The organism is Streptomyces tateyamensis (assembly GCF_003205575.1).
Lineage (GTDB): Bacteria > Actinomycetota > Actinomycetes > Streptomycetales > Streptomycetaceae > Kitasatospora > Kitasatospora tateyamensis.
On sequence record NZ_PYBW01000026.1, the window covers coordinates 1 to 51,826 of the forward strand.

Genomic DNA, 51,826 nt, shown 5'->3' on the forward strand with positions numbered 1-51,826 from the left:
CCAGCACATAGTACGTGTGGTACTCAGCGACCGTCAGGTTGTACCGGTTCGCCTCACCGGGCGTGACACCTACCTCACCGACGCGAATCGTGCGGCCGTCGGTGGTAGCGAGGAGGTCGCCGGCCGGGAGGCTTCCGGCGGGGATCCAGGCGTGGACGGTCGCGTCGTAGAACGGGTGATTGTCGGTGGTGTGGATGGTCGGCTGAGCGCCGTCATCCGTAATGACAACTAGGTCGACGAGGTTTTTGTCGAGCTTGACGGCCGTGGCGGTGACCGGCTCACTGCCCTTCAGGTCGCCACTGGTGGGGTCAGCCGTCTTCACCTCGTCGCCAGGCTTGATGTCGCCGATGGGCTTGGTTGATCCATCACCCAGCAGGACCGGGGTTTCCGGAGCGAAGCTGCAAGGGCTGCTGCTCGATCCAGATGGGCCCGAGCCCCCGTCGCCGCCCCCGCTCGGGTGATCGCTACTGCCACCACCGGTCGGGTGGTCCGTACCACCCCCACCGCTCGGGTGGTCCGTACCGCCACCACCCGTGGGCCCGCCCGCGTTTCCGCCTGAACCGGTGTCAGGGGAGGCTGCGCTCGGAGTGTCAGAGGTGGTCGGTGTAGTGGGCTTTGCGAGGGGGTCGGTCACGAGAGGGGCGTCGCCCTTCGCGAGATCGCTGAGCCCGCTCAAGCTCTTCAGCTTCTCCGCGAGCTTCGGCAGCGCCGTGACCGCCTTGGCACCGAACTCCCCGGCGTCTATAGCCGCCAGGCCCACCTGGATCATAGTGCCGGTGTCGTAGCCCTGCTGGTAATAGGAGTCGTTCGGGTTGATCCCGAACGCGTCCGCCGTTATGTGGTCGTAGTCAGGAGCATTGATCTTCGGTATCTGGAGCCCGGTAACCGAGTTCAGGATGCCGATATTCATATTGATCACATTGCGTGGATCAACAAGCGCCAGGGTGCCGAGCACGCTGTCGGCCATACCCGCCAGCTTCTTGAGGGGGTGGCCACCCCCGACCGAGGTCGGGAACGCGATGACGGAGCCCAAGCCGAATCCGTCGGCTCCCTGACTGTCGGACAACAGACCACTCGGGTCGCTGTGGGTGCTGGGGTTGTTGCCCGCGTAGGTGTAGCCACCCATCTGGTTCGGGTCACCGGCCTCGAAAACCGGGTCGGCGGTAAGGAAACGGCCAAGGGTCGGGTCGTACTGGCGCGCGCCGAGAAGGTTCAGGCCGGTGGTGCTGTCAGTGGGTTTGCCGAGGTAGCCGTGGTTGTCGGCCCAACTCGGCGGGACGACCCCGCGCGGACTCCCATAAGGGTCGAAAGAACGGCGGGTGATAGCCAGGGTGCTGTAGTCGACCTGGAGCTGGGCGGTGCCCTGGATGTTGGTGGGTTGGTAGGTGACGGTGCCGCTGCTGGAGCGAACGATCACCGTACCGTCCGGGTTGGGGTAGTACCGCAGACCGCTGACGGTGCTTCCGGTCAGGGTGAGCTGCTCGGCGCCGCCGAAGAGGTAGAGAACCGTGCTGTTAGGTCCGCGCTGAAGAAGCAGGCCGCCGCTGGCGTCATAGAGATAGCCGGTGGTCAGCGGGTTGCTGACGCCAGCCGTCGTGGTGACGGTGGCGGTGCGGCCTTCGGCGTCGTAGGTGAAGGACTGGTTGGCGGCGGTGGCACCCGTGGTGGTGCGTCCGGTGGTGTTGCCGGCCGGGTCGTAGGTCGGGGCCTGGGTGGTGGTGCCGCCAGGCCCGGTGGTGGTGGCGGAGCTGAGGGTGTTGGGCTGGGTCCCGTTGGTGGGATAGGCCAGCGTCTGAGTGATGTCCTTGGCAGCGTTGCCGGTCAGGTCGTGCTTGACCTGACGGGTGCGGTCACCGAGGAGGTTGTAGCTGAAGCTCTGCCAGTACGGGGCCGGGCCACCGAGAGTGGCCGGTGCCGGGCCCGCAGTGCTGCACTTGGCGAGCTGACCAGGCGTGGCACCGGTCTGGCCAGCCGTGTCGGTCCAGGCGGTAGCCAGACGGTCCAGGCCGTCGTACTGGAAGCACTGGGTGTCGAAGGCCTGGTCGGTGCCACCGGTGGACTGGAGCTCGCGGGTGGTAGCGATGTTGCCAGCCTGGTCGTAGCCGAGCGTGGTGGCCGAGATCGGGTTGGGCGCAGTCTGGATACTGACGCTGTTGAGCGTCAGGCGCCTGGTCGCGTCGTCCCAGGTCTGTGCGGTGCGGAACTGGGTGGTGGGGTTGCCGTAGGTGGACTGGAGGGTCTGGCCCAGCGGCGTGTAGGCAACACTGTTCAGGTAGCGGGTGGAGCGGCCTGAACCGCTGGACACCCGCAGGCCCGCGTTGTCGTACCCGTATCCAACGCTCTCCGCCGCCAGTCCTCCACCAGCCGGGTAGTTGGTGTGGGCCAGCAAGCCAATGTTTGCGGTGTAGTCCGAGCCCAGGGCGTAGGTTCCGGCCAGTGCTCCCTCCGAGGCAGGGATGGTGACGCTCGACCCGGTCGGCTGGTAGGCCGTGTTGTAGCCGGTGACCGCCTGCACGTAGGCACTGCCCGAGGCGCCGCCAACGTACCTGGTCGAGGAAGTCGGGTAGCCCTTGGCCAGGGTGTCGTAGGTGTAGGAGGTCAGCTGCTTGGTCGCGTCGCTCGTGCTAGTCCCGGCGAATTCTCCGATGGGACGGCTCAGCTGGTCGTACGTGAAGGACAGGCTCTGCCCACGCCCGTCAGTGCTGGTCGCCACCCGGCCCAGCGGGTCGAAGGTCGTGGTGGAGGTGCCCGCGTCGGGGTCGGTCTGCGAGACCTTCCGGCCCTGCAGGTCGTACTTGTACGACCAGGTGTTCCCCGCGGTGTCCTTCACCGTCGCCACGTTGCCGCTGCTCGTGTAGGTGTAGCTGGTCGTTACGTCACCGATGCCGGCGCCACCGTGGGCCACCGTCGAGGTGGTCTGGCCGAGCGCGTTGGCAAAGGTGGAGGTGGGCACACCGCCCTGGGCCGGGGTGCTGTCCGTTTTGTCAGCGCCCGGATACGCCGTGGTGCTCGACCACAGTGCAACCGACTTGTTCTCCAACGTGGTACTGGTCACCCGGCCCAGGCCGTCGTAACCCGTCAGGGTCTCCGAGGGCAGAGTGTTCTCCTGCTCGGAGAACAGCGTGGGGCCCGGGGCCATGGTGGGGTCTGCGAAGGCCGCGACACTACTATGTACCCAACCGTGGCTGTCGTAGTGAGTCGAACTGATCAGCCGCCCGGTTGAGTTGTCGGCGGTGGAGGCTTGGGTCTGGCGCAGTTGCAGGAAGCCGTCGTAGATGTCGACGGCTACACCGTAGGAACCGTCCTCACGCAGGGTCTGGGTGGTGACAGCGGTCGGGTTGGGGGTCCCGACACCCGAAACGGCATAGCTGAACAACTTGTCCGCGCTCTGGGTGGCCTTGTCTCGTCCCGGCTGCCAGGTCGCAGTGCGACGGCCCAAGGCGTCGTAGGTCGTGTCGGTGACCCGGCCATTGACGTCCGCCGCATGGGTCACCACCCCTCGGCCCGGGGCCAGCGAACTGGTGGCGGTCCAGCCCAGCGGGTTCGTGGTCGACAGTGCCGTCGGCACGGTCGCCGTCGCCGGGGTGTAGCTGGTGGTGCTGGTCTGGCCCGCGGCGTCGGTCAGCTTGGTGGCCCGGCCGTACTGGTCGAACGTGGCCGCGCCCAGGGTCTGGAAGACGGGGTGGTTCGAGGCGTCGTAGGAGGTCACCGCCTGCGAGGAGGTGATCAGGCCCAGGGTGCTGCCGTTTCCACCGATCTGCCCGAGCGTGCCGGGGTTGGTGACCGAACCGTCGCCGTCGTAGAAGGTGCGCTTGTCGCTCACCGTGGTACTTCCGCTGGGAGCTGTTCCACACGGACCGGTAACCGCGATGGTCTCGGCCGGGTAGCTCAGCATCATCGGGTTCGACGCTGGCGCATTCGCGTAGCTGGTGCTGGTACACATCTCCTGTGCAGGAACGGAGACATCGCCCTTGTTGTCGACCTGCGCGACCCGACCGACGCTGTCGTAGCCGACGGTGGCCTGAGAAGTACGCCAGGTCCCGTTCGCCAGCAGTTGCTGCGAGCGGCTGGAAACCGACTGGGCCCGCTGAGCGTTGAGCGGAGGCAAGGTGGAAAGCGCCGGGGGTGCCGGACTCTTGGAGGTCCAGGCGGTGCGCGGCGTCGACGCCGTGACCGTCATGGTGGGCACACCGGCCAGCGTGCGCGCCAGCACGGTTCCGCCGGCCTGGGTGTAGGCGTCCGTCTCCTGCGGGTTTCCCGCCAGCCAGGGGCTGTCGGTGACACTCTCCCCCAGGTTGTTGGTGAGACTGACCGACCGCTTGGTGCCGTCGGCCTTGTAGTCACCGTCCATACCCTGGAAGTAGTTGACGACATTCTGCGTGACCGGGTCGGGAGCCGCTCCGGTAGTGGTGGTGACGGTGCGGTAGCCGCGGAACTGGTTCCAGGTGCGGTACTGGTCGTCCGTCAGATCGGAATCGTCGCGGTGCCAGGCGGCACCGCCCGAGTAGGTGTAGTTGGTGACCCGCGCCGGCGAGGCCGCCTTGGTGGCGTCGTTGTCGGAGACCTGAGCGACAAGCGTCTTCTGGAACCAGTCGCTGATCGGGTTGGCGGCGCCCGGCGTGGTCCAATACACGTTGTAGCAGGCCATGGTGTCGGAGTCGGGGGACGTCGGCATGCTGTTGGCCACCCGGGAGCACTCGGGCGCTCGGTAGGTGACGGCGATCGACTCGCCCGTCTCCGTCTGCAGGCTGGACAGACGCGGCCGGTACAGCGGGGACGCGGCAGGCGTCAGACCGTCGACCCGGTTGTCCATCTCGACGCCAGTGAAGGTCACCGGGTCGAGAGCGACGTTGCCCGAGCCTCCCGCGCTGGTGTCCAGCCCGGTGTGCTGGATCTGGGAGAGCCACATGACCGACTGAAGCGAGCCAGCGTCCTTCGGGTCGACCGTCTTGCCAGTGATCGGGTCGACGGTGCCGCCGGTATCCGAGAACAGGTGGGTCAACGCCCAGGAGTCCACATCCTGCCATCCGGAGGCGGCCTTGACCGAAGTCTTGATCGACTGCAGGCGGTAGGTCGACCAGAAGGTCGGCGAAGAAGTCTGGCAGACGTTGCTGCCGGTACCCGACGTCGCCATAGAGCTGGTGCAGTTGAGGTCGTAGGGGGTATCGGGCCAGTTCGGCGCGGTCGTGGAGTTCAGGTTCGAGACCTGGCACGTGGTCGGGTCCGTAGTGCACCGCTGCGCGGGGACGAAGGTGATCTTGTCCGCGGGTTCGCGGCCGGCTCGCTCGTCGCTCAGCTGGTAACCGTACGAGATCTGGGTCAGGTACCCGCCACGGGTGTAGGCGGTCAGCGCGCCGCCGGCCCCGTTGGCCTGCCCGGCACCCTTGTTGTACCAGTTGGTCTCGTTCGCCCAGTCGAAGCGCTGCACGTTGCCGCTCGGGTCGACCACGAAATCCAGGTTGAACCGGTAGCCCATGTTCGCGCACTGGGACGCGTTGCCCTTGGAACTGTCGTAGCAGGGGTCGCCCGCCTTCGGGCTGTAAATCGGGACGCCCCAGCCGGAGTTGGTCGCCGGGTCGGCGGTGGTGCCCGGAGCGTGGTTCAGACCCAGGTAGTACTGGGTGCCGTCGGTCGCGGTGATCTTCCAGTATTCGCCGTTCCACAGACCGTTGGACGCCCCGGTCAGGTACTCGACCTTCGTGCCATCGTCACCCTGCAGGTGGTATTGGCCGTTAACGTCACGGACCAGTTGACCGTTGTACGCCCCCAGCGAGATGGTCGCGTTCCAGCCTGCCCAGCACTCGTCACCCGAGCCCGCGATCCCGTCATTGGCGCAGGACTTGTACTGACGCTCGATGAAGCCGGGGCTGTAGTCCCAGCCGTCGCCGATCCACGAGGCCTGCGAGTTGCGAGCCGAGGTCTCACCGTCCACCGCCTGGGAGCTGTACGACAGTCCAACCGTGGGGGCGGCACCGCCGAGTGAAGTCGGCACCTGGATCGGGTAGTCATAGGTGAAGGCGCCGGAAGCGGACGAGCCCCACGTCCCTGAGGCCGACAGCGAGGTCGCTCCGTAGCTGCCTTGCGAGCCGCCGGTACCGGACACCGCTGCCACCGTCGTGCTCGACGCGGTGGCAGCCATAGGCGCGGCCATCGTGCTCATCGCGCGAACACCACCGGCCCTGCTCGGGGCCGAGGCGGGCAGGGCCACGGTGGCGGTCAGCTGGTGGGCCGCCGGATCATTGGTGGTCGCCAGCGGCGTCTGGGTCTGGCACTGCGCCAACTGCGGGGTCGTCTGCGCACAGGCCGGCAACTGCACCAGGTGCAGCCGCGATGCCCAACCACCACCGTATGCCTGCATCACCGCCGAGTAGTCCAGCGACACGGAGGCCTTGCCCGGTGCGCCCGAGTCGTCCGACCGTGTCAGACCCACCATCAGGCCGTCCACACCGGCCGCCTGCGCGGTCGCGTGGTCAACCGTCTTAACCTGGACCGCGGTCGGCGTCGAGGCCGGTGCGAACGGCACCGCGGCCGGCTCCGCCACCTGCGACGCCGTCAGCTTCACGCCCGCTGTCGCCGCGCCACCCACCGACACGGTCTCCGTGCTTGCCTTTGGCCACGCCGGCGCCACTACTTGGTGTGCCTTCAGCGCGCGCGAGCCCTTCGGCTCCGCAACGACTGGCAGCTTCGCCGAGGCGCCCACCGGATGCCCCAGGACCTTCGGCGGCTTGGGCAGCGGGCCGGAGGCCCACACCTTACCGGTGTAGTGATCCGGACCGACGAAGCTCTCTGCTCCGGCTATCGGGGCCATCAACGACAGCGCTGCGGCAGTCGCGACCGCAACTGTGGTTCGCCGCTCCCATCCTCGTCGTCTACCAGCGGCCAACCAGGCAAGTCTCGCGCGCACGCGGAAAACCCCCACCATCCCCGGCCCGGACGGGCCATCACTCACGGTCCCAGGAGGAACTCGATCGAACCGGAACCGTATTGCGGCTCGAACGCGTGCCGCAATAGCCTTCACGGCGAGCCACAGCCTTCACGCTGTCAGCACTGAGTAGATATGACCAGCTCATACAGGCGGCGAAGCCGCCCAGGACACCACGAATCGGACACTTTTCAAGCGCATGTGGCCACATCCATCGGCACACGAGCACCCGTAAATTTGACCATTTCTTGACTCACTGAAAGATGTCTCTCATGCCTCGTCCCGGCTTCATGCCCGCCGCGCGACATCGGGCCTTGCGCCCGCTGACCGTGGCAGCAGTGCTCGCAGTCGTCCTCACCACAGCTGCCGGCCCTGCTCTCGCGGATACCACCGCTACCGCCGACCCTGCCAACCCAACAGCTGGAACCCCAAGCTCGCCGGTCCAGCTTGCCCAAGCGCAGGCTAAGAGCTCGGGAAAGCCCGTCACCGTCGATGCGCTGACCACCGAGACCTCACTCACCGTTGCCAATCCTGACGGCACATTCACCCAGTCCCAGAACGTCCAGCCGGTTCGGGTAAAGAAGAACGGCGCCTGGACCGAGACCGATTCGACGCTGGCCAAGAACGGCGACGGGTCCTTCTCCCCCACGGCCGTTCCGTCCAACGTGGCACTGTCCGGCGGCGGGACCGCTCCGCTGGCCGCGTTCACCGACCCGGCCGGCCACCGGCTCGCGATGACCCTGCCGTTCGCGCTGCCCGCTCCGACGGTGAGCGGCAACACCGCCACCTACACCAACGTCCTGCCCGACGTCGACCTTCAGGCCACCGTCACCGACCAGGGTGCCTTCCACGAGGTGCTGGTCGTCAAGAACGCCCAGGCTGCGGCCAATCCGCAGCTGAAGACACTGAAACTGACCACCGCCAACAGCGGCGGCCTGACCACCAACACTGACAGCAATGGGAACTTGAGCTTCAAGGCCGCCGACGGCACTGAGGCCTTCCATGCGCCCACTCCCGTGATGTGGGACTCCGCCCCGGCGCCTACAACCGCCCCTAGCGCGCCGACGCCCACGCCGGCACCCAGCACTGTTGACCCCGCCGGGGTCGCTTCGAGCAGCAAGGACGGCCCCGGCCAGGGTGCCCACATCTCCGCGCTGAATGTGCAGGCCGATAACTCCGCCATCACGCTGGCCCCGGACCCGGCGCAGCTCGCCACCGCGACGTTCCCGGCGTACATCGACCCGGGCGTCGCTCCGGGCGGCCAGACCAACAACTACGCTGAGGTCAAGCAGGGCTGCGCGTCCCAGGTCGTCTTCAACAACGCCCAAGAGAACGGCGAAGGCATCGGCTACCAGCAGTATTCTTCGGACTGCTTCGGCATGTACCGCTCGTTCTACGAGATGGACACCAGCCGCCTCAACAGCGGCATGACCATCGTCAAGTCGATGCTCGACCTGACCGAGACCTACGGCGCCGACCACATGTGCGGCCACACTGCACCGGTCACCCTCAACTTCACTGGGGCCATCAACAACGGCACCAACTGGAACAACCAGCCCGGCGTCCTCCAGACCCTGGGCCAGCAGGACGTTGCTACAGCCTACGGAAGTTGTGGCTACCAGCCCGTCAACTTCGAGGTCACCGGAACAGTAAGCCAGTATCGTGGCGTCTCCAACCTGACCTTCGGCATCACCGGCAACGAGAGCACGTCCTCCTCCAACTACGGATTCATGCGCTTCAGTGTCAATCCGCAGCTGGTCACCACGTATGAGATCCCGCCCAACGCCCCTGACCAGCTCTCCCTCAGCCAAGGCAACACCAACTGCGCGGGCAACGGCTGGGTGGGCACGACAGCATCCCTCGTCGCCCTGAACAGCCGTCTGACCACCAGCATGCCCGGGGTCAACCTCAAGGCAGGCTCGCTCCTTGTCGACGACTCGACTGACGACGGCCACGGCAATCCGTTCACCGTCGGCTGGCCTGCGAGCCCGAACTGGGTGGCAAGCGGTTCCACCGCGTCGATCCCCTCGCCAGTCGGCTTTGCGGACGGACACCAGTACGAGTGGGAGGTCTGGGCCAATGACGGCTACACCGACGGCCCCCACGCGCCCAAGTGCCTCTTCAACGTCGACACCACCCCGCCGAGCCTGACCATCACGCCCTCCAGCACCTTCCCTGCGCTGGGCAGCGGCAAGACCACAACAGGCTATGCGGGCCAGAACCTGACCCTCCAGGTCCGTGCCAAGGACCCCGTCCCCACCTCGGGCTGCACCCGTCCCGCCGCCCCGTGCAAAGCAAGCGGCGTGGCGGGCATCAAATACTCACTCGACGCCGCCATCCCGGCCACTGGTGCGCAGACTGCTGCCACGACCGCGAACGCCGACGGCAGCTTGAGCGCCACCATCACCTTCCCCATCCCGGCCAACCAGTGGGGCACCCATACGCTGAACCTGTCGGCGTACGACAACGCAGGCAACTCCACGGCCAACCAGGTCTACAGCTTCTACGCCCCTTGGAACCCCGCCACCAAGATCACCCCCGGTGACCTGACCGGCGACGGCATCCCCGACCTCATCACCGCCCAGGGCGCGGGCGGAAACCTCGTCACCATTCCCGGCAACACCGACGCGAACAACCTACCCCTCACCGCGTCGACCCTCGACAAGACTCCCGACGCGGGCACCGGCTGGGACAAGTACCTCGTCACCAACCGGGGCAGCGTCACCGGCGGCGCCACGGACGACCTTTTCGTCTACAACCCCGCCAAGCACCAGCTGCGCGTCTACAAGAACGACTCCGCCACCCCGGGGACCAACAACCTCCCGGGCCGCTTCACCATCAGCTCCGACTTCACCAGCCCTCTGACGCGTCCCTGCGTCAACCAGGATCTCAGTAGCGTCAGCCCGCTCCCGGCCTGCACCTCCCAGAGTCCGGCTGACTGGAGCAATATCAGTCTGACCCAGCTGGTTGCCGTGGGCGCGCACTCCGCCTTCGCTGCACAGGTCCCCACGAGCACGTACCCGCCGTCCGACATGATGACTGTGGAGAACAGTCAACTCTGGTACTACGTCGGCGGCACCGATCCCACTCACTACCTGCTGGGCGCCTACCCGATCGGCACCGGCGACTGGTCCAACACCACCATTATCGCCCCTAGTAACCTCGGCGTGACCGCGGCCAACGCCGCCGACAAAACCACCAACGGCTACGGCACCTACACCACTGGCACACCCGCCTTCTGGGCGCGCAACAACCACACTGGCGCCATCACCGCCTACACCCTCACCTTCGATGCCAACGGCGTCCCCACCAGCCACCCCGCCGCACCCACCGATGCCACCCTGCGTTCCGCAGTCACCGACGCCAACAACACCAAGTACTGCGCTGACGACGGCGGTGGGCTGGCCGACGGGGCCTCCGTCCGCATGTGGGCGTGCAACAACACCGCTGCCCAGGCGGTCACCTACGGCCTGGACAACACTCTCCACCTGGTTGGCAAGTGCCTCGACGTCGCCAACGGCGGCACCACTCCGGGAACCAAGGTCCAGCTCTGGACCTGCAACGGCAGCACGGGCCAGCAGTGGGTCGCCGGCTCCAACCCTGGATCCCTGAAGAACCCGGCCTCCGGACTGTGTCTCGACGACCCCCAGGGGAACACCGACGGCACCGCCCAGCTCCAGATCTACCTCTGCAATGGCAGCAACCCGCAGAACTGGGCACTCAACACCACTCTCCCCAGCCCGCAGCCGATCCTCAACGTCGGCATCAACGCCACCCAGTTCCCCAGCGTCGTCTCCCCCGGTGACGTCAACGGCGACGGCAACCCCGACTTGTTCGCCATCAGCAGCAGCCAGCAGATCATCGAGTATCCGGGCGCCACGCCCCTCACTCCGGCTGGGCAGAGCGCTCCAATCGCCCAGGTCGGCAACCTCACCTACCTCGGCATGATCACCAAGCAGGTCAACCCGACCCTCACCGGCGGCACCGTCTTGCATGCCGGAGACTCGGCCTACTCCGCCAACACTCGCCTGATCATGCAGGGCGACGGGAACCTGGTCCTCTACTCCCTCAAGACCGGTCAGGCTCTCTGGTCCACCAACACCTGGGGGAACCCGGGTGCCTACGCCACCATGCAGACTGACGGCAACCTCGTCGTCTACAAGGCCGACCCCGCCTTCACCACACCCGGTGCGGCGGCGAACTCCCTGTGGTCCTCCGGTACTCCCAACAACCCCGGAGCCACCGCCAAGGTCCAGGACGACTGCAACTTCGTCGTCTACAACACCGCCGGCGCGCCCGTCTGGAACTCCGTCACCTTCAATCCCAACCCCTGATCAGTTGACCAACGCGTGAGGGTCCCTTCCTTCGGGGAGGGGCCCTCACGCGTCTTCGGCTGTCCCCGCGCCGCGCTGAAGCAAGCCGTCCCACCCTCGCCGTCAGTGCCTGGTGGCACCCTCCCGCAGGTGGACACAGCTGCTCAACCCCCCGTCCCGGATCCCGAGCGGATCCTGCTCGACACCCCCTGGGCCGAGCTGCGCCATGCCTACGGGCCGGCTGCGGACACGGCCCTGCTCCTGGTCGAGCTGCTCGACGAGCGGGCCGAGGTGCAGGCGCAGGCGCTGGGGCAGTTGGAGATGTCGGTGCTGCACCAGGAGTCGATCTACAGCAGCACCGCACCGGCGGCGCTCTTCGTGGCCGGGGCGCTGGTCTACCCCCAGACGCTGGCCGCGCACGAGAGCACGTACCCGTGGGACGACCGGACGCGGCCTTTGCGGGCGGCGTTGCTGGAGTGGCTGGGCAGCATCGCGGCCTCGGTGGGGTACTACGACGGGGACGAAGGCGGGCCCGGGCGGGTCGACCGGGCCGACCTCGATGCGTGCCGGGCGGCGCGGCCCGCGCTGTACCGCGCCGTGGCCGGATACCTGGCCGACCGGGACCCGGTGGTGCGCGAGGCGGCGGTGGGTGCGGCCGGCGTGCTGTTGAAGGCGCCCGAGCTGCGGGACCGGATTCCGGCGGCCGCCGACCGGTTGCGTTCCGTCGCCACGGGCGACGGAACGCGGCGGGAGCGGGCGGCGGCCGTGCTGGTGCTGGCCGGCTGGGCGCAGGACACCGCCGAGTGGCTGACCGACCCGGACCCGGCGGTCCGGGCCTGTGCCGCGCTCGCGCCGTTTCCTGCCGACGATCCGCGCCCGACCGCCGTCCTGCTCGCGGCGCTGGCCGACCCGCGGGCCGGCCTCCCGATCGACCGCGCCGCGTTCGGAGCGCTGCTGACCGACCGCTGACCTCCTCCTGACACGGCGCCAGCCCCCTTCCCCACGCACGGGCGAGCCGCGCCCCTGCGTGCCACTATGGGCGGAATTAGCAGCTTTGACCGAAGGAGTCCGGTGATGTCCCCCCTCCTCCCCGTGCAGGTGGCAGTCGACGGCTCGCCCAGCGGCTGGACGGCGCTCGCGTGGGCTGCCCGGGTGGCGGAGCGGGGGGCGGTGCCGCTGGAGGTGCTGCACGTGATGCCGCGCGACCTGCTGTCCGCCGTCACCGGGTCGGACCAGCAGGTGCTGGACGGGGAGGCGGTGACCGCGGAGGTGCTGGAGCGGGTGCAGCGGCTGGTGCCGGGGGTGGAGGTCGGCACGCGGGTGCTGCGCGGATCGCCGCAGAACATCCTGCTGGCCGAGTCCCGGCTGGCGGGGCTGCTGGTGATGGGGACGCGCGGGCTGACGGGGCTGCACGGCTGGTGGGTCGGCTCGGTGAGCCGGGCGGTGGCCGAGCACGCGCTCTGCCCGGTGGTGGTGTGCAAGACCGCCGCCGACGGCCAGGACGCGCCCCCGCTGCCCACCGGCGACGTGGTGGTGGTCGTGGACCCGGCCGTGCCCGCGCTCGGGGTGGTCGACTTCGCCTTCCGGGCCGCGATGCTGACGGTCGGCACGGTCCAGCTGATCGCCGAGCCGGCCGACGCCGACGCGCTGCGCGAGCTGTTGGAGCGTCAGCAGGCCCGGTTCCCGGAGCTCGCGATCAAGGTGCGGGCCGCCGCGGGAGCCCCGGAGGCGGAGCTGGTGGCGGCCTCCCAGCGGGCCGGCCTGGTCGTGGTCGGCCGGCCCACCGAGCTGAGCCTGCTCGGCAACACCCACCCGGGCATCGCGGCCGCGGTACTGGAGAAGGCGGAGTGCCCGGTGGCGGTGGTCCCGATCGGGCGGCACTGAGCACCCGTTCTCCCACCGCGAACCAGCCCGGCCAGCCTCAGGCGTGCTCGCTGAGCTCCTCGACCCGGCCCAGGGCGACGATCTGATCCTCCGGCACGTGGGCCGGCGGGATCTCGCGGCCGCGGCCCAGGTGGTTGAAGAGCAGGTTCAGCGTGATCGCCAGCAGGCACCCCGCCGAGATGCCCGAGTGCAGCACGGTGGCCACCTGCTCGGGCAGCGCGGCGTAGAACCCGGGGTAGGCGATCGGGAAGATGCCGAAGGCCAGACTGACCGCCACGATCACCGCGTTGGACCCCACGCTCAGGTCCGCCTTGCTCAGCGTCCGGATGCCCGCCACCGCGACCGAGCCGAACAGCACCACGCCCGCCCCGCCCAGCACCGGCTGCGGCACCAGCGAGACCAGGCCGCCCACCACCGGTAGCAGGCCCATCAGCACCAGGAAGCCGCCCGCCAGCGCGACCACGAACCGGCTGCGGATCCGGGTCAGCGCGACCAGTCCGATGTTCTGCGCGAAGGCGGAGCAGATGAAGCCGTTGAACACCCCGCCGAACGCGGTGGCCAACCCGTCCGCCCGCAGGCCGGCGGCGATGGTGCGGTCGTCGGCCGGGCGGTCCACCACCTCGCCGAGCGCGATCATGTCGGCGGTCGACTCGGTCATCGAGACCACCATCACCACCAGCATCGACACGATCGAGGCCAGTTCGAACCGCGGCGCCCCGAACGCGAACGGGTGCGGCAGCTCGAACACCGGCAGGCTGCTGAGCGCGTGCAGGTCCACCTTCCCCAGCGGGATCGCCACCAGGGTTCCGACCAGCAGGCCGAACAGGATCGAGATCCGCTGCAGGAACCCGTGCAGGAAGCGGTTGAAGACCAGCACCGCCAGCAGGGTCAGCCCGGCCAGGCCCAGGTTGCCCAGCGACCCGTAGTCCGCCGCCCGGGCGTTGCCGCCCTGCGCCCAGTTGCCCGCCACCGGCAGCAGCGAGACGCCGATCAGCGTGATCACCGTGCCGCTGACCACCGGTGGGAAGAATCTGACCAGTCGGCAGAAGACCGGCGCCAGCAGGAAGCAGACCAGGCCGGCCACCAGGGTCGAGCCGAAGATCAGCGGCAGCGCGGCACCCTTCTTGGCCTCCACCACCGCCAGGATCGGCGAGACGGTGGCGAAGGAGACGCCGTTGACGAACGGCAGCCGGGAGCCGATCCGCCACACCCCGAGGGTCTGCAGCAGGGTGGCGATGCCGGCGATGAACAGGCTGGCGGCCAGCAGGGTGGTCAGCTGGGCGGGGCTCAGCCCGATCGCCCCGCCGATGATCAGCGGCGGGGCGGCCACTCCGGCGTACATGCTGGCCACGTGCTGGAGCGCGACGGCCGACATCCGCCCGGCGGGCAGCATCTCGTCCACCGGGTGCACAGCGGCGGCCGCCTCCGGCGACGCCAACTCCTGACGGCCCATGGGTCCTGGTCCCTTCGAAAGTGCGCGGTGGCTTCGGGCCCGGGAACGGAGACCGCGCAGGGACGGGCGCGGTGCCGTCGGGACGACCCTGGCGGGACGGCGGAGCACCGCCGACCGCCCACCGGCACCTGCGGCGACAGGTCCGGCCCACGTGCGCGCTCCCCGCCACGGGGGTCGGTGGGGAGCACGGGGATTCCATGAAGCGGAACATTCTTTCCGCTTGAACAGCTTGAACAGAATGTAGAAACCGCCGGTCCCTTCGTCAATAGATCCGGCGGGTCCGAGCGGTCGCGGGCCCACTCTTGGACCTTCGTCCAGCTCAGTACCGCATCCCCATCGCCTCGGCGACCTGGACCAGCGTCACGTCCGCCACCGCGTTGGCCCGCGCGTTGCCGGCGGCCAGCACCGCCCGCAGGTGGGCCCGGTCGCCGGCCAGCTCGGCACGCCGGCGGCGGATCGGCCGGAAGTACTCGTTCACCGCCTCGGTCACCACGGCCTTGAGCCGGCTCGCCCCCGCGTCGCCGATCTCCTCGGCCACCGCATGCGGGTCACGGCCCTGGCAGAGCGCGGCGAGCTGCAACAGGCTGGACACCTCGGGGCGGTGCTGCGGATCGAAGGTGATCCGCCGCTCGGTGTCCGTCCTGGCGCCCTTGAGCAGGGCGGCGGTCTCGTCCTCGGTCGCACCCAGGGCGATCGCGTTGCCCCGGCTCTTGCTCATCTTGGTCCCGTCGGTGCCCAGCAGCAGCGGCATCGCCGACAGCAGCGCCTCCGGCTCCGGGAAGACCGGTGAACCGCCGCTGAGGTAGCGGGCGTTGAAACGGCGCGCGATGGTCCGGGTGGCCTCCAGGTGGGGCAGCTGGTCCTGCCCGACCGGGACCAGGCGGGCCTTGCAGAACAGGATGTCGGCCGCCTGGTGCACCGGGTAGGTGAGCATCAGGCCGCTGACCGCGGACTGGCGCGAGTGCGAGATCTCGTCCTTGACCGTGGGGTTGCGGCGCAGCTCGGCCGCGCTGACCAGGCTCAGGAAGGGCAGCAGCAGCTGGTTCAGGGCCGGCACCGCGCTGTGCGTGAAGATCACCGCGCGTTCGCCGTCGATCCCCACCGCCAGGTAGTCCAGCACGAGTTCCTCGACCCGCTCGGCCAGCCGGTGGGCCACGTCGCGGTCGGTCAGCACCTGGTAGTCGGCCACCACCACGAAGAGTTCGGCGCCCTCGGCCTGCAGCCGGACCCGGTTCTGCAGGCTGCCGAAGTAGTGGCCCAGGTGCAGGGCGCCGGTGGGGCGGTCACCGGTCAGGACACGGGGGGCGTGGGCGGGCATCGAGGTCTCCTCGTCGAGCTCGGTCGGGGTGGCCGTCCGGCCGGGGACCCTGGGGCGAGGAGCCATGAGTGAGGGCCGTCCGTCCGGACGGCCCTGGGCATGCGGGATGCGCGGCCGTCCTAGGACGGCCACCAGCTGAGCGGGAGCAGCGGGGTGCGCACGGGCGCCACTGTAGCCGATCGAAGCGTTCAGTGCGGCGCTGCGCGCCGTTCACCGGCCCGGTGGCCAACCCGCCTAGTTTGGGCGGCCATCGGCGATCGGAAGTGAGGACCAGTCATGGACCACCCCAGCGACTCCCCCGAACAGAGCGACAAGACCGTCAGCCGCCGCGCCGCCCTGGCCGGCGGCGCCGCCCTGGCCGCCGCACCGCTGATCGCCGCCACTCCCGCGGCAGCTGACGACCAGTCAGGCAACGGCCGGGGTGACGGCACCCGGGACGAGGGCCAGGGCTCGCCGCTGCTGCTCACCCGCCCGGAGTCGCTCGGCGCCCCGGCCGTCGAGGGCCTGCACCTGACCTTCGGCGCCGACCCGACCCGCCAGATGACCGCCTCCTGGACCACCGACGGCCCGGTGCGCCGCCCCCGGGTCCAGTTGGGCACCCTGGAGGGCGGGTTCGGCCGCACGGTGGCGGCCGAGACCCGCACCTACACCGACGGCGCCAGCAACCGGGTGGTCTACACCCACCACGCCCGGATGGAGAACCTGCGGCCCGGTACCTACTACACCTACGCCGCGCTGCACGACGGCGGGCGCCCCGACGCCGGCACCTTCCGCACCGCCGAGCGCGGCCGGCACCCCTTCACCTTCACCTCCTTCGGCGACCAGGCGGTGCCGAGCACCACCTGGCAGCCGGACGGCAAGGGCGGCTACACCGTGGTCCCCAGCGGCATCGCCTCGCCCGCCTCGGCGGACATCGTGGCCGGCATCGAGCAGGTCGACCCGCTCTTCCACCTGCTCAACGGCGACCTGTGCTACGCCAACATCTCGCCGGACCGGCTGCGCACCTGGCAGGGCTTCCACGCCAACAACACCCGCTCGGCCCGGTACCGCCCGTGGATGCCGGCGGCCGGCAACCACGAGAACGAGAAGGCCAACGGGCCGATCGGCTTCACCGCCTTCCAGACCCGGTTCGACCTGCCGGGCAACGGCGGCGACGCCGAGACCCACGGCCTGTGGTACTCCTTCACGGTCGGCTCGGTGCACGTGGTGGTGCTGCAGAACGACGACGTGGCCTACCAGGACGCCGGCGACGCCTACGTGCACGGCTACAGCGGCGGCGCCCAGCGGGCCTGGCTGGAGCGGGACCTGGCCGCGGCCCGGGCGGACAGCTCGATCGACTGGGTGGTGGTCTGCATGCACCAGGTGATCATCAGCTCCTCGGACGCCAACGGGGCCGACCGCGGGCTGCGCGAGCAGTGGGGCCCGCTGTTCGACCGGTTCCAGGTGGACCTGGTGGTCTGCGGTCACGAGCACGACTACGAGCGGTCGCTGGCGGTGCGCGGCACGGTCTCCGGCTCCGAGACGCTGACCCCGAACCCGGTCTCCTCGGCGACCGACTCGATCGACACCTCGCAGGGCACCGTGCACATGGTGCTGGGCGGCGGCGGCACCTCCTCGCCGACCAACTCGAAGTTCTTCGCGCCCGGCAAGGCCAAGGTGATCACGGGTGTGGGCGCGGTGGGCGGCAACGGCAAGCGGACCCCGGTGTACGTCTTCGAGGACGCGCCGTGGGTGGGCGTGCGGGACCTGAAGAGCGCGTACGGCTTCGCCGCCTTCACGGTGGACCCGGGGCACCAGCCCGGCGGGACCACCAGCATGCACGTGACCTACTACAACGTGGCCCAGCCGGACGGGGCGATCAGCCCGCTGGAGCACTTCGTGCTGCACCGCAAGCGCTCCGACGGGCACTGACCCGCACCGCGCCGCACCGGCCGCGTCCACCCTGCGGGGTGGGCGCGGCCTGCGTGTTATTGACAGGCGCACCTCGGCGAGCCAGGCTAAGCAAGCGCTTAGTCACCCTCAACCCCCGAGGACGCCATGACCGACAATCCCCCCGGACTCGACCTCGCCAGGCTCCAGGCCCACCTGGGCACCGGGGAGCTGCGGGCCGAGCTGATCGAGGGCGGCCGCTCCAACCTGACCTACCGGGTCACCGACGGCACCGCGCGCTGGGTGCTGCGCCGTCCGCCGCTGGGCCACGTGCTGGCCACCGCCCACGACATGGCCCGCGAGTACCGGGTGCTCAGTGCGCTGCACGGCTCCGCCGTCCCGGTCCCGCGGACCCTGCGGCTGACCGAGGACCCCGAGGTGATCGGCGCCCCCTTCTACCTGATGGAGTTCGTCGAGGGGACCGCGCACCGCGACAGCGCGGCGCTGGCCGCCCTGGGCCCCGCACGGGTGCGGGCCCTGGCCGACCGCCTGGTGGACACTCTGGTCGCCCTGCACGCGATCGACCCGCAGGAAGTCGGCCTGGCCGACTTCGGGCGCCCCGAGGGGTTCATGGCCCGTCAGGTGCAGCGCTGGGGCAAGCAGCTGGCCGCCTCCCGCAGCCGCGAGGTGCCCGGCATCGACCGCCTGGCCGAGGCGCTGGCCGCCAGCGTGCCCGACTCCCCCGCCCCCGCCCTGGTGCACGGCGACTACCGGCTGGACAACGTGCTGGTCGACCCGGACGACCGGATCGCCGCGGTGCTCGACTGGGAGATGTCCACCCTCGGCGACCCGCTCACCGACCTCGGGCTGCTGGTGATGTACACCGACCTGGCCGGGCAGTTCGCCGGCGTCATCCCGGGCGTCGCACTGGCCCCCGGCTTCCCCTCCGGTCCCGAACTGGTCGAGCGGTACGCCGCCGGGTCGGGGCGCGACGTGTCCGGCGTCGACTGGTACGTGGCCTTCGCCTCGTTCAAGCTCGCCGTGGTGCTGGAGGGCATCCACTTCCGCTTCGCCCAGGGCCGCACGGTCGGAGCCGGTTTCGACCGGGTCGGCGCGCTGGTCCCGCACTTCGTCGACCACGGGCTCGCCGCCCTCAAGGAGGTCTGACCACGATGGACTTCGCCTTCGACGCCGCCACCGAGGAACTGCGCGAGCGGCTCACCGCCTTCATGGACGAGTGCGTCTACCCGGCCGAGGCGCGCCTGACGCTGAACGAGGACTGGTCCACCCCGGCCGTGGTCCGCGAGCTCCAGCAGGAGGCCCGGGCCCGCGGCCTGTGGAACCTCTTCTACGAGCTGCCCAACCTGCAGTACGCACCGCTGGCCGAGATCACCGGCCGCAGCATCCAGCTGGCCCCCGCCGCGACCAACTGCGCGGCCCCCGACACCGGGAACATGGAGCTGCTGGCCCAGTTCGGCGACGAGGCGCAGCGCAAGCAGTGGCTGGAGCCGCTGCTGGCCGGGGAGATCCGCTCCGCCTTCGCGATGACCGAGCCCGAGGTGGCCTCCTCCGACGCCACCAACATCCGCACCCGGATCGAGCGGGTCGGTTGGGGGTCCCCCCGGACGAAGTCTGGGGGACAGTACGTGGTCAACGGCCGCAAGTGGTACATCACCGGCGCGATGAACCCGGACTGCAAGGTCTTCATCGTGATGGGCCAGACCGACCCCGAGGCGGACGTGCGCCACCGCCAGTCGATGATCCTGGTCCCGCGCGACACCCCAGGCGTCACGGTGCGCCGGGCCATGACGGTCTTCGGCTACGAGGACCGCGACCACGGCGGCCACGCCGAGGTCGTCTTCGAGGACGCCCGGGTGCCGGCCGCCAACCTGATCGGCGAGCCCGGTTCCGGCTTCGCGATCGCCCAGGCCCGGCTGGGCCCGGGCCGGATCCACCACTGCATGCGGGCGATCGGGATCGCCGAGCGGGCGCTGGAGCTGATGTGCCGCCGGGTCAGCGAGCGGACCGCATTCGGCCGGCCGCTGGCCGACCAGGGCGTGGTGCAGGACTGGATCGCCGAGTCCCGGGTGCGGATCGAGCAGGCCCGGCTGCTGGTGCTCAAGACCGCCTGGCTGATGGACACCGTGGGCAACAAGGGCGCGCACACCGAGATCCAGGCGATCAAGATCGTGGTGCCGCAGACCGTGGAGTGGATCCTGGACAAGGCGGTGCAGGCGCACGGCGCGGCCGGCGTCAGCCAGGACACCCCGCTGGCCGTGCTGTGGGCCGGCAACCGCACCCTGCGCCTGGCCGACGGCCCGGACGAGGTGCACCGCCGCTCGCTGGCCCGTCGTGAGCTGAGGAGGTACCAGGGATGACCGAGGAACTGCGGACCCGGGTGCACGAACTGCTGGAGCGCACGCCCCCGCAGGACGTCGACCCGATCGACTTCCTGCGCGCCAGGTTCGACGCCGGACTGGCCTGGGTGCACTTCCCGGTCGGGCTCGGCGGGCTGGGCGCGCCGCGGGCGCTGCAGGCCGTGGTGGACGCCGAACTGGCCGCCGCCGGCGCGCCGGACAACGACCCGCGGCGGATCGGGATCGGCCTGGGCATGGCCGCGCCCACCATCCTGCGCTACGGCACCGAGGAGCAGCAGCGGCGCTGGCTGCGCCCGCTGTGGACCGGCGAGGAGGTCTGGTGCCAGCTGTTCAGCGAGCCCGGTGCCGGCTCCGACCTGGCCGCGCTCGCCACCCGCGCGGTGCCCGGCCCGGACGGCGTCTGGACGGTGGACGGCCAGAAGGTGTGGACCTCCACGGCGCACACCGCCCGCTGGGCGATCCTGATCGCCCGCACCGACCCGGCGGTGCCCAAGCACCGGGGCATCACCTACTTCGTCTGCGACATGACCGACCCCGGGGTCGAGGTCCGCCCGCTGCGCCAGCTCACCGGCGAGGCCGAGTTCAACGAGGTCTTCCTGACCGGGGTGCGGATCCCCGACACCGACCGGCTCGGCGCCGTCGGCGAGGGCTGGCAGGTGGCCCAGACCACGCTGAACAACGAGCGGGTCTCGATCGGCGGCCAGCGGATGCCCCGCGAGGGCGGGTTGATCGGCATGGTGGCCGACACCTGGCGCACCCGACCGGAGTTGCGCACCCCCGAGCTGCACCAGCGGCTGCTCGCCCACTGGGTGGACGCCGAGGTGCTGCGGCTGACCGGCGAGCGGCTGCGCCAGCAGCTGGCGGCCGGCCAGCCCGGCCCCGAGGGCGCCGGCGGCAAGCTCGGTTTCGCGCGGCTGGCCCAGCAGTTGACCGGTTTCGAGGTGGAGCTGCTCGGCGAGGAGGGGCTCGGCTACGACGACTGGAGCTTCGTGCGCCCCGAACTGGTGGACTTCACCGGCCGCGAGGCGGGCTACCGCTACCTGCGAGCCAAGGGCAACTCGATCGAGGGCGGGACCAGCGAGGTCCTGCGCAACATCATCGCCGAGCGGGTGCTGGGGCTGCCGCCCGAGCCGCGCACGGACAAGGACGTGCCGTGGAAGGAGCTGTCCCGGTGAACCTGCTCTACACCGAGGTCGAGGAGGAGCTGCGGGCCAGCCTGCGCGACCTGCTCACCGACCGCAGCCCGATCGACGCGGTGCTCGCCCGGGCCACCGCCCAGCAGGGCTACGACCCGTCACTGTGGCGGGAGTTGACCCAGCTCGGAGTGCCCGAGCTGCTGGCCCCCGAGGCCGGTGGCAGCTGGCGCGAGGTCGCCGTGGTGATGGAGGAGCTGGGCCGCTCGCTGGCCCCGACCCCGGTGCTGGGCAGCGTGGTGCTGGCCGGCTCGGTGCTCGGGCCCGCCGAGCGCACGGCCACCCTGGCGGTCCCGTTCTCGCTCGGCGCGCCGACCGTGCGGGCCGAGGGCGGCGCACTGACCGGCACCGTCACCTCGGTGGCGGACGCGCTGACGGCCGATCAGCTGGTGGTGCCGGTCGAGGGCGGCGCACTGTACCTGGTGGAGTCCGGGTTCACCGTCACCCCGCGCACCTCGCTGGACCTGACCCGCCCGCTCGCGGACGTGGTGCTGGCCCAGGCGCCCGGCCAACTGCTCACCGAGGACCCGGCGGTGCTGGCGCAGGCCCTGCTCACCGGCGCCGGGATGCTGGCCTCCGAGCAACTGGGCCTGGCCGAACGGTGCCTGGCCATGACGGTCGAGTACCTGCGCGAACGCCGCCAGTTCAACCGGCCGCTGGGCTCCTTCCAGGCGCTCAAGCACCGGCTGGCCGACCTCTGGCTGGAGGTGGTCGGCGCCCGCGCCGCCGCCCGGGCCGCGGCCGACGCGCTGGCCACCGGGGCTCCCGACGCCGCGGTCACGGTCGCGGTGGCCGCCTCGCACTGCGGCACCGTCGCGGTCCGCGCGGCCGAGGAGTGCGTCCAGCTGCACGGCGGCATCGGCATGACCTGGGAGCACCCGGCGCACCTCTACCTCAAGCGCGCCAAGGCCGACCAGCTGGCCCTGGGCACCCCCGGCCGCCACCGCACCGCCCTGGCCGAGCTGGTGAACCTGCCGGCCTGACCCACGGCGGTGCCCCGAGGAGTGACTCCTCGGGGCACCGCCGTGCTCACGGAACGATCACCACACGCCCCGTCGTACTGCCCTCGGCGACCCGCTGGACGCCCTCGGCGGCGCCGGCCAGGGGCAGGCGCTCGCTGACCAGCGGGCGGACCAGCCCGGCGGCGGCCAGGGTGGTGAGCTCCTGGTGGCAGGCCCGCACCGCGGCCGGGTCCTTGGTGTTGTACAGGCCCCAGTGCAGGCCCAGCACCGAGTAGTTCTTCACCAGCGCGTGGCCCAGCGGCGGGGTGGGGATGGTGCCGCTGGTGAAGCCGACCACCACGATCCGGCCCTCGAAGGCGACGCACTTGGTGGACCCGGTGTAGGCGTCGCCGCCCACCGGGTCGAAGACCACGTCCGCACCGCGCCCGCCGGTGGCCTCCTTGACCGCGGCCACGAAGTCGGCGGCCTTCCGGTCCACCACCAGGTCCGCGCCCAACTCCTTGGCCACCGCCGCCTTCTCGGGCCCGCCGACGACCGCGACCACCCGCGCGCCGGCCGCCTTGCCCAGCTGCACCGCCGCGCTGCCCACGCCGCCGGCCGCCGCGTGCACCAGCAGGGTCTCGCCGGCCTGCAGCCGGGCCCGACGGTGCAGCGCGAACCAGGCTGTCTGGTAGCCGATGTGCAGGGCCGCGGCCTGCGCGTCGTCCAGCGCGTCGGGGGCGGGGAACAGTGCCCGCGAGTCCAGCAGCGCGTACTCGGCGAACGCCCCGCTGCCGCCCACCGGGTTGCCGATCACCCTCTCCCCACCGGGCAGTTCGCCGCAGAGCTCGACCCCCGGGGTGTACGGCAGCGGCGGCTTCACCTGGTACAGGCCCATGCACATCAGCGCGTCGGGGAAGTTGACCGCCGCCGCCCGCACCTTCACCAGCACCTGGTGCTCGCCGGGCACCGGGGCCGGCGCGTCCTCGACCAGCCGCATCACCTCGCGCGGCAACCCCAGCTCCGTGACCTGCCAAGCCTTCATGACGCTCCTTCGACGAACTTGCGCTGCAGGTGGTTCATCCCGTCCAGCCAGCGGTCCGGGTCGGCGGCTCGGGCCGCGTAGTAGCCCGCCACCTCGGGGTGCGGCAGGATCAGGAACCGCTCCTCGGCGATCGCGCGCAGCACGTCCGCCGCGACCTGTTCCGGCTCCAGCGCCCCGGCTCCCATCAGCGCCTTGCCCACCGCGCCGGACTCCTCCAGGATCTGGGTCCGCACGCCCTGCGGGCAGAGCGCGTGCACCCGCACCCCGCGGTGGCGGTAGGTGGCCGAGAGCCACTCGGCGAAGGCCAGCGCGGCGTGCTTGCTCACCGAGTACGGCGCCGAGCCGAGCATGGTGAGCAGTCCGGCGGCCGAGACGGTGGCCACGAACCGGCCCTCGCCGCGCTCCAGCCACTCGGGCAGCAGCAGTTCGGCGGCCCGCACGTGCGCCATCACGTTGACCTCCCAGGCCGCCGACCAGGCGGACTCGGGCGCGTCGGCCCCACCGCCCGGGGCCACCCCGGCGTTGGCGCAGTACACGTCGATCCGCCCCAGCTCGGCCCGGGCCGCGGTGATCAGCGCCTCCACGCCCTCCCGGCCGGCCGCGTCGCCGGGGATCGCCAGCGCGCCCAGCCGCTCGGCGGTCGCGGCGGCCGCCGCAGTGTCCACGTCGTTGACCACCACCCGGGCGCCCTCGGCGGCGAAGGCCGCGGCCAGCGCCGCGCCGATGCCGCGCCCGGCGCCGGTGACCACCACCGTGCGCGCGCTCACAGCCCGCCGCCGATGGTCACGCCGCCGTCGACCACCAGGGTCTGGCCGGTGATCCAGGCGGCCGCGTCGGAGAGCAGGAAGGCCACCGCGCCGGCCACGTCCTCGGGCACCCCGAGCCGCTTGAGCGGGTAGGGGGCAGCCGCCTCCTCCTCCCGGCCGACGTAGAGCGCCTCGGCGAACTTGGTCTTCACCACGGCGGGCGCGACCGCGTTGACCCGGATGTCCGGGCCGAGCTCGCCGGCCAGCTCCATGGTGAGCCGGGACAGCGCGGCCTTGCTGACGCCGTACATGCCGATGCCGGGCGAGGTGCGCAGGCCCGCGATCGAGGAGACGTTGACCACCGCGCCGCCGTGCTCGCGCATCCAGGCCTCGCAGGCGAGCCTGGTCCAGGCGAGCGGGCCGAGCACGTTGACGGCCAGGATCTTGGCTGCGGCCGCGGGGTCGGTGTCCAGCACCGGGCCGTACACCGGGTTGATGCCGGTGTTGTTGACCAGCAGGTCCAGCCGGCCGTAGGCCTCGAGGGTGCGGTCCACCGCGGCGCGCTGGTGCTCGGGGTCGTCGGCCTTGCCGGCCACCGCGATCGCGTGCGCCTCGCCGCCCAGGTCGCGCACCGCCTCGGCGAGCGGTTCGGGGTTGCGGGCGGTGATGCAGACCCTGGCACCGCGCTCGACCAGCTCCCGGGCGATGGCCAGGCCGATGCCCCGGCTGGCCCCGGTGACGAGTGCCACCTGTCCCTTGAACGTCAGCGTCATGATCGTCCTCACAAGTGCATGAACTCACGGGTAACTAAGCGCTTGCTTAGGATGTTGGCCGCACCGCACACTGTCAACACCAGCAGCTTCCGAGCCCGTGCGAGGATGTCGACCATGAGCACCGCGCAGCACCTCGCCGATCAGTGGCCCGGGGAACGCCCCGAGGCCGCGCGGCGGCTGCTGGCCGCAGCCGTCGACTCGTTCGCCGCCCGCGGCTTCCACGCGACCACCACCCGGGACATCGCCACGGGCGCCGGCATGAGCCCGGCCGCGCTCTACATCCACTACCCGTCCAAGGCCGCGCTGCTGGCCGAGATCAGCCGCAGCGGTCATGCCGCCACCCTGGAGCTGGTCGAGCGGGCGGTGCAGGGCAGCGACCACCCGGTGGAGCAGATGCGCCGGCTGGTCGAGGACTTCACCGCCTGGCACGCCCGCGGCCACACCGTCGGACGCATCGTCAACTACGAGCTGCGCGCGCTGCCCGCCGCGGACTTCGCCGAGGTCGCCGAGCTGCGCCGCCGGATCGAGGACCTGGTCAAGCAGGTGATCGAGGACGGCGTGCGCACCGGCGCCTTCCTGGCCACCGACGCCCGCACCGCGGCCCGCGCCATCACCGGCCTGGGCATCGACGTGGCCCGCTGGTACAACGAGCGCAGCACCGAGGCCCCCGAGCAGCTCGGCCTGCGCTACGGCGAGCTGGCGCTGCGCATGCTGGGCGCGAAGGTCTGACCCGCCCGCACCGGACGGGGCCTCAGATGCTCGCGTGCAGGGTGTTGTCCAGGTGCGGCCCCAGGTACCCGACGTAGACCAGCCCGGTGTGCCCGGTGTCGTCGTGGAAGTGCAGCCGCGGCGCCTTGGCGTTGCCCGCCCCGATCCGCAGGTGCGCGCCCATGAACAGCTCCCCGGCCGGGTCCACCGCCGCCGGCACCGGGAAGGTGCGTTGCTGGCGCCAGGTCCGCCGGCCCGCCGTCTGCGGCGACTCGTCCCGCACCACCTTGCCGGGCGGGAACCCGTGCCCGCCCGGCGGGGTCTCCCGGCACCAGTGCAGGAAGTCCCGCAGCGCCCCGCCCCGGCGCCGGGCCGCCGCGTAGTCCTGCAACGCCAGCAGCGCGTCCCAGGCGGTGGCCGCCCAGTCGGAGCCGAGCGCCTGCGCGTCCAGCTCGGCGGTGGTGCGCCGGTTCCCGGTGAACCGCACCGCGTCCAGCCCGCCCAGCCGCCCCAGCAGCTCCTCGAAGCCGACCGGCCCGGCCTCGAACCCGGCCGGCTCGCGGAACGCCACCGCCGCCTGGTCCAGCTCCACCAGGTGCCGCTGCAGGTCGCGCAGCCGGGCCGCGGTGCGGCGCAGCTCCTCGGCCCGCTCCTCCAGTTCCACGGCCAGCTCGAAGCCGCTCTCCTCGCGCTCGCGCAGCTCCAGCCGCAGCTCGCCGATCTCGGCCAGCCGGGCCGCCTCCTCCTGCCCGGCCTCGTCCAGCAGCTGGGTCAGCGCGGTGTTCTCCGACCGCAGCCGCTCCAGCTCGGAGGCGCTGGCCTCGGTGGCCGGGCGGGGCCGCAGCGCGGGGGTGTCCACCAGCTCGGCGGGCAGCGGCGAGCGCACCGCCAGGCGCCGCGGCAGCCGGGTCAACAGCCGGGCCGCGGCCGTCCGGTCGGCCAGCCGCACCGCACCGCGCAGCAGCGGGTGCCGGTAGGCGTCGGCGGGCCGGTCCGGCCGCACCCCGGGCAGGAAGGTGCGCACCGCACCCTCGAACACCCGGTGGTGCGGCAGCGCGCGGTTGAACTCCGGCTCCGCCTGCGGCCCGAGCAGGTAGAGCACGGCCAGTCCGGCCAGCCGGCCCAGCAGCAGGCCGGCCGCCGCCTGTTCCGCCTCGTCCGCGACCGAGGCCACCACGGTCGGCAACCGCCGCTCGGGGTCGCACAGTTCGGCCACCACCCGGGGCACCTGGGCGGGCTGGATCAGGCGCGGCTCGGCGCTCACCTCGGCCAGTCCGTCCCGGGCGCCGATCGCGGCGAGCAGCGGGGCGGCCAGCCGCGGCGGCCGGGCGAAGGCGGAGCGCCCGCCCGGCTCCGCGGGCAGCTGCTCCACCTCCAGCCGGACCCAGGGCGGGGCCCCGTCGGGGCGGGACCGGACCACCAGCAGGGTCTGCCAGACCCCGTCCGGCGTGCTCTCGCGCAGCCGCCAGCGGGTGTAGGCGCCGTGCAGGTCGGTCCGCGAGTCGGCGTCCAGCCGCACCCCCGGGGCCAGCGGAGCCGGGCCGTACTCCAGCAGGTCCGCGTCGTACTTCTTCACCTCCCGCAGCCACTCGCGCAGTTGCTCGTCCGCGAGCCCGCCGGTGGTGACGTAGTCGAATCCGCTGGTCACGACCGTCCGGTAGCTGTTGCCGTCCACCTGCGCACCCCCTCCTGACTGACGCTGGGTCGGCACAGTGTCACCGCTGCGGGGGCGGCTGTCACCCGGGACGGCGCTGCGACAACCGGCGGGCCACGGTCCCGGCGAACCAGCAGGCCTCGACGGCGGCCGGCAGCGGGTCGTCCAGGCTCAGCCAGGCCCGCTCGGTGCCGCGGCGGGGCAGCACCGCGCGGGGCAGGCGGCGGTGGCGGGCGGTCCAGCACAGTGCCGAGGGCAGGTCCAGCTGGCCCACCGCGAAGACCCGGGGCGCGCGCTGGGCGGCCGGCCTGACCGGGCGGCCGGTGCACTCCAGGTGCAGCGCGCGGACCACGTCCACCCCGTGCTCGTCCTCGAACAGGCGGAACTGCGCCCCGGTGCGGGGGTTGAAGTCGAGCAGCTTGTAGCGGCCGTCGCGTAGGTCCAGCCGCCAGTCCAGGTCAGCCACCCCGACGTAGCCGATCTGCCGGCAGAACTGCTCCGCCTGCAACAGAAGTTGACGGTTCACCAGGGCGACCGCCCGGGTGGTCACCCCCGACTCCGGCGGCCAGGAGCGCAGCTTGCGCCCGCTGAACGCCACCCGGGCCTCGCCGCCGGGACCGCAGCACAGGTGGGTGATCCAGTCCTCGGACCGCTCGGCCGGCAGGTACTCCTGGGCCAGCACCGACAGCGGTCGGTCCGGCACCATGGCGGTCAGCTCGGCCTCGTCCCGCACCAGCGTGGTGTGCCGGACCACGGGCGCGCGCAGCCGGGTGAAGGCCTCCAGGTTCTTCAGCACCAGCGGGTAGCCCCACTCCCGGCCGAGCGCGAGCAGGGCGGCCTGGTCGGCGACCGCCGCCGAGCGCGGGGCCGACACCCCGTGGCGGCGGCAGAGCTCGTGCAGCCCGGCCTTGCTGGCCAGCCGGCGCGGCAGCCCGGCGGCGACCGGCGGCAGCAGGAAGTACGGTGCCAGCTCGGCCCCGTGCTCGGCGAGCAGCACGGCCGCCTCGTCGTCGGTCGGCACCGCCACCGCCGGGCGCCCGATCCGCTCGCCGACCGCGCGCAGCAGGTCCACCAGCTGCGCGGGCGGCTCGCACCCGGTGGTCGGGCGCACCGCGTACCCGGTCAGGTAGCGGGAGAGCGCCACCGGCGTGGCCGGGGACTCCACCACCGCGTGTACCGGCACCCCCGCCCGGGCCAGCGTGCGCACCACGCCCAGACCGCCGTGGTGCTGCGGGTAGCGGCCCACCTTCACCAGCAGCGCGGGGACGGTGCGGTCCAGCTCGGCCATCGCGACCTCCTCAGTGCTGCCAGACCTTCACCCAGTCCACCGAGAGGGTGGCCCGGGTGACCCCGGCGGGCGGGGCGGACGGGAAGCCGACCGCCAGGTTGACGATCAGTTCCATCGGGACGTCGGGGAGGTGCTCGGTCTGCTTCCAGCGGGCCACGCCGTCCACGTACCAGGTGATCGAGTCCGGCTCCCAGTCGGCGGCCACCACGTGGGTGCTGCCCGCGAAGTCGGACGGGCCCCAGACCTGGCCCACGTGCTGGTCGCTGTTGCCGCTGCCGGTCCAGTGCAGGTTGAAGTTCACCTGGTGCGGGTCGACCGCGAACTCCGCCACGTCCAGCTCGGGCGGGGTGGTGCGGGTGTCGGGCATCAGCCAGAACGCCGGGAACATCCCGCCCTCGGCCGGGATCCGGACCGCCGCCTCGAAGTAGCCGTGGGTGTAGGTGGAGCGCGGCGTGCCGTTCCAGGTGTCCCGGCCGGTGGTGATCATGCCGGAGGTCCAGGGGTAGGTCTTGCCGTCGCTGCCCACGGTGTCCCGTCGCTGGGCGGTGAGCACGGCGTGGTCGTCCCGGACGGTGACCTGGCCGGGCTGGTACCACTCCAGCTCGTGGTTGCCGGCGTTGGTGCAGCCGCGGTCGTTCCAGTCGTAGCAGGTGGCCCAGCGGGCGGTGTCCAGCCGGTTGCCGTGGAAGTCGTCCTGGAAGGCCAGGTGCCAGGGCCCGGGTGCGGCCGGATCGGCACCCGGCGCCGCCGTGGTGGCGAGCGGGGAGCCGGCCCCGCTGCCGATCCCCGGGGTGGGCTGGCCCCCGCAGGCGGCGGTGAACAGCAGCAGGCCCGCGCCGGCGGCCCGCCACCAGCGCCGCCCCCTGCCACCGCCGTCACCGCTCCCGCCGCCGTTGCCGTCGCCACCGGAGCGCTCGCGGCGGCGCGGCCACAGCGCCAGCACCGTGGTCAGCGCCGCCAGCACCGCCAGCACCCGGGGCACCGTGAACGCGTGGTTCAGGTAGAAGGCCACCGCCACCACCACGGCCGCCGCCAGGCTCGCCGCCACCGCGAGCACCAGCCGCTCCAGCGCCGGGAGCGAAAGGCGCGCCACCCCGGGCTCGGCCGTCGGCTGCGGCCCGGGCGGCCCGGGGCGCACCGCCGCCGCGCCGGGGCCGAGCAGCACGAAGGCGGCGGTCACCGCCACCCGTACCGGTGAGCCGGCCGGCAGCAGCGTGGCCGCCAGCGCCACCCAGCCGGACAGTGCGAGCCCGATCCTGGCCGTCGCGAGCCTGTGCGTCATCACGAGCCTCCGGTGGTCGTCATGAACCGGTACACCACCGCGTCCGGCCCCTGGTGGATCACGGCCAACCCGGGCAGCAGGTCCGCCGCGGTGTGCAGCCGCGCGACCGTGTCGGCCGGCAGCGTGCCGGTGAGGTAGCACTCCGCCGCCTGAGCCCGGGTCAGCACCAGGTAGACCGGCCCGGTCGCGTTCGCCGCCGCCTGCTGCAGGGCCGCCGTCGGGTCGCGCACCAGTTCCTGACGCTGCGCCAGGGTGCCCTGGTCGAAGACCACCCGGGTGTGTTCGTCGTAGCGGCGGTCCGCGCCGGGCAGGTCGGAGGTGACCGAGATGATCCGGCTGCCCGGTGGTGCCTGGTCGATCGTGGTGCGCACGGCGGTGACCTCGTCGGGGGCGAACCGGTTCATGCTCTCCTTGCTGTCGTAGCCGAGCAGCAGCCCGGACAGCATGGCCGCCAGCAGCACGGTCACCACCGCGGCCCGCAGTCGCGGTCGGGGGGCGGGGGCCAGCAGCAGCGCCGCGCTCAGGAACGCGGTCGCCGGGAGCGAGAACAGGAAGGCACGGAAGATCATCTCGCCGCCGTAGTTGTTCGCCGCCAGCAGCAGCAGCGGTGCGAGGGCGAGCAAGGGCAGCGGGGTGCGCCGGGTCCACGGCCGGTGCCAGAACGCGATCACGGCCAGCACGAAGAGCCCGGCCGACATGCCGCGGTCCACCCAGGCCACCAGCACCTGCCCGGGGGCCGCCGCGCCCAGCCCGGCCAGCCCGGAGAACACGTTCGCGTCGGGCGAGCTCAGCGCGTGCACCAGCTGGTGCAGGTTGGCGGCCAGGTACGGGCGGGCCACCGTGCTGTCCCACAGCACCGTGAAGCCGACCGCCCCCGCCAGCAGCGGCAGCACGGTGCGCCGGTTTCGCCGGGGCAGCGAGAGCAGCAGCAGCGCGCTGACCAGCATCAGCGGGGTCAGCTGGTGCGAGCACGCGATGGCGAACTCGAGCAGCAGCAGCACCAGCAGCCGGGGCAGCGGCCAGCCGCCGGCCGGCCGCTGCTGCAGTCGCCGCACCACCACCGCCAGCACGCTGACGTACAGCAGGAAAGCGAAGGCCTGCGGGGAGAAGTAGTCCTGGCCGACCCAGGAGGCCGAGTAGAAGATCCAGACCCCGCCCCAGACCACCCGCCGGTCCGCCGTGATCGAGCGGTAGAGCAGCAGCAGCGGGCCGAGCAGCAGCGCGTTGAAGAAGACCGGCGCCCAGGCCGCGTAGCCCAGCGCCGAGTGCAGGCCGGTGACCCGCAGCAGCAGCGCGTTCAGGTCGAAGAAGCCGGGCCACTGGTTGTAGATGTCCAGCCCCTGCGCGTTCGGCACGGTGCCGTTGTGGCGCAGCATCGCGTCCACCACCGCGATGTGCTTCCAGGCCCAGGAGTACCGCAGGGCCGGGTAGAGCAGGCTGGGGGTGGCGTGGATCATCAGCACCAGGGCGAGCAGGTAGCCGGCCAGCCAGCGCGGCCGCAGCCGCGGCTCGCGCAGCGCGGCCAGGAAACCCACCGTCAGCAGGGCCAGCGCGAACCAGAACCACACCGGCAGCACCTGGAGCAGCCCCAGGTCGCCCATCCGCTCCAGCCGCACCCGGCGCAGCGACAGCAGCCAGATGCCGAGCGCGGCCGGCAGGACCAGGCGGGGCAGCCACAGCTGCCACCCGTCCGGCGGGCGGTACCGGCCCGTGCCGGTGCGCCTGCGCGGGACGGGGGTGACGGTCGCCTGGACGGTCATGGCCGGGCCCTCCCGCGCCGGGCCGCCCCGCGCCGGGCGCCCGCGCGCACCCGGGCCGGCCGCCACCAGGGGGCGCAGGCGAGCAGGCCCGCGGCCACCACCAGCTGCGCGGCCAGCCAGGCGGCGGCCGCTCCCTCACTCCCCCACCGCGGTACCAGCAGCACGGTGAGCACCAGCACCAGCGTCGACAGCGAGACCAGGGCGGTCACCGCGACCCGCATCCGCCGGCGCACCCGGCAGACCGCGACCGCGGTGCTGGTCACCAGGAACGGCAGCGCGGAGGCGCCCAGCAGCCGCAGTGCGGTGGTGCCGTGGGCGGCGTAGTCGGCCCCGAAGACCCGCAGCAGCAGGGGTGCGGCGAGTTCCAGCACCAGCACGGCGGCGGCCAGCAGGGCGCCGGTGTGGCGCAGCAGCCGCCAGTAGTGGGCGGGCAGCGTCCGCTCGTCGGCGGACTCCACGGTCAGCGAGTAGCCCATGTTGTTGACGAACTGGTAGAGGCCGTAGCCGACCAGCCAGGCCACCGAGAAGTAGGCGCTGGCCGCGGCGCCGCTCAGGTTCAGCACCAGGACCGGCGGCAGCGAGGCGGCGGCCTGCCAGCACAGCGCACCGGTCAGGTCCGCCGCCAGGTAGCGGGGCGTGGGGCTGGCCGGGCTGCCGCGCGGGCGGTGGCGCGGGATCGCCCGGGCGAACAGGTAGCTGTTGGTCACCACGACCACCACCACCAGGCCGACCAGCCAGGCGTGCAGGATGCCGAGCACCGCGCCGGCCGCCGCGAAGGCGCCCAGCAGCCCGGTCTTGAGCACCGCGAAGCCGGTGTTCTCCCAGATCACCAGGTCGGCCCGGCGCAGCCCGGTGAACACCCCGTCCTGCAGCTCGAAGAGCGCGTAGCCGACCGCACCCACGACGAAGGCCGCGCCCAGCAGCGGCGTGTGCAGGAAACCGAGCCCGGGAGAGAGCACCGGGACCAGCAGGACGAAGCCGGTACCGGCCAGCACCGCGGCCAGCACCGCCCCCAGGTAGGCCCGCAGCACCAGCCGCCCCGGCTGCCGAGCCGGCGGCACGAACCGGACCAGCACGTTGGACAGGTTCAGCTGCCCGATCCCGCCCAGCAGCATCAGCGCGGCCACCGCGGCGTAGTTCCGGCCCACCTGTTCGGGGCTGTACCACCGGGCGGCCAACGCCCAGAAGACCACCCCGACCACCGAGGTGAGCAGCGAACTGGCCGTCAGCAGCAGCCCGTTGCGCAGCAGCGGGTCCTCCCGCCGCGCCGGCCGGGCGACGGCCGGCGCGGCCCGGTCCACGGAAGTCCCGCCGGAGTGCCCGGCCACCGGCCCGGCGGACCGCTCCACAGCGCCCGGCCCAGCACCGGCCCGGCCGGCGACACCCGGCCCAGCACCTGCAACCCCGTCGACGGCGCCCAGCACCGCGGCCCCACTCGCCGGCCCCGCAACCCCGCCGACTGCACCCGCCACCACACCCCCATCCACCGGCCGCCCGGCCCTACCGGCGGCGGCCTGCGTCGGAGCGAGGGCGGAGCGGCGGAGCATCACGGCTGCTCCCCTGGCCCGGCCGGCCGCAGTACCGCGCGGGCCAGTGCGGCGGTACGCGGCACGGCGCCGCGCCGCCCGGCCTCCGGCACCGCCAGCAGCGCCAGCAGCGGGCGGGCGGTGTCCTCGACCAGCGGCAGCCGGCACTGTGGGCAGCCGCCGGGCGGGTGCCCGATCAGCGCGGCCACCGCCTCGGCCAGGCCCGCCTGGTACGGGCGGTGCAGCACCGTCACGGGGCTGCCGCGCAACTGGCGGCGGCCGTTGGCCGGCACCGCGCCGCGCTCGGCCAGCCGCAGCATCGACAGGTCGGCCCGGCTGTCGCCGACCGCGAGCGCCGGGACGGCCCCGACCGCGCCCAGGTGGTCGAGCAGCGCCCGCACACCGTGGCCCTTGTCGGCGCCCAGCGGGACGAAGTCGGTCTGCGCCCGGCCGGGCAGCACCGCGAACCGGGCCGACGGGTGGCAGTCGGCGAGCAGCCGGCGGACCGTCTGCGGAGCCAGTGCGCCCGCCCCGCCGCGCTGGCGGCCGCGTACGCACCACAGGTAGCGCAGGTCCACCGAGCCGCCGGGCAGTGCGGCGATCCGCCGGGACAGCCCGCCGTCGCCCACCTCGCGCAGTTCCGGCGGCAGCAGCGCCAGCTCGCCCTGGCCGTCCCAGCCCGCGCAGCCGTACTCGGCCATCCCGCCGGCCAGTCCGTAGTCGGCGCACCGCTCGCGCACCTCGGGCAGCGAGCGGCCGCTGGCCAGCAGCGTGCGGTAGCCGTGCGCCCGAAGCGCACGCAGCGCCAGCATGCCGAGCGGGGAGGAGGTGGGGAAGCCGAGCACGTCGGTCTCCAACACGCCGTCCACGTCCAGCACCACCCAGGCGCCGGTGCCGGGCCGGGCCGGCAGGTCGGCCAGGTAGATCTCGGCCAGGAAGCGGCGCACGGCGCGGGCCTGGGCGGTGCGGGCCCGATCGGCGGCCGGAGCCGGGCGGGCACCGGCGCCCGCCAGCCGCCGCTCGTTCCAGGCCTGCACCAGTTGCAGCAGGCACCACCGGGCGGCGGGCAGCGGATCGCCGGTCAGTTCGCGGAAGCGGGCCAGCAGCGCGGCCTCGTCGGCGGGGGCCCCGAGGGCGGCGCCGGCCAGGTCGTAGGCGGCGTCCCGACTGGCCGGCTCGAGGTGGCTGAAGGTGCCGGCGGCGCAGTCAATCTTGAGCCAGCCGCCACGGGCGTCGGAGGCCCAGGCGGCCGGGCCGGTGCTGCCGTCGGTGACGCAGGGGCGGGCCACGGTGAGGGTCCGGCGGGCCAGCCGGTCCAGCAGCAGGGCCCGGGCCGGCAGCGCGAGCCGGCCGTAGCCGCCGGCCAGCACCTGGGCGGCCGCCTCCCAGACCGGCCGGCGGCCGGACAGCCAGGCGCTGCGGTCCTCGGCCAGCGCGAGCCGGTGCTGACGGTGCGCCAGGTAGCCGGCCACCACGGCCGGGCCGACCGGGCGGCCGGGCCGGTCCTCGCCGGGCAGCCGCTCGCGCAGCAGCACGCCGTCGGCGAAGCCGAACACGGGGGCGACCAGGCCGGGCAGCCGCTCGGCGATCTGCGCGTGGTAGCGGCCGAAGCCGCCCACGCCCGCCCACTGCGCCGTCAGCGAGAGCAGCCGGGCCGAGCGGTCGTCCCGCTCCACCCGCACGGTGACCGGCACCGACAGGTGCGCCCACCGGTTCGGCAGGTCAACCTGAGGGGCCGTCAGCTCGGCCACCCGCAGGCCCGGCGGCAGCACCTTGGCCACGGTGCGCAGCAGCTCGGCCTCGCCGAGCCGCTCGCGCACCGCCCACCGCTCGCCCGGCAGCAGCACGCACGGGTACCGGCGCAGCGGCTCCGGCGGCACCGCCGGTCCGAACAGCGCGAGCAGCGGCACCACGGCCACGGTCGGGAAGCCGGCCCGGCGCACCGCCGCGGCCACCTGGGCGACCGCGCTGCCGGTGCTCGGCGGGGCGTCCAGCAGCAGGGCGGCGCCGCCGTGCCGGGCGATCCGGCGTGGGGTGCGCCGGTGCCCGGGCAGCAGCGGCCCGGCGGGGCGCGCGGTGCCGACCGTGACGGACCGGTAGCCGCGGGCCCGCAGCGCGGCGCCGGCCAGCGGGGCCAGGTAGCTGCCGGAGGTCCGCACGCCCAGCACCAGCAGCGGCCGGGTGGGATCGGGCGACTGCACGGAGAACCGGCGGACCAGTTCGGCGACGTCCTGCGGGTGCTGGTCGAGGCCGGCGAAGCAGGACGGCCGGCGCAGCACCGCGTGCCGCAGCGCCCGGCAGTGCACCGGCCCGGCGGCGGCCCGCCGGGCGGCCGCCAGCACCGGCTGATCCGTCTCGATGTCCCGGCCCGGCACCATCACCAGCTCGGCGAGCAGTCCGGCCAGGGTGGCCAGCCGCTCGCTCCAGCGGCGCACCGCCCGCCGGCCGCGCCACGGCCGCAGCGCCACGGCGAGCCGGGCCAGCAGCCGCACCAGGGCACCGGACCGGCGGCCGGCCAGCTGGCGGGCCAGCCGCGGCAGCGGGCGGTCGATGCCGTCCAGCAGGTCCTGCAGGATCTGGGTGGCCCCGGCGGCGGCCAGGTAGGCCTCCAGCCAGTGGCCGCGCTCCACCTCGGCGAGCAGCCGCTCGGTCAGTTCGGGCACCGTCTGCAGCGGGTCCACCGCCACCGGCACCGGAGCGGGCGGGCGGTGGTCGTCCGGCACCGCGCGGTGCGGAGTGCGGGTCGGGGCGTCGACCATGGTTCAGCCTCCCAGTCGGGCCGGGGTGCGGCGGGTACGACCCGCCGGTCAGTCCGCCGGCCGGGGCGGGCCGCCGACCGGGCGGCCGACGGCGGCGCACAGCCGGCGGTAGATCCGCCAGCCCTTGGTGCGCAGCCGCTCCGGGCGGGGTGCGGTGGGTGCGCCGCGGCCGGCCACCCACTGCTCGAACAGCTCGGGGCCGGTGTCGGCCCGGACCGTCAGGCGGGCGATCCGCAGCGGGTCGTCGGCCTGCGAGCTGAAGCAGTTCGCCACCGCGCAGGCCGAGGTCCAACCGGCCTGGCGCACCTTGCGGCGCACCGCGGCGCTGTTGTAGCCGTGCGGGTAGGCGTAGCTGGTCACCGGGTGGTCGAGCGCGTCCTCCAGGATCCGCTTGCACTCGGCGATCTCGGCGCACAACCGGGCCCGGCCCAGGGTGTCCAGTTGCGGGTGGGTCTGCGAGTGGCCCCCGATGTCGAAGCCGTAGGCGTCCAGGGTGGCGACCTGACGCCAGTTCAGCATCGGGGCGGGCGGCAGCAGGCTGCCGCTTCCCCGCTCACCGGGCGGGTGGACCGCGCCGGTGGTCAGGTAGAGGGTGGCGGGCAGGCCGCGCTCGGTGAGCAGCGGCGCGACCGTCCAGAAGAAGTCCTCGTAGCCGTCGTCGAAGGTCAGCACCGCCACGTTGTCGGGCAGTTGCGGCCCGCCGCGCTGCGCGGCGACCAGTCGGCGCAGCGGCACCACGGTGCGGCCGGCGTCGGCCAACCGGTCCAGCTGCTCGGCGAACACGGTCGGCGTGACGGTGTATGGGGCCAGCCAGTCGGGCGGGTCGGTGCTCACCGAGTGGTACAGCAGCACCGGGACGATGGTCATGGCGCACCGCTTCCCGGCACCGGTGCACCGCCCGCCGGCGCGGCGCTTCCCGCCGCCGCCCCTTCTGCCGCCGTCGCCGCAGTGCCGGCCCCCGTCGGCGCGCCGTGGCCCAGGTCCGCCAGCCGCCCGGCCAGGTAGCCGAACGCGGTGGTCCCGGCACCGGCGCAGATCGCCAGCGCCACCCGCAGCCGGCCCGGGCGCAGCGCCCGGGCCACCGCCAGCGGCAGCGTGGCCCGCAGGTAGGCGCGCTCGCTGGCCAGCGCCCGGGCCGCGCCCGCCAGCCGGGCCACGGTGGCCTTGGAGCGGCCCTCGGCGTAGCAGCGGGCCCGGAAGTAGCCCCACCGGGCGCGGACCGGCGGCACGTGGTGGCGCACCGCCGCGGCCGGGTCGTAGCGCAGCTCGCACCCCGGGTGGGCGGCGGCCAGTCGCAGGCACAGCTCGGTCTCCTCGCAGCCCAGCGGGCGGCTGCCGATCCGGCCGAGCTCGGGGCTGAAGCCGCCGGCGGCGACCAGTTCGGCCCGCCGGAAGGACATGTTGGCGCCGATGAAGTTGCGTACGGGCGCGGGGCGTTCGGGCAGGCCCCGGTAGCTGCAGCCGACCACCCAGTCGAACTCGGGCGGGAACCAGGCCGGCCGCCCGCCCTCCCACCAGGGCCGCACCAGGCCGCCGACGCCCAGCACGGCCGGGTCCCGGTAGCCGGCCAGCAGCCGGCCGGTCCAGCCCGGGTCGGCCACCGCGTCGTCGTCCAGGAAGGCGATCACCTCGCCGCGCGCGTGCGCGAGCGCGGTGTTGCGCGCCCCGGACAGCCCGCGGCGCTCCTGATTGGCCATCACCCGCACGTCGGGCCAGGCAAGTTCGGCCCGCGCGCCGAGTTCGGGGCAGTGGTCGACGACCAGCAGCACCTCTGCGGGCTCGTACTCCTGGCAGCGCAGCGAGTCCAGCGCGGCGCTCAGGTCGGCCCAGCGCCGGGTGGTGTACGCGCACACGGCGACGGTGAGGGTGGGCAGCGCGGGCATGGCTCAGTCTCCGATCAGGCGGGCCAGGCGCCGGCTGCGCAGGTAGCCGACCGGCCCGTAGGCCAGTCCGCGCAGTTCCAGCCGGCCCAGGCCCGGTGTCTGCGGGGCGGTGGCCGCGTGGCGGGCGGCGTGCTGGAGGGCCAGTGCCGCGCCGCGCGGCAGCCGCCGCAGCAGTGCCGTGGCCAGCCGGGGCTCGTGCACCACGGCGGCGGCCATGAACGCGCCGAACCCGGCACCGTAGCCGAAGGCCTGGGCCGGCACCGCCTCCGGGTTGCGCCGGTGGTGGTGCCAGATCAGCGCCTCGGGCTGGTAGACCAGGGTGTGGCCGGCCGCCAGCACCCGCAGGAAGGCGAGCAGGTCGTCACCGCCGCGGGCCGGCGTACCGGTCCCCGTCGCGGGGTCGAAGCCGCCCAGCCGGCGCAGCGTCGAGGTGCGGAAGGCCATGTTCGCGCCGGACCCGAACTTCCCTGCGGTGAACGGGAAGAGCGGGTCGGGGCCGGGCCGCTCCAGCGACCAACGCAGCGGTGCGAAGCCCTTGGCGAAGCCGGACAGCCGCTCCAGCTGGAGCTGGCTGGGGGTCTGCAGTTCCGCGGCCAGGATCAGCCCGGTGACGCAGCCGACCCGCGGGTCCTGGCCGAACGCCTCGGCCAGCGCGGCCAGCCAGCGCCGGTCGGCCAGCGTGTCGTCGTCGGTGAAGGCGCACAGCTCGCCGCGCACGGCGGGCAGCGCCGCGTTGTGCGCCCGGGCCAGCCCCGCCGCCGGCTCGCGCAGGTAGCGGACCCGGCCGGGATAGCGCGCCGTGATCAGCCGCCGGGTCGCCTCGCTGGACGGGGCGTTGTCGACGACGATCACCTCGAAGTGCGGGTAGTCGCTGCGCAGCAGCGAGTCCAGGCAGCCGCGCAGCTGCCCGGGCCGGTCGCGGGTGGCCACCACCACGCTGATCAGCGGCGCGGCCGCAGACGGCGTGGTGGTCGCGGCCGCGGTGCCGACGGGAGCCCGGACGGCGGACACCATCGGTACCGGGACGGCGAGTTCACGATGAGCGGCAGCCGCCAGCGCCCGGCACAGGGCGGCGTGGCCGCCTGCGCTGCCGGTGCTGGAGACCAGTCCGAGCGGGTGCCCGTGCAGCCGCACCAACGCCAACACGCCCGCGTCCGATCCGGCATCGGGCTGGATCCGGCCGTCCGGGGAGCGCAGCTCGTACGGGCGGGCCAGGTCCAACTCGACGACGCGGACGGGGGTGTAGAGCGAATCGCGGGCGGCGGGGCGGGGGCAGGCCGGCCCGGCGCGCCGGGCGGTGCCGATCATCGCTCCCCCACGGCCTTCGTCTGCGTGGGCCGGGCGCCGGGGCGCTCGGCGATCAGGGTCCGCAGTACCCGTCGGCCGTCCGAGACCGCGTGCAGGTGCGAGCGCCCGCTGCGGCGGGGGAGTTCGAGGCTGGGGACCTCGGCGATCCGAAGTCCCTTGCGCAGGGCGTGCGCGACCATCTCGGCCTCGATCTCGAAGCCGGTGGCCGACAGCTCAAGGGTGTCCAGGAAGTCGCGCCGGAACGCGCAGTACCCGTAGCACAGGTCGGTCAGCCGGGCGCCGTACAGCCGGTTGACCACCGAGAGCAGGGCGCGGTTGCCGAGCGAGCGGACGGTGGTCAGATCGAGCGATCCGCCACCGCTGAGGTAACGCGAGCCCTTGACGAAGTCGTAGCCGTGGTCGAGGAAGTGCAGGAAGTGCGGGATCTCGCCGGGCGACATCGAGCCATCGGCGTCGATCATCACGATGAACTCGCCGGTGGCCGCGGCGAACCCGGTGCGCAGCGCGGTGCCCTTGCCCGGGCCGCGCTGACGGACGGTGCGCACGTTCGGCAGGCAGTTGCTGGCCATGGCCAGCGTCGCGTCGCGCGACTCGCCGTCGACCAGCAGGACCTCGTCCACGCAGCGCGGGATCTGTTCGAAGACCCACGGGATGTTGCGCGCCTCGTCGCGGGCCGGGATGACCAGACTGACGGTGCGTCGCACGGATCTGCGGTCGGTGGCCCGGCGGGCCAGGCGGTCGTCGGCCCGGCGGGCCGGCGTGGCGGACTGGGCAGCGGCATGCCCGGGCAGGGTGGTGCTCATCGCTGGCTGCCTCTCCATGAGGCAAGGGGACGCCCCTGGACACAGGGGTGGCCCTGGCGGTTTCCGAAACCCCCGGATCCCCCGATTGACCCCCGACCAGAGCCCCCGGCCCCCCGAACCCCCGGTCACCCACTCCCCTGGGTTCTCATCATGCGCACCGGGTCAGCCGAACGTCAATAGCTTTGTGGCTATTTGTCCGGTTTCAGGTCATGCTCTTCCATGATCCGCCGGACGATCTCCTCCGGCCGGGCCGGGCGCCCGAAGTGCCAGCCCTGGGCCCGGTCGCAGCCCATCTGCCGCAGCCGGGTGGCGTGGTCGGCGTTCTCCACGCCCTCAGCGGTCACCGTCAGGCCCAGACTGTGCGACAGCGAGACCAGGCCGCCGACGATCCGCCAGCCCAACTGCTGCTCGCGCCCGGTCTCCTTGAGGTCGCTGACGAAGGAGCCGGCGATCTTCAGGCTGGAGACCGGCAGGTCGCGCAGGTAGGCCAGGTTGGACCAGCCGGTGCCGAAGTCGTCCACCGCGAGCGAGACGCCCATGTCCACCAGCGAGTGCAGCGCCCGCAGCGACTCGTCCTTCGGGCCGACCACCGCGCTCTCGGTGATCTCCAGCTGCAGCCGGCTCGGGTCCAGCCCGCACGAGCGCAGGATCCGGTCGATGTCGGTGACCAGCCCGGCGTTGCGCACCTGGCGGACCGCCAGGTTGACGTTTATCTGCGGCGCCCGGTCGCCGAACTGCCTTACCCAGTCGGCCGCCTGGCCACAGGCCTGCTCCAGCACCCAGCGGCCCAGCGGCATGATCAGGCCGGTCTCCTCGGCGGTGCCGATGAACTCGTCGGGGCCCAGCACGCCCAGCTGCGGGTGGCGCCAGCGCACCAGCGCCTCGACCGCGGAGAGCGAGCCGTCGGAGAGCCGGCACAGCGGCTGGTAGTCGATGAAGAACTCGCCGCGGTCCAGCGCCACCGGCATCCGCACCGAGACCGCGTACCGGCTCACCGAGCGGGCGTTGCGCTGCGGGTCGAACAGGGTCCATCGCCCGCGACCCTCCTCCTTGGCCCGGTACAGGGTCAGGTCGGCGGCCCGCACCGCGGCCATCGGCGTGGTGGCCGCCACCGGCCGCTCCAGCACCCCGATGCTGGCCCCGATCGCCAACCGGTGCCCGTCGATCGGCACCGGCTTGGCCAGCGCCGCCAGCACCGTCTTGGCCGCCGCCACCGCCTCCTGCTCGCCGCGGCAGTCCTCCAGCAGCACCACGAACTCGTCGCCGCCCAGCCGGGCCACCAGGTGGCCCAGCGGGCGCAGCGCCGACTCCAGCCGCAGCGCCACCGCGGCCAGCAGCTGGTCGCCCATCTCGTGGCCCAGGCTGTCGTTGACCACCTTGAAGCCGTCCAGGTCCACGTAGCACAGGCCGAACCGGGCGCCGGGCTCGGGCGAGTCGAAGACCGCCTCCAGCCGCTCGAAGAAGGCCGAGCGGTTGGGCAGGCCGGTCAGCGGGTCGTGGGTGGCCTGGTGGCGCAGCCGCTCCTGCAGCCGGTAGCGGTCGGTGATGTCCTCCAGCATCGCGACCTGGTAGACCGGGGTGCCGTCGTCGTCGCGGATCAGCGAGCAGGTCAGGTGGGTCCACACCACCTCGCCGTCCTGGCGGTAGTACGGCTTGTCGAGGGAGAAGTGGTCGCGCTTGCCCGAGACCATCTCCTCGTAGGCCTCCCAGACGCCCGGCGAGTCCTCGGGGTGCACCAGGTCGTTGACCCGGCGGCCCTGCATGTCGCCCGGGCGGGCGCCGAAGATGTCCTGCAGCGCCTTGTTGACCGCCAGGATGTTGCCCTCGACGTCGCCGATGCCGATCCCGATCGCCGCCGACTCGAACAGCGCCCGGAACCGGGCCTCGGACTCGCGCAGCGCCCGCTCGGCTTCGCGGCGGGCGGTGTCGGCGGCCAGCCGGATCGCCTCCTGCTCCTGCAGGGTGCGCTCGCGCAGCGCCTCGGCCCAGCCCGCGGCGAAGGCGCCGGCCAGCTCGGCGCAGCGCAGCTGGCCCGGGCCGCCGGCCTGCAGCAGGCCGATCGCCCCGGCCAGCAGGTCCGGGTCGGTGAAGTGCGACTCGACCAGCAGCGCGCCGGCCTCGGCGGCCGCGCCGGTGTCCAGCGCGTCCTCCTCGGCCTGGGCCAGCTGCAGCAGCTCGGTGGTCCGGCTGACCAGCCGGTGCAGCGCGTCGGGGTGCATCGCGGCGCCCTGGCTGCCGCGCAGCAGGCTGCTCCAGCGGTCCGGGTCGGGGATCGACCGGCCCGCACTGTCGGTACTGCCCTGCTGCTCGGCCGGCAGGGGGCTGGTCACGGCAGCAGTCCCACGCCGACCAGTCCGACCATGCGCTCCGGGTGCTCGCCGACCGCGGCCGGCTCCTCCGGACGCCACTGCGGCAGGTAGACCACGCCCGGCTCGACCAGCTCGAAGCCCTCGAAGAACCGGTTGATCCGCTCGGCCGAGCGCATCTTCATCGGCGTGGGGGTGCGCCGGTACAGCGCCTGGTGGGTCTCGGCCTGGTCCGGGCGGCCCTCCAGCGAGGCGTGGCAGATGGCCAGCGCGCTGCCCGGCGGCAGGGCGTCGCGCAGCGTGGCCAGGATGCCCTCCGGGTCCTGCTCGTCGGTGACGAAGTGCAGCACCGCCACCAGCAGCAGCGCCACCGGCTCCCCGGCCCCGAGCAGCTCGGCCACCTCGGGGCGCGACAGCAGGTCCTGCGGGTCGGTGAGGTCGGCGTCCACCACGGCGCAGGCCTTGTCGTCCTCCAGCAGCAGGCGGCTGTGGGCGACCGCGACCGGGTCCTTGTCCACGTAGACCACCCGGCTGTCCGGCTGGAACTCGCGGGCGACCTCGTGCACCGCGCCGAAGGTCGGGATGCCGGAGCCGATGTCCAGGAAGCGGGTGAAGCCCTGCTGGGCCAGGAACGTGACCGCGCGGCGCAGGAAGGCGCGGTTCGCCCGCATGATCAGCGGCAGGTCGGGCCAGAGCTCGATCGCCTTGCGCGCCATCTCGCGGTCGGCGGCGAAGTTGTGCGAGCCGCCCAGGTAGTAGTCGTACACCCGGGCCGCGGCCGGCCGGTCAAGATCCATACCCTCGGGCACCCACGACGGTCGCCGCATCAGGGACCCCTTTCCGACACAGATTTAGACAAGAGGCACAAAGATCATCCTACGGGAACCACTGCCACCGCAACCGCCGGGCGCAGCGCGTCGCCCGGTTCCCGCACCATCTGCCGGGCACCGCCGCCCAGCGGACAATGGCGGCATGGCGGCACGGATCGAGGACTACGCCCTGGTCGGCGACCTGCAGACCGCCGCCCTGGTCTCCCGGGACGGGTCGGTCGACTGGCTCTGCCTGCCCCGGTTCGACTCCCCCAGCTGCTTCGCCGCGCTGCTCGGCGACCAGCGGCACGGCCACTGGCGGCTGGCCCCCGGTGCGGCGGAAAGCTACCAGGTCCACCGGGAGTACCGGGAGGCCACCCTGGTCCTGGAGTCCCGCTGGACCGGACCGGAGGGATCGGTGCAGGTCACCGACTTCATGCCGCAGCGGGTCGGCGACCCGCTGCTGATCCGGTTGGTCACCGGGCTGTCCGGCCGGGTGCCGATGGCCGGTGAGCTGCGGTTGCGCTTCAACTACGGCCGCAGCGTGCCCTGGGTGCGCCGCACCGACCACCACCGGATCGCGGTGGCCGGACCGGACTCGGCCTGGCTGCGGGTGCCCGCCGGGGTGCACACCTACGGCCAGGACGGCGCCACCCGTTCGGAGTTCACCGTGCAGGCGGGCGAGAGCGTGCCGTTCGTACTCAGCTGGCAGCCCTCGCACCGCGCCACCGCGCACCGGGTGGACGCCGAGGGCGAGCTGCGCCGCAGCACCGAGAGCTGGCAGCGGTGGGCGGCCGGCTGCCGCTACCGGGGCCCGTGGCGGGCGGCGGTGCTGCGCTCGCTGATAATCCTCAAGGCGCTGACCTACGCGCCCACCGGCGGCATCGTGGCCGCGCCCACCGCCGCGCTGCCCGAGGTGCTGGGCGGCGAGCGGAACTGGGACTACCGGTACTGCTGGCTGCGCGACTCCACCATGACCCTGTCCGCGCTGCTGCGCGGCGGCTTCCGGGACGAGGCGGCGGCCTGGCGGCGCTGGCTGCTGCGGGCCATCGCCGGCGACCCGGGCGACCTGCAGACGGTGTACGGGGTGGCCGGCGAGCGCGGGCTGCCGGAGACCGAGGCCGGCTGGCTGCCCGGGTACGGGGACTCGGCGCCGGTGCGGTTCGGCAACGCCGCCGTGGGCCAGCTGCAGCTGGACGTCTACGGCGAGGTGGTGGACACCCTGGAGCTGGCCTACGCGGCCGGACTGCCGATGGAGCGCCAGGTCTGGGGCCTGCTGCGGGCCCTGATGGACCATCTGGAGCAGCACTGGCGCGAGCCGGACGAGGGGCTGTGGGAGGTGCGCGGGCGGCGCCGGCAGTTCGTCCACTCCAAGGTGATGTGCTGGGTGGCCGCCGACCGGGCGGTCCGCCTGGCCGAGGCGACCGGGCTGCCCGCGCCGGTGGCCCGCTGGCGGGCGCTGCGCGCGGCGGTGCACGCGGACGTGCTGGCGCACGGCTACGACGAGCGGCTCGGCGCCTTCGTCCAGCACTACGGTGGACGGGAGTTGGATGCCTCGCTGCTCTTCGTGGCGAAGACCGGGTTCCTGCCGCCGGACGATCCGCGGGTGGTGCGCACCGTGCTCGCGGTGCGCGAGCAGTTGGACCACGGCGGATTCGTCCGGCGCTACCGGCAGGACGACCTGCCGGGGGCCGAAGGGGCCTTCGTCGCCTGCTCGTTCTGGCTGGCGGACGCGCTGGCCGTGATCGGGCGCCGCACCGAGGCGGCGGAGCTGTTCGACCGCACCGTCCGGCTGGGCAACGACCTGGGGCTGCTGTCGGAGGAGTGGGAGCCGATGACGGGCCGTCAGCTCGGCAACACTCCACAGGCGTTCAGCCACGTGGCGCTGGTCAACGCGGCGTTCACGCTGGCGGGAGCGTGAACGCCGCGGCGGGCCGGGCTACTCGACGGTGACCGACTTGGCCAGGTTGCGCGGCTTGTCCACGTCGCGCTGCAGGGCGACGGCGGCGTGGTAGGCGAACAGCTGCAGCGGGATGTTGAGCAGCAGCGGGTCCAGCTCCGGCTCGTTGCGCGGGACCAGCAGCGTGTGGTTGGCCAGCTTCGGGTCCGGGGCGGTGTGCGCGATGGCCAGCACCCGGCCCGCCCGGGCCCGGATCTCGCCGAGCGTGGTGAGGTTCTTGTCCAGCAGCTCGTCGTCCGGCACCAGCGCCACGGTGGGCAGCTCGGGGCTGATCAGGGCCAGCGGACCGTGCTTCAGCTCCGAGGCGGGGTAGGCCTCGGCGTGCACGTAGCTGATCTCCTTGAGCTTCTGCGCGCCCTCCCGGGCCACCGGGTAGCCGCGCACCCGGCCGATGAACATCATGCCCTCGCACTCGGCGTACTCGGCGGCCAGCTCGGCGATCTCCTTCTCCTGCTCCAGGATCTGGCGGATCTGCCCGGGCAGCGCCTTCAGGCCGTCCACGATCCGGCGCCCGTCGGCCGGGGAGAGGTCGTTGATCCGCCCGAAGTGCAGCGCCAGCAGGGCGAAGGCGACCACGGTGGAGGTGAACGCCTTGGTCGAGGCGACCGAGATCTCCGGCCCGGCGTGCAGGTAGATGCCGCCGTCGCAGGCCCGGGCGATCGCGCTGCCGACCGTGTTGACCACGCCCAGCACCCGGCCGCCCTTGCGCTTGACCTCCTGGACCGCGGCCAGCGTGTCGTAGGTCTCGCCGGACTGGCTGACCGCGACGTACAGCGTGTCGGCCTCGATCACCGGGTTGCGGTAGCGGAACTCGGAGGCCGGCTCGGCGTCGGCCGCGATCCGGGCCAGCTCCTCGATCAGCTGGGCGCCCATCTGGCCGGCGTAGTAGGCGGAGCCGCAGCCGATGATCTTCACCCGGCGGATGTCGCGCAGCTCCCGGGCGTCCATGTTGAGCCCGCCCAGGTGGGCGGTGGCGAACCGCTCGTCGAGCCGGCCGCTCAGGGTGCGCTCCACGGCCGAGGGCTGCTCGTGGATCTCCTTGATGAGGAAGTGCGCGTGGCCCGCGGTGTCGTAGGAGTCGATCTCCCAGTCCACCGTGGAGGGCTGACGGGTGGTCGGGCGGGCGTCCTCGCTGAAGGTGCGGAAGCCGTCGGCCCGCACCACGGCCAGCTCGCCGTCCTCCAGGTGCACCACCTGGCGGGTGTAGCGGACCAGGGCGGCGACGTCGGAGGCGGCGAACATCTCCTTCTCGCCCAGGCCCAGCACGATCGGGCTGCCGTTGCGGGCCACCACGATCCGGTCCGGCTGCTCGGCGTCCAGCACCGCGATGCCGTAGGTGCCGACCACCAGCTTGAGCGCGGCCCGCACCGCCTCCTCCAGCTCCACACCCTCGCCGCTGTGCGCGGCGATCAGGTGGACCAGCACCTCGGTGTCGGTCTCCGAGCTGAAGACGGCGCCCTCGGCGGTCAGCCGGGTGCGCAGCTGGTCGGCGTTCTCGATGATGCCGTTGTGCACCACCGCGAACCGGCCGGCGTTGTCCAGGTGCGGGTGGGCGTTGGCGTCGCTGGGCTCGCCATGGGTGGCCCAGCGGGTGTGGCCGATGCCGGTCGAGCCCTTGAACCGGGCCGGGACGGTGGCGGCCAGGTCCGCGACGCGGCCCTTGGTCTTGCGGACCTTCAGGCCCGCGCCCTTGCCGGTGACCGCGACCCCGGCCGAGTCGTACCCGCGGTACTCCAGCCGCTGCAGGCCTTCGAGCAGGAACGGTGTGGCGTCCTTGGGACCGATGTAAGCGACGATTCCGCACATGGGGAGGGAAGGCTCCTGACCGCTTCGAAGGGAGGGGTGGCGCGGCGCGGACCGCGGAGACCCGCATCTCCGTCGGCCCGGCGGTCGCGCTACCCGTAGACGATGCGCCGTAGCTGGCGCGCCGACAGCTCGGGCGCGGCCACCCGCCGGGCGGGCAGCTCGACCGCGAGCCGGGTGAAGATCTGCTCGTTGGTCAGTCCGCGCGCCTGCAGTTCCGCGTGCCGGCGCTGGACGAACTCGGTGGCCGTCTCCGAGAAGTACGCGAGCACCTCCGCCACCACCCGCGCCGCCTCACCGGGCCCCAGCACGCTGGTCCGGGTCAGGTGGGCGATCAGGTCGGCGAAGAGCGGCTGCTGCTGGGGTGGAACGGGAGACTGGCTGGCCACAGAGAGTGAGACTAGGTCGGCAGTCCGAAAAAACCAAGAATCCTGCCCGGAATCGGGCAGGTGTTGACCGTTCCACCTCACTCGAATGCGCTGCCGGTCCGCCGAACGGACTGCGCCGCGGTGCCGCTCCCTTCCGGGCGGGCCGTCGGCGGGACCGGGGCGACCGCCTGCGCGCTGGTGCCGCGCGACCGGTCAGGGCCGCCCGCGGCAGGCGGACGGCCCTGACCGGCTGCCCGAACAGTCAGTCCGGGAGCCTTCGGCGCAGTCGGCGGCGGCGGGCCGGCTGGTCGGGCAGCCAGCCGAAGGCCAGGCTGCTGCCGACCAGGCCCAGCAGCAGCCCGACCAGGAAGCCGCCGAGGTTGGAGGTCAACCAGCTGGCCAGGGTGAGCAGCACGGCCAGGATCGAGTAGAACAACCGCTGCGCCGGACTGAAGAGCAGCAGCAGCCCGCACAGCAGCAGCACCGTGGGCACCAGGTACCCGGCCACCCCCTGCAGGCCGATGTGCATCAGCACCGGCAGCGGCGCCTTCTCGGTGACCAGGATCTCCGCCCCCGCCAGGGTGACCAGCAGCCCGCCCCAGAACGGGCGGGCCCCGCGCCACTGCCGGAAGGAGCGGCGCGGCGCCTGCGGCACCGTGCTCGCGGCCACCCTCAGCAGCCCGTGTCGCTGAAGCTCAGGTGCAGGCCAGGCAGGGTGAAGGCGGCCGCGGTGGTGGCGTAGTTGTCCTGCCGCAGGTGCTCGATGACCACACTGTTGGCCTGCTGCCCGAAGACCCCGGGCGGGCCCGGCACGCCGGCCTTGTCGAAGGTGGAGGCGTCCCCGCCGATCTCGATGTGGTCGAAGGAGGCGTCGCCGGAGAGCACGTCGGAGTCGGTGGTCAGGTCGGTGGCGGTGACCGGGGCACCGGCCTTCCCGGCGGTGATCTTCAGGTTGGTGCCGCCCAGGTTGACGCTCTGGCACAGGTTGGTCAGCTTGGCCGTCTTGATCGCGGAGACCGCCACCAGCACCTGGCCGCCGGTGTTCCCGGCGTTGGGGCTGTTGTCGATCATGTTGTCGAGACCGCCGAACTGCTCGAAGCCGGTGCCGTCCAGCCGGTCCGCGGTGACCGTGAAGGCCATGCCGGAGATCTGGAACTGGTTGGCCAGCACGCCCTGTGCGGTGAGGGTCAGCAGGACGCCGCCCGCCACGCAGGCGGGGACGGCCATCAGTGCGGCGCGACGCAGCCGCACCCGGCCGCGGCCCGGCCGGCTCGACGCCTCGGCGCCGGAGGGCTCCGGTTCGGGGGTCCCGGGGGTTCCGGGGGTGGGGGCAACGGACTCGGCCATGGCTGCTCCAGGGGAGGGAGGGGGACCTGTGACAGAGCGGCACCTTGTCCTGGCGCGGACAGCGCCCCTGAAGTTGGATCAACTGCTCTTCCTGGCAGGGAAGTTGACGATCAGTCCAACAACAGGTCAACTGTTCGGAAGTTACCTCGCGGTAGTCGGGGGGTCAAGCGTTCGCGCACGGCAGATCCGGCTTGCGCCAGCCGCCGCCCGCCGCCTCGGCCAGCTCCAGCCGACGCACCGCCTCCTCGGGGCCGACGAACGGAGCCACCGCGAAGTGCGTCAAAGGCCTCAGCAAATCCGGGAGTTCGGCGTGCCGACCGGCCGAGATGTAGCGGTAGACGGTGGCGTAGACGCCGCCCACCGCCGCGTCCACCAGCAGCTCGATCGGCAGCCCGGCCGGCGGGTTCGGGCATCCGACGAACAACCGCCTCAGCCGCAGGCGCAGTTGCTCGCGCACCAGCCGCCCGGCCGGACCCACCGCGTCGATCTCCACCACCGCCATGGTGGCGAAGGCCGGAACCTCGGCCAGGATCGCCAGCAGCACCCGCAGCGCCGCGTGCACCCCCGCCACCCAGTCGGCCTGCCCGGCGACCGCCTCCTCCATCCGGCGGATCACCACCGCGGTCCCGTGCCGGTGCGCGGCCAGGAAGGCCTCCTCCTTGCCACTGAACTGATCGTAGAAGACCGGCCTGGTCACCCCGGCCGCCTGGCAGATGTCGCTCACCCGGGCACCGGCGTAGCCGAGCTCCGCCACCGTGCGGACCACCGCGTCGAGCAACCGGTCGCGCTGGGTGGCCGCCACCACCTCCGGCGGCACCCGGCTGGGCCCGCGCCGGATCGAACGCGCCGGGTCGCGCCCACTGCGCTCCCCCGGGAGGATCAAGTCGCTTGCTATCAAGCCTGGTTCAAGATTTATTCGCAAGGTTCAGCACCATCCCTTGACGCTGGCGTTGGCCAGGTTTAGAACCTTCCCAGGTTTTCAATTCGTTCGGCGCTTCGACACCGGCAGGGATCCAAGGTCCCACGGTGGCAGGGGAAGTGCCGTCGGGCGGTGGCAGCCGCCGGTTCCCCAGCTCCAGCACACCGCGCCGTACCGCTCGTGGCGCCGAGCGGCTCGTGCCTGCTCCACGGTCCACCCAACCGTGTCCCTAGGAGTCCTGCCATGACTCGAACCTACCGTTCCCGCAGTCGAGTTGCCGCTGTTCTGGCAACTGCCGCAAGCGCCGCACTGCTCGCCGCCGCGATGCCGGCCCAGGCCGCCGGCCTCCCCGGCGGCGGATACACCGGAATGGGCAGCTGCCCGCTGAGCTCGCCCGCCCTGACCGACCCGAGCGACCTGCAGGTCGGCTGCGTGGTCTCGGTGACCAGGGCGGGGAGTTTCACCATCGGGACCACCACGGTGCCGCTCACCTCGCCGATCACCCTGCGCTTCGGGGTCTACTGGGACAAGTCCGCCCCGCAGGTGACCTTCCCCGACGGCAGCACCGCCAACCAGTACACGACCGTCGCCCCGGTCGGCGCCCCGCTGCTGGACGCGCAGCCCGCGCAAATCACCATCCCCGGCATCATCAACTTCCTGCCGGGCCTGACGAGCGTCTTCGCCAAGGTAGAACTCGCCGGTCCGGTAACGGACTTCACCCCGTTGGCGGCCGGCGAGTCGTACCCCGTCTTCAAGCTTCCGGTCAAGCTGCACCTGTACAACGCGCTCTTCGGCGACCACTGCTACCTCGGCTCGAACTCCGCGCCGATCGTGCTGCGCCCGACCACCGGCACCACCGCCCCGCCGCCGCCCGCCAAGCCGATGACCGGCGATCCGGGCACCATCGCGGTCACCCCCGACCCGAACGGGTTCGGCGCCGTGGTGGCCTCGTTCAGCGGCGCGAGGCTGGTGGACAACACCTTCACGGTGCCGGGTGCCACCGGGTGCGGCCTGGGCGGCAGCCTGGACTGGATCATCAACCTGGCCATGGGACTGCCCGCCGGGGCCGGGCACGGCTCGGTCAGCTTCCAGCAGACCGACACCTCGCTCGCGCTGGACACCGACCTGGCCGACCTCTCCGGCGCGCTGGGCGCCTCCGCCGGCCACTGATCCGCCGGCCGCCGGCCCCGGACCGCGCGGCCCCACCCGCCGGCCACCGACCGGCCCCCCGAGACCGGTCCGCCGCTCGCCCGGCGGACCCGCGCCCTCCCCACAGGGCGCCCCCACCCTCACCGAGAACAGAGGAACTCCCGTGCGCAATCGCCTGTTCGCCGGCGCGGCCCTGGCCGCCGCCGCCCTCACCGTGCTGCCCGCCCTGCCCGCCTCGGCGGCCTCGCCCGCGGTGCTCACCGTCGGCAGCGCCGGCGGCTCCGCCGTCGCGGTCGGCGACGTGCTGACCGCCTCGCTGTCGTCCGGCACCATCGCCACCATGTACTCCACCGCCGCCGGCGGCACCGGGGTCAAGTGCTCCTCCTCCGCCTTCAGCGCCACCGTGGTCAGCAACCCGACCGCGCCCGGCACCGCGGTGGAGACCCTCACCAGCCAGACCTTCGGCAACTGCTCCACCGTCAACGTGCCCGGCGTGCTGGGCGTGAACAGCCTGACGGTGAACAACCTCAGCTACACCAACAGCGTCTCGGACTCGGCCGGCAACCCGGCCACCCTCAGCCCGGGCACCGCCGGCCCGATCCAGACCACCGTGGTGCTGCGCACCCTGCTGGGCACGGTCACCTGCAAGTACCAGGCCAGTCCGGGCAGCCTGTCCGGCACCACCTCCAACACCACCCAGTCGATCAGCTTCACCAACCAGACCTTCACGCTCACCAGCGGTCCCGGCACCTGCTTCGCCAACGGGTACTTCACCGCCGCCTACAGCCCGGTCACCGACTCGACCCAGGGGGGTGCCAAGGTCTTCGTGAACTGACGCCGCCCCGCCGGGACCGCTGGGTCCCGGCCTCGGCCCGGTCTCGTTCCGGCCCGAACCTGTCGGTGGTGATTGACAGTTCGGGTCGGCACGGGTTGGCTCGGGAGCGCTCGTATCCGGGTCAACGGCCGCGGGGGCGGCCGCCACGGGAGGGGAACCCATGAAGAGGATCGATCGAGCCGCCGCGCTGCGCGCGGCCGGCACCGCCACCGTCGCCGCCGCACTGGCCGCGGCCGGCGCGGTACCGGCCGCGGCCGCGCCGCCGCAGGGCGGGCCGGCCCAGGTCTGCCTGGCGCCCGGCGGCGCCCAGCCGGACCGGGCCGCCTACCCCGACGCGATCAGCGCGGACGGGCACACCGTGGTCTTCGACTCCACCGCCACCAACCTGGTGCCCGGCGGGGGCGACGGCAGCGCCAACGGGATCTACGCCTGCGACCTGCACAGCGGGCGGGTGGAGCGGGTCGACGTCGGCCCGGCGGGGGCCGTGCCCGACGGGTACGGCTACGGCGGGGGGGGCAGCGCGG

At 72.8% G+C, this 51,826-nt stretch carries 35 protein-coding genes and 1 pseudogene; 13 read left to right on the top strand and 23 right to left on the bottom strand.

What is annotated here, in order from left to right; translation table 11 throughout:
• On the bottom strand, positions 1-6,808 hold a 6,808-nt coding region (locus C7C46_RS08050; protein ID WP_181442250.1), incomplete at its 3' end, for a polymorphic toxin-type HINT domain-containing protein.
• Between the two features lie 386 nt (positions 6,809-7,194).
• Between C7C46_RS08050 and C7C46_RS08055 the strand changes: the two genes are divergently transcribed.
• The 3 genes from C7C46_RS08055 to C7C46_RS08065 all read left to right on the top strand — a co-directional run bounded on the left by C7C46_RS08055 (position 7,195) and on the right by C7C46_RS08065 (position 13,119).
• On the top strand, positions 7,195-11,256 hold the full coding sequence (locus C7C46_RS08055; RefSeq protein ID WP_181442251.1) for a ricin-type beta-trefoil lectin domain protein: 4,062 nt from the start codon (positions 7,195-7,197) through the stop codon (positions 11,254-11,256).
• Positions 11,257-11,385: 129 nt separating this feature from the next.
• Positions 11,386-12,204: a hypothetical protein gene (locus C7C46_RS08060; RefSeq protein WP_110667243.1), complete on the top strand. Its 819-nt coding sequence runs from the start codon at positions 11,386-11,388 to the stop codon at positions 12,202-12,204.
• A 105-nt stretch (positions 12,205-12,309) separates the two neighbouring features.
• Entirely contained in the window at positions 12,310-13,119 is an 810-nt protein-coding gene (locus C7C46_RS08065; RefSeq protein ID WP_181442252.1) for a universal stress protein, read from the top strand.
• 37 nt (positions 13,120-13,156) lie between these two features.
• On the opposite strand, the gene C7C46_RS08070 is transcribed toward C7C46_RS08065, so the two are convergent.
• Positions 13,157-14,572 carry a nucleobase:cation symporter-2 family protein gene (locus C7C46_RS08070; RefSeq protein ID WP_110667247.1) on the bottom strand — a complete coding sequence of 472 codons (1,416 nt, stop codon included), beginning with the start codon at positions 14,570-14,572 and terminating at the stop codon, positions 13,157-13,159.
• A 319-nt stretch (positions 14,573-14,891) separates the two neighbouring features.
• The gene (gene trpS, locus C7C46_RS08075) at positions 14,892-15,890 is read right to left on the bottom strand and encodes a tryptophan--tRNA ligase (RefSeq protein WP_245984293.1); all 999 of its coding nucleotides are present in this window, start codon (positions 15,888-15,890) and stop codon (positions 14,892-14,894) included.
• 276 nt (positions 15,891-16,166) lie between these two features.
• Here trpS and C7C46_RS08080 point away from each other — a divergent pair, with 276 nt between their 5' ends.
• The 5 genes from C7C46_RS08080 to C7C46_RS08100 all read left to right on the top strand — a co-directional run bounded on the left by C7C46_RS08080 (position 16,167) and on the right by C7C46_RS08100 (position 22,313).
• On the top strand, positions 16,167-17,801 hold the full coding sequence (locus C7C46_RS08080) for a purple acid phosphatase family protein (protein WP_110667251.1): 1,635 nt from the start codon (positions 16,167-16,169) through the stop codon (positions 17,799-17,801).
• Between the two features lie 126 nt (positions 17,802-17,927).
• Entirely contained in the window at positions 17,928-18,926 is a 999-nt protein-coding gene (locus C7C46_RS08085; protein ID WP_110667252.1) for a phosphotransferase family protein, read from the top strand.
• Between the two features lie 5 nt (positions 18,927-18,931).
• Positions 18,932-20,137: an acyl-CoA dehydrogenase family protein gene (locus tag C7C46_RS08090; protein WP_110667254.1), complete on the top strand. Its 1,206-nt coding sequence runs from the start codon at positions 18,932-18,934 to the stop codon at positions 20,135-20,137.
• Positions 20,134-21,312 (top strand): acyl-CoA dehydrogenase family protein, encoded by a 1,179-nt coding sequence (locus tag C7C46_RS08095; protein WP_110667256.1) that lies wholly within the window; start codon positions 20,134-20,136, stop codon positions 21,310-21,312. Before C7C46_RS08090 ends, C7C46_RS08095 begins: the two co-directional genes overlap by 4 nt.
• The gene (locus C7C46_RS08100; RefSeq protein WP_245984288.1) at positions 21,309-22,313 is read left to right on the top strand and encodes an acyl-CoA dehydrogenase family protein; all 1,005 of its coding nucleotides are present in this window, start codon (positions 21,309-21,311) and stop codon (positions 22,311-22,313) included. Before C7C46_RS08095 ends, C7C46_RS08100 begins: the two co-directional genes overlap by 4 nt.
• A 46-nt stretch (positions 22,314-22,359) precedes the next feature.
• Here C7C46_RS08100 and C7C46_RS08105 read toward each other — a convergent pair whose 3' ends face one another.
• The 3 genes from C7C46_RS08105 to C7C46_RS08115 are packed head-to-tail and all read right to left on the bottom strand — an operon-like array spanning position 22,360 to position 24,835.
• Positions 22,360-23,316, bottom strand: a complete 957-nt coding sequence (locus tag C7C46_RS08105; RefSeq protein ID WP_110667259.1) for an NADPH:quinone oxidoreductase family protein — start codon at positions 23,314-23,316, stop codon at positions 22,360-22,362.
• Positions 23,313-24,083: an SDR family oxidoreductase gene (locus C7C46_RS08110; RefSeq protein ID WP_110667261.1), complete on the bottom strand. Its 771-nt coding sequence runs from the start codon at positions 24,081-24,083 to the stop codon at positions 23,313-23,315. The genes C7C46_RS08105 and C7C46_RS08110 overlap by 4 nt, the downstream gene beginning before the upstream one ends.
• Positions 24,080-24,835, bottom strand: a complete 756-nt coding sequence (locus tag C7C46_RS08115; RefSeq protein WP_110667263.1) for an SDR family oxidoreductase — start codon at positions 24,833-24,835, stop codon at positions 24,080-24,082. Before C7C46_RS08115 ends, C7C46_RS08110 begins: the two co-directional genes overlap by 4 nt.
• Positions 24,836-24,949: 114 nt before the next feature.
• On the opposite strand from C7C46_RS08115, the gene C7C46_RS08120 reads away from it, so the two are divergent.
• Positions 24,950-25,564 carry a TetR/AcrR family transcriptional regulator gene (locus tag C7C46_RS08120; protein WP_220040576.1) on the top strand — a complete coding sequence of 205 codons (615 nt, stop codon included), beginning with the start codon at positions 24,950-24,952 and terminating at the stop codon, positions 25,562-25,564.
• Between the two features lie 22 nt (positions 25,565-25,586).
• Here C7C46_RS08120 and C7C46_RS08125 read toward each other — a convergent pair whose 3' ends face one another.
• The 12 genes from C7C46_RS08125 to C7C46_RS08180 form a co-directional block, all read right to left on the bottom strand.
• Positions 25,587-27,218, bottom strand: coding sequence for a hypothetical protein (locus C7C46_RS08125; RefSeq protein ID WP_110667267.1), 1,632 nt, complete (start codon positions 27,216-27,218; stop codon positions 25,587-25,589).
• Between the two features lie 61 nt (positions 27,219-27,279).
• Positions 27,280-28,485 (bottom strand): carboxylate--amine ligase, encoded by a 1,206-nt coding sequence (locus C7C46_RS08130; RefSeq protein ID WP_181442253.1) that lies wholly within the window; start codon positions 28,483-28,485, stop codon positions 27,280-27,282.
• Positions 28,486-28,495: 10 nt separating this feature from the next.
• Positions 28,496-29,767 (bottom strand): glycoside hydrolase family 16 protein, encoded by a 1,272-nt coding sequence (locus C7C46_RS08135; protein ID WP_110667268.1) that lies wholly within the window; start codon positions 29,765-29,767, stop codon positions 28,496-28,498.
• Entirely contained in the window at positions 29,767-31,527 is a 1,761-nt protein-coding gene (locus C7C46_RS08140) for a glycosyltransferase (RefSeq protein ID WP_146259013.1), read from the bottom strand. The genes C7C46_RS08135 and C7C46_RS08140 overlap by 1 nt, the downstream gene beginning before the upstream one ends.
• Entirely contained in the window at positions 31,524-32,876 is a 1,353-nt protein-coding gene (locus C7C46_RS08145) for a lipopolysaccharide biosynthesis protein (protein WP_220040577.1), read from the bottom strand. Before C7C46_RS08145 ends, C7C46_RS08140 begins: the two co-directional genes overlap by 4 nt.
• Before the next feature lie 197 nt (positions 32,877-33,073).
• Positions 33,074-35,812, bottom strand: coding sequence for an HAD hydrolase family protein (locus C7C46_RS08150; RefSeq protein WP_110667273.1), 2,739 nt, complete (start codon positions 35,810-35,812; stop codon positions 33,074-33,076).
• A 48-nt stretch (positions 35,813-35,860) separates the two neighbouring features.
• Complete coding sequence (locus C7C46_RS08155) at positions 35,861-36,679, bottom strand: polysaccharide deacetylase family protein (protein ID WP_245984289.1); 819 nt, start codon at positions 36,677-36,679, stop codon at positions 35,861-35,863.
• Positions 36,676-37,695 carry a glycosyltransferase family 2 protein gene (locus tag C7C46_RS08160; RefSeq protein WP_110667275.1) on the bottom strand — a complete coding sequence of 340 codons (1,020 nt, stop codon included), beginning with the start codon at positions 37,693-37,695 and terminating at the stop codon, positions 36,676-36,678. Before C7C46_RS08160 ends, C7C46_RS08155 begins: the two co-directional genes overlap by 4 nt.
• Positions 37,696-37,698: 3 nt before the next feature.
• A complete protein-coding gene (locus tag C7C46_RS08165) occupies positions 37,699-39,003 on the bottom strand; it encodes a glycosyltransferase family 2 protein (RefSeq protein ID WP_110667277.1) in 1,305 nt (434 codons plus the stop codon).
• Positions 39,000-39,806 (bottom strand): glycosyltransferase family 2 protein, encoded by an 807-nt coding sequence (locus C7C46_RS08170; RefSeq protein ID WP_110667279.1) that lies wholly within the window; start codon positions 39,804-39,806, stop codon positions 39,000-39,002. The genes C7C46_RS08165 and C7C46_RS08170 overlap by 4 nt, the downstream gene beginning before the upstream one ends.
• Positions 39,807-39,994: 188 nt before the next feature.
• Complete coding sequence (locus C7C46_RS08175) at positions 39,995-42,136, bottom strand: putative bifunctional diguanylate cyclase/phosphodiesterase (protein ID WP_245984290.1); 2,142 nt, start codon at positions 42,134-42,136, stop codon at positions 39,995-39,997.
• Positions 42,133-42,939, bottom strand: coding sequence for an SAM-dependent methyltransferase (locus C7C46_RS08180; protein ID WP_110667281.1), 807 nt, complete (start codon positions 42,937-42,939; stop codon positions 42,133-42,135). Before C7C46_RS08180 ends, C7C46_RS08175 begins: the two co-directional genes overlap by 4 nt.
• Positions 42,940-43,084: 145 nt before the next feature.
• Between C7C46_RS08180 and C7C46_RS08185 the strand changes: the two genes are divergently transcribed.
• Positions 43,085-44,842 (top strand): glycoside hydrolase family 15 protein, encoded by a 1,758-nt coding sequence (locus C7C46_RS08185; protein ID WP_110667282.1) that lies wholly within the window; start codon positions 43,085-43,087, stop codon positions 44,840-44,842.
• An 18-nt stretch (positions 44,843-44,860) separates the two neighbouring features.
• On the opposite strand, the gene glmS is transcribed toward C7C46_RS08185, so the two are convergent.
• From glmS to C7C46_RS08210, 5 genes are all read right to left on the bottom strand, one after another.
• Complete coding sequence (glmS, locus tag C7C46_RS08190; RefSeq protein WP_110667284.1) at positions 44,861-46,687, bottom strand: glutamine--fructose-6-phosphate transaminase (isomerizing); 1,827 nt, start codon at positions 46,685-46,687, stop codon at positions 44,861-44,863.
• Positions 46,688-46,776: 89 nt separating this feature from the next.
• Positions 46,777-47,073, bottom strand: coding sequence for a hypothetical protein (locus tag C7C46_RS08195; RefSeq protein ID WP_110667286.1), 297 nt, complete (start codon positions 47,071-47,073; stop codon positions 46,777-46,779).
• A 241-nt stretch (positions 47,074-47,314) separates the two neighbouring features.
• Positions 47,315-47,722: a DUF6114 domain-containing protein gene (locus C7C46_RS08200; protein ID WP_245984291.1), complete on the bottom strand. Its 408-nt coding sequence runs from the start codon at positions 47,720-47,722 to the stop codon at positions 47,315-47,317.
• Between the two features lie 2 nt (positions 47,723-47,724).
• Positions 47,725-48,399: a DUF6230 family protein gene (locus C7C46_RS08205; protein ID WP_110667288.1), complete on the bottom strand. Its 675-nt coding sequence runs from the start codon at positions 48,397-48,399 to the stop codon at positions 47,725-47,727.
• 163 nt (positions 48,400-48,562) lie between these two features.
• Positions 48,563-49,282, bottom strand: coding sequence for a TetR/AcrR family transcriptional regulator (locus C7C46_RS08210; protein WP_245984292.1), 720 nt, complete (start codon positions 49,280-49,282; stop codon positions 48,563-48,565).
• 279 nt (positions 49,283-49,561) lie between these two features.
• Here C7C46_RS08210 and C7C46_RS08215 point away from each other — a divergent pair, with 279 nt between their 5' ends.
• The 3 genes and pseudogenes from C7C46_RS08215 to C7C46_RS34860 all read left to right on the top strand — a co-directional run.
• Entirely contained in the window at positions 49,562-50,488 is a 927-nt protein-coding gene (locus C7C46_RS08215) for a hypothetical protein (RefSeq protein ID WP_146259014.1), read from the top strand.
• 142 nt (positions 50,489-50,630) lie between these two features.
• Complete coding sequence (locus C7C46_RS08220) at positions 50,631-51,302, top strand: Tat pathway signal sequence domain protein (RefSeq protein ID WP_110667293.1); 672 nt, start codon at positions 50,631-50,633, stop codon at positions 51,300-51,302.
• Positions 51,303-51,462: 160 nt separating this feature from the next.
• Positions 51,463-51,826, top strand: a pseudogene (locus C7C46_RS34860) (hypothetical protein); the annotation flags it as partial.

What these genes read in the sequence shown, in the direction of transcription:
- C7C46_RS08080 (WP_110667251.1), top strand. Translation starts at nt 16,167, where the DNA reads ATGGACCACCCCAGCGACTCCCCCGAACAGAGCGACAAGACCGTCAGC.
- C7C46_RS08070 (WP_110667247.1), bottom strand. Translation starts at nt 14,572, where the DNA reads ATGGGCCGTCAGGAGTTGGCGTCGCCGGAGGCGGCCGCCGCTGTGCAC.
- C7C46_RS08165 (WP_110667277.1), bottom strand. Translation starts at nt 39,003, where the DNA reads ATGATCGGCACCGCCCGGCGCGCCGGGCCGGCCTGCCCCCGCCCCGCC.
- C7C46_RS08090 (WP_110667254.1), top strand. Translation starts at nt 18,932, where the DNA reads ATGGACTTCGCCTTCGACGCCGCCACCGAGGAACTGCGCGAGCGGCTC.
- C7C46_RS08215 (WP_146259014.1), top strand. Translation starts at nt 49,562, where the DNA reads ATGACTCGAACCTACCGTTCCCGCAGTCGAGTTGCCGCTGTTCTGGCA.
- C7C46_RS08120 (WP_220040576.1), top strand. Translation starts at nt 24,950, where the DNA reads ATGAGCACCGCGCAGCACCTCGCCGATCAGTGGCCCGGGGAACGCCCC.
- C7C46_RS08065 (WP_181442252.1), top strand. Translation starts at nt 12,310, where the DNA reads ATGTCCCCCCTCCTCCCCGTGCAGGTGGCAGTCGACGGCTCGCCCAGC.
- C7C46_RS08180 (WP_110667281.1), bottom strand. Translation starts at nt 42,939, where the DNA reads ATGCGGCGACCGTCGTGGGTGCCCGAGGGTATGGATCTTGACCGGCCG.
- C7C46_RS08150 (WP_110667273.1), bottom strand. Translation starts at nt 35,812, where the DNA reads ATGGTCGACGCCCCGACCCGCACTCCGCACCGCGCGGTGCCGGACGAC.
- C7C46_RS08105 (WP_110667259.1), bottom strand. Translation starts at nt 23,316, where the DNA reads ATGAAGGCTTGGCAGGTCACGGAGCTGGGGTTGCCGCGCGAGGTGATG.
- C7C46_RS08130 (WP_181442253.1), bottom strand. Translation starts at nt 28,485, where the DNA reads ATGGCCGAGCTGGACCGCACCGTCCCCGCGCTGCTGGTGAAGGTGGGC.
- C7C46_RS08140 (WP_146259013.1), bottom strand. Translation starts at nt 31,527, where the DNA reads ATGACCGTCCAGGCGACCGTCACCCCCGTCCCGCGCAGGCGCACCGGC.
- C7C46_RS08055 (WP_181442251.1), top strand. Translation starts at nt 7,195, where the DNA reads ATGCCTCGTCCCGGCTTCATGCCCGCCGCGCGACATCGGGCCTTGCGC.
- trpS (WP_245984293.1), bottom strand. Translation starts at nt 15,890, where the DNA reads ATGCCCGCCCACGCCCCCCGTGTCCTGACCGGTGACCGCCCCACCGGC.
- C7C46_RS08085 (WP_110667252.1), top strand. Translation starts at nt 17,928, where the DNA reads ATGACCGACAATCCCCCCGGACTCGACCTCGCCAGGCTCCAGGCCCAC.
- C7C46_RS08170 (WP_110667279.1), bottom strand. Translation starts at nt 39,806, where the DNA reads ATGAGCACCACCCTGCCCGGGCATGCCGCTGCCCAGTCCGCCACGCCG.
- C7C46_RS08115 (WP_110667263.1), bottom strand. Translation starts at nt 24,835, where the DNA reads ATGACGCTGACGTTCAAGGGACAGGTGGCACTCGTCACCGGGGCCAGC.
- C7C46_RS08185 (WP_110667282.1), top strand. Translation starts at nt 43,085, where the DNA reads ATGGCGGCACGGATCGAGGACTACGCCCTGGTCGGCGACCTGCAGACC.
- C7C46_RS08135 (WP_110667268.1), bottom strand. Translation starts at nt 29,767, where the DNA reads ATGACGCACAGGCTCGCGACGGCCAGGATCGGGCTCGCACTGTCCGGC.
- C7C46_RS08155 (WP_245984289.1), bottom strand. Translation starts at nt 36,679, where the DNA reads ATGACCATCGTCCCGGTGCTGCTGTACCACTCGGTGAGCACCGACCCG.
- C7C46_RS08095 (WP_110667256.1), top strand. Translation starts at nt 20,134, where the DNA reads ATGACCGAGGAACTGCGGACCCGGGTGCACGAACTGCTGGAGCGCACG.
- C7C46_RS08205 (WP_110667288.1), bottom strand. Translation starts at nt 48,399, where the DNA reads ATGGCCGAGTCCGTTGCCCCCACCCCCGGAACCCCCGGGACCCCCGAA.
- C7C46_RS08160 (WP_110667275.1), bottom strand. Translation starts at nt 37,695, where the DNA reads ATGCCCGCGCTGCCCACCCTCACCGTCGCCGTGTGCGCGTACACCACC.
- glmS (WP_110667284.1), bottom strand. Translation starts at nt 46,687, where the DNA reads ATGTGCGGAATCGTCGCTTACATCGGTCCCAAGGACGCCACACCGTTC.